The following is a 57,671-nucleotide window of genomic DNA, read 5'->3' as shown; positions in this document are numbered from 1 at the left end:
GAAGTCGACCCGGATGCGGTCCTGGGTTTCGTTGAAGGCGTCGACCACCTCCTGGCTGCCGCGCAGGGCCGACCAGAAGGTGATGCGGGTGCGCTTCCCGGCGCCGCCCGCCGCCGGGCCGGCGGCGGGGGAGCAGCCGCCGAGCGCACCCAGTACGGGGGTGGTCAGCCCTGCGGCCAGTACGGAACGCCGGCTCGGCATGCCAGGCATCGGTGCCTCCCGTTCATCTGGGTGTGACACCTGTGAGTCTGGCCACATGAGCGTTTGCCAGTCAATAGATCGAACGAAATAATATCGATCAAACGATCAATCTGTGCTCCGGTTGGCAAGATGGGATCGGTCGGTACAGATCAGCGGTTGCGGGTGGCGGGTACGGATCGGTGCAGGCCGGTTCAGGAGTTTCAGGGCGGGTTGGGCCGTTCCGTGCCGGCCGGCCTCACTCCAGCCGCCGGGTGGACGCGCGGACCTCCAGGTGCGGCAGTACCTCTACGTGCCGGGGCGACCACACCGCTCCGCGGGCCTCGGCGGCCAGGCGTTCCCGGATCAGCTCGGCCGCCACCCGGCCGACGTCGGCCTTGGGCGGTGCGACCGCGGTCAGCGGAATGGCGCCCATCGCGGCCACGACATCGTCGTAGGCCACCACCGAGCAGTCCTCGGGAACCCGGACGCCGGCCTCGGTGAGCTGCTGCACCAGCATCAGCGCGTCCACATCGCCGTGCAGGAGCGCGGCCGTGGCGCCGCGGCCGCGCACAAGCTCGGCGAGCCAACCGGGGTCGGCGAACTCGGGGCCCGGTCCGGTGTCGTTGTCGGCGTCGGAGCCCGCGGCGCTCAACACCACCGCCCAGTCCTCGATCTCGGGCGCGACGGCCGCGATCCCGGCGAACGCGGCGCGGACCGTCCGCGCGGTGGGGCTGTCCGCGCGGGCGGCGAGCACGATCCGCCGGTGGCCGAGGGCGACCAGGTGGTCCACGGCGAGGCGGACGCCGTACCAGTGGTCACTGCAGACCGAGTCGACCGTGTCCAGTGGGCTTCCCCGCTGCGGGCGCCGTTCCATCAGCACCATCGGCAGCTTCACCTGCGCCAGCCAGGCGAGGTCGGCCTGCTCCGCGGCGGCGCTGCGCCAGCGCGGCGCGATCAGCAGTCCCTGGACGCCGTCGGCGGGAACCCGCTCGACGATGGGCTGCTCGGCGCCTGCCGCCTGCGGCGCGATGTGCAGGATCACCCGGGTCCCGGCCGACTCCAGTGCCCGGCGCGCACCGTGCACGACCTCGTTGAGGTAGGCGTGCCGCTCGGGCACCACCAGGGCGACGGCGGCGGTGCCCTTGCCGGGCGGCTGCGGCGCCGGCCGCTCCGGCGGAACGAGCGAACGGGCGATTCCGTGGCCGCGCCGCAACTTGCCGTCCTGGGCCAGATCCTCGATGTCCCGGCGCACGGTCACCACCGAAACCTCCAGCTCCTGCGCCAGATCGGCCACCCGCACCTCCCCTCGCGCCTGCACGGCGGCCAGGATCCGGTTGCGCCGATCCTCTATCGGTTCGCGCATGCCACGCCCCTTCCGCTCGTTTGAATGTTTGACCGCAACCATACCGATCAACGGTTGCCAAACGAAGCACCTGCAGGAGGCGGAGCGCGCGAATACGAGATACGGGGCAGAGCCGCGGGCGGCGGGCGTTCGCGCGTTCGCCCCACAGTCGCCCTATGGCATCTGCAGGGTCGCCGTCGACATCACCGAACGTCTTAATCCACCGAAGGGACGGCCGCGGTGCCGACGACCTACCGGGTGCGCGCCCTGCGCTGGAAGGGCGGCTGGGAACTCCACATCGACGGAGTCGGAGCCACGCAGACCCGCCGCCTCACAGCGGCCGGGGACATGGCGCGCGACTACATCGCCAGGGCGCTCGGTATCGAGGACATCGATGACCTCAACGTGCTCGTCGAAGACGCCGATACCGATGCGACCGCAGTCGGGGCCGATCAAGTCCGGCGGGACGCTCGGGCCAAAGGGCGGTAGCGCCGCCTGCAGCGGCGCCGAGCCGGCGCCGGTTACCGGGCCCAGGCGACGTGGCCGTCGGGGCGGATCGCGGCCGCTGCGACACCGGTCCAGTCCGGGTGCTGTTCGCGCAGCGGTGTGCTGGAGAAGTCGAGGTGGACGAAGTCTCCGGGGTGCAGTTGCTCGAACAGGGTCGAGTCGGCGAACTTGAGGTTGGGTGCACGCCGGCCGGTGAGCGGGTGGGCTGCGGGGTCGGCGGCCGGGTAGTGCACGGCCAGGCCGGAGAGCCGTTCGGCGAGTCCGCGCGCGAACTCGCCGTTTTCGGCCACCAGCTTCGACAGCAGTGCGCGCAGCGCCTGGCCGTCCGGGTTGAACGCGCACATCAGTGCGGTCTGCGCGCGGGTGCTTTCCAGTAGGTCCGCGCCCACCGGATGGCGTTCGCCGTGGTAGCTGTCGAGCAGGCCGGCGGGTTCGCGCCCGGCTGCGACGGCGGCGAGCTTCCATCCGAGGTTGGCCGCATCCTGCACCCCGGCGTTGAGCCCGACCCCGCCCGCGGGCATGTGCTGGTGGGCGGCGTCCCCGGCCAGCAGGATGCGGCCCTGGCGGTAGCGCTGCGCTTGGCGGCCGGCGTTGGTGAACCGGGACAGCCAGGTCGGCGAGTGCGCACCGAAGTCGGTGCCCGCCACGGCGCGGGCCTTGCTGCGCACCTCGTCCATGGTCAATTCCGCCGGCCGGCCGGTGTGCAGGTCCTCGGGGGCGAGCCCGACCATCCGGTGGACGCCGCCGGGCAGCGGGACGATCATCAGCCCTCCGGTGCCACCGAAGCGGGTGTAGGCGCCGCCCGCCGGCGGGGAGTCGAGGGTGACGTCGGCGAGCCAGCCCGCGGCCGTCATGCCGGTGCCGGGAAAGCCGATCCCCGCCGAGCGGCGCACGGTGCTGCGCGTGCCGTCGCAGCCGACCAGATACTGCGCCTCCAGCGTGTAGGCCCCGCCGGGCCCTTCGGCGCCGACCCGGACCGAGGAGGCGCCGTCGTCCGCGCCGGTGACACGGTGCCCGCGGTGGATCGCCGCCCCGCGTGCCAGTGCCAACTCCTCCAGTAGCGCCTCGGTCCGCGCCTGCGGGATGGCCAGGGTGAACGGGAAGTCCGTATCGAGGAGGCCGAAGTCCAGCCGCGTTTCCAGCGCCGCGAAGTGCCCGTTGGGGATGCGCAGTCCTTCGGCGAGGAACGGGGTTTCGGCCCCGCGCGACGCCAGCAGTTCGATCGTGCGGGGGTGCACGGTGAGCGCCTTCGATTTCGGATCCGGTTCGGACCGGGGTTCCAACACCGTCACACCGATCCCGGCCAGTCGCAGTTCGGCGGCCAGCCACAGCCCGACCGGTCCGGCGCCCGCAATCACCACGTTCTCGTCCACAGCCACTCTTTCTTGTTCGGTGACCAAGAAATTAGCAGATGTATTGTTCACTGACCAAGAAATCGATGTGCGGGTGGGCGGCGACCGGCGGGAGCGGCCGGTCACGCGCCTATAATCGTCGCCGTGAGTACCGGGCGGCAGGCTGAGATCGCACGCGTCGCAGTGGAGCTGCTCGACGCCAAAGGCGCCGACTCGGTCAGCCTGCGCGCGGTGGCCGAACGGCTCGGGGTGCGCCTCAACACAGTGTCCTGGCACGTCGGCACCAAGGCCGCGCTGCTGGAGCTGATGGCCGACCACATCGTCGGCGAGATCCCCCTCGACGCGCTGCCGCCGGAATGGGAACCGCGGGTCCGCGAACTCCTCGGCCGCTACCGGTCGGCCCTGCTGGCCCACCGCGACGGCGCCGCCGTGGTGGCCGGCACCTACGCCGCCCGCCCGAAAACCCTGGGCGTGGCCGACACGTTGGCCGCGGGCCTGCTCGACGGCGGGTTCGGCGAGGCCGAGGCGGCCTGGGCGTGCTGGACGCTCATCTACTTCACCCTGGGCCTGAGCATGGAGGAACAGGGCGCGCCCTTTGCACCCGCAGGCAAACTGGCCGGTCAGGTCGATCCCGGCGACACCCCCGCCCTGGCCCGGGTCCTGCCGCACCTGGGCGCCGGCACATTCGGCGAGCGGCACGAATTCGGCCTCGACCTCATCCTTTCCGGGCTGCGTTCCCGAGCGGGTTCGCAGCGCCGATAACCGGCCGATCGCCCCGCCGCGGAAACCGGATTGCCGGGCGCCCCCGGTTGCCGCAAGAATCCCCGGCATGTCGCAACCACCCCCAACCCACCCGCTTCCGCTGCAGGGCCGCGTCGCCGTGGTGACCGGAGTGAGCCGGCGGACCGGCATCGGCTTCGCCGTCGCCCGGCGGCTCGCCCGGCTCGGCGCGAACCTCTTCCTGCACCACTACGCGCCGCACGACCGCGAACAGCCCTGGGGAGCCGACCCCGGCGGAACGTCCGCGCTGGTCGGCGCCGCCGCCGAGTCACTGGCCGGCGGGGCCGCCGCGGCCGACGCCGAATTCGACCTGGCCGACCCCGCGGCGCCCGCAGCCCTCTTCGACGCCGCAGTGGCCCGGTTCGGCCGCGTCGACATCCTCGTCTGCAACCACGCCCGCAGCGGCGACGGGCCGCTGGGCACCCTCGACGCCGCACTGCTCGACGCGCACTGGCAGGTGAACACGCGCTCGGCCATCCTGCTGGCCCAAGAGTTCGCCGCCCGCCACGACGGGCGGGCGGGCGGCCGCATCATCTTCATGACCTCCGGGCAGGACCTGGGCCCCATGACCGACGAGGTCGCCTACGCCGCGAGCAAAGGGGCACTCGCCTCCATCACGCGCACCCTGGCCGACCACGTCGCCGACCAGCGGATCACGCTCAACGCGGTCAACCCCGGGCCCGTCGACACGGGCTATGCCACCCCCGAGTCCCGCGAAGCGGTCAGCCGCCGCTTCCCCCAGGGCCGCTGGGGCGAACCCGACGATCCCGCCCGCCTCATCTCGTGGCTGGCCACCGACGACGCGGCCTGGATCACCGGCCAGGTCCTCAACAGCGAGGGCGGTTTCCGGCGTTAGAGCGGTAATGGGCGGGCGGCGGCGTGCGCCGGGCGCACGCCGCCGCGGCCGCCGGTCAAGGCTCTCCGGATCAGGGTGAACAGGTCGGTGTGGTCGATGAGCCCGGCCACCGCCCGGGCGCCCGGCCCGTAGGCGGCCACCCGCACCTGGGCGCCGGTGTGCACCATGATCTCCCCCGGCAGGTTGGTCGAGTAGTTGACCTTCATGGTGCCGCCCTCCGGGGTGCGCAGCACGGCGCTGGAACCCGGGCACGCGACGTCCACCGGCACTATCTGGCAGGAGTGCCCGTGGTCCGCGGTGACGATGACGAGCGTGTCGCTGCGCCCGGCGGCGTAGTCCAGACCGGTCCGCACGGCCTCGTCGAGCGCGCCGACCTCGCCGATGACGCCGCAGGGGTCGGCGTCGTGGCCGGCGTTGTCGATCTGCGCCGACTCCGCGAGCAGGAAGAAACCCGGATCGCGGGGCGTCGCGGGCCCCAGCAGCCGCAGCGCCTCCGCCACCATCGCCGCAAGGCCGGGCTGTTGGCGGGGGACGTCCGGGTTCGGTCGGCACGCCGCCGGCGCGCTGTCTCCCGGGAGGGCGAGCGGGCCCTGCCAGCGCCGCTCCAGCGGCCCGTCGGCGAACAACCCCAGCAACCGGTCGCCGGGCCGCCGCCTTTTCAGCTCCGCAGTGCCGGTGACCAGCGAATACCCGTGTGCGGCGGCCTCGTCGAGCACCGTCCGCGGTGCGTGCGCACCGTCGCGGACGGTCTGGCGGAAGTGCCGCAGGCCCCCGCCCAGGAGCAGGTCGATGCGCGACCGCGCCAGCTGCTCGGCGATCGACCCGGGCCCGCCGTGCTCGCGGGCCTGGGCGGGGCAGCGGTCCATCGAATCAGGTCCCTGCCCGCTGCGGTCGGCGACGTGGGCGCCCATGGCCGCCGGGGTCGGATCGCTCAGTTCCTCGGTCGTGACGATCCCGGTGCGCAGCCCGCCATCGCGCGCCAGTTCGGCGAGCGTGGGCCGCGCCCGCCCGTAGGCATCGACCCCGATCGCTCCGTTGCTGGTCTTGGTCCCGGTGGACCACGCCGTGGCGGCGGCCGCCGAGTCGGTGACGTAAACGGCCGTCCGGGGGTCGCCGGCGCGGACCGAATAGGTGGTGGCGCTGCCGGTGAACGGGAGCCCGTCCATGGCCAGCCGGCCGCCGGCCCCCGCAAGGTAGTTCCGGGCCATCGTCAACTCGGCATCGCCCATCCCGTCCCCGATGAACAGCAGCACATTGCACGGCCGCGCTTCAGGCCCCGGATCACCATCGGCGGGCACCGCAGGATTGCTCACAGCGCCCCCTTGTGCCGGAAGCCGCCGTAGAGGCCGAGCGCCGCCACGGTGACGGCGTCGGTCACCTCGCCCCGGCCCGCGAGGGACCAGATGTCGCGGGGATGGAACGCCTCCCACCGCACGCCGGTTTCTCCCGGTTCGGGGTCTGCGGGCCCCGCAACCAGATCCCCGGCGACATAGACGTCGCACGAGCTGGTCGCATAGCCGTAAGCCTCGTGCAGCCGCCCGATGCCGGCCGTCCAGCCGGCGGTGAACCCGGTCTCCTCGCGCAGCTCCTGCACCGCCACCTCTTCGGGCGAAAGCCCGGCCGCGGCGCTCGAACCCTGCGGGAACTCCCAGAACCACCGCTGGACGGGATGGCGGTACAGCCGCACCAGCGCCAGGCGCCCATCCGGCAGCTCGGGCACGACCAGCGAGAAGTCGCGCCGCTCGACGACCGTGTAGACGCCGGGCGACCCGTCCGGGAACACGACGTCGTCCTCGCGGACCGCCATGTGCGGCGACTCGTAGCACCTGCGGCTGCTCAGCCTGCGATACGCCCCCGGCGATGTCATTTGACCTCCACCGCCTCCAGCAGGTCCGCATCGCCGGTCCCGGCGGCCGCCGCGAGATAGCGCGACCGCAGGTGCCCCAGCAAGGGGGAGTCGCCGCCGTAGTCGCGGTGGTCGAGGCTGTGCACCATGGTGACATCGGAGAGGGTGCCCGCCACCGCAAGCCCCGCAGCGCCGTAGACCCGGCTGCGCGAGACGGGTTCGCGGCTCAGCTCGATGCCCTCCCGGCGCGCGAACTTGGCAAGGAGCGCCACGGTGACCGACTCCAGGCAGTCCTCCCACTCCGGGGGCGAGGCCACGCGCCCGCCGTCCTCCACCAGTACGGCCGCCCCCGCCGCCTCGGCCACCCGGCCGTGCCGGTTGAGCAGCAGCGAATCGTCGCCGCCGGCCTGAGCCGACTCCATCCTGGCCAGCCGGGTGAGCTGGTAGTTGCCCACGGCCTTGACCCCCGGCGGCATGGCGTCGCCGCCCGGGCGCCGCCACGAGCTGGTGCGCATGGTGATGGGTGCGGGCACGGCGGCCTCCCGCCGAAACGCCGCCACGGTGACAGAGGCCGCCCGCGCCCGGGGAGTGAGTGCGGTGCCCACGACCATCGGGCGCACATAGACGTCGCCGGACTCGCCGGCTTCGGCGGCGGCGCAGGAAACACAGGCGCGCAGCAGCTCCTCGCGGCTGTGCTCCACCGCCAGGCCCAGCACCGCGCAGGAGCGTTCCAACCGGTCCAGGTGGCGGTCCGGCGCGATGAGCGCCAGCCCGCCGTCTCCGCGGCGGCGGGCGACCATCCCGTCGAACACGCTGAGGCCTCTCAGCAGCGCGTCGGACATCAGGGGGATGCGGGCCTCGTCCCAATCCGCCTGTTCATGGTCGATCCAGATCGTGCCGTTCTGTTGCTGGGGCATGGCGAACCTCCGGGTTCGGCCGGTGAAGCGGCCGGGTCAGTCGTTCTCGGCGTAGTTCCAGCTTGCGCAGACGCTCTCCAACAGCCGCTCGGTGTCGTCGATCATGCGCTCGACGTCGAATTCGGTCCGCACCCAGGAGAGGGCGTTGGCGGCCAGGCGCTCGCGCAGAGCCGCATCGGAGAACAGCTGGGCGAGCGCCTCTTCCCAGGCGCCGGTGTCCTGCGGCGGCAGGCACACGCCCACGCGCTGGTCGGGCACGACCTCGCGCAGGCCGGAGGTATCGCCGACCACCACCGGGCGCCCGGCCGCCATCGCCTCCAGGACCGCCAGGCCCAGCCCTTCGGCCAGGCTCGGCTGCACCACGGCGTCGCATTCGCGGTAGACCGCGGGCATGTCCTCCAGGCTGAGGTCGAGGCGCACGTCGACGCGCTCGGCCAGCTCCAGTTCCTTGATGAGGGCGAGCATGTCCTCGTAGTAGTCCTGGTTGGAGGAGTGCGCGCGGCCGGCGATGACGAGGCGGGCGTCGATGCCGCGCCGCGTGAGGGCCGCCAGGACCCGCAGCATCATGTGCTGCTGTTTGCGCGGGGCGATCCGGCCGCTGAGGACGATGGTGAACCGGCCGTCGCCGCTGCGCGGTCCCGCGGTGGCGAAGCGGGCGCAGTCGATCCCGTGGTGGATGAGGTGGGTGGATTTCTCCGGGCTGCCGTGGCTGACCGCCTTGTCGTAGTAGAACCCGCTGCCCGCGATCATGGCGTCGATGGGCATCCGGCCGTAGATCAGCCGGGTCTTTCCGGCGCCGAGCGGCCCCCGTTCGGGTTCCTGCTCGTGGAAGTTGGCGACCAGCGGTACCCCGCAGGACGTGGCGAGCATCGAGCCCAGCACCGCGGTCTCGTGGCTGTTGGCGAAGACGGCGTCGGGGCGCCCCCACTCGTGGACGATCTCGGCCAGCTCACCGGTCAGGCTGAAGTACATCTGCTCCCAGCGCAGCTTGGTGGGGTCTTCCACAAGCCGCCGGTACCGGGTGAGGCGGCGTACCTGGACCCCGGCGTCGGTGTCCAGGGCGGGAGCGTCGACACCGTCGCCGTCGGTGGCGACGACGATGTCGTGCCCGCGGGCGGCGAGCATTTGGGCGACCGTGCGGATGTAGGACTCCGCACCACCGATCCGGGGGTGGTAGGCGGGTGCGAGGACGAGGAGGCGCAAGTCGGGCTCCAAGGTCGGTGTGCGGGCTGGCTTGCAGGTCGGTGCGCAGTTTGGTGCGCAGGGCGGGGCGGGCCGGCGCGCAGGCCGGTCATTGGAAGCAGCCGTCGACGACGGCGGCCCCGTCGGGGACCCGCGCGCCGGGCAGGATGACGGCGTCGCGGATGTCGGCGCCGGCACCGGCGGTCGCGCCGGCTCCGAAGTACACCCGTCCGCTGAGGCGGGCGGTGGGGTGCACCTCGGCGCCGGGGGCCAGGTGCACGGCATCGGTGCCGGGGCCGCCGACGCCGCGCAGCACCGCGTCGCGGTAGGCCGCGGGTGTGCCCAGGTCGGACCAGGCGCCGAGCCAGGGGACCACCGTCACCGGGGCCCGCTCCTCAAGGAGGGCGGGGATCAGGTGGGCGCCGAAGTCGTATTCGCGGTCGGTGGGGATCCGCTCCAGCAGGGCCGGATCGACGCAGTACGCGCCACCGCTGACCCAGGAGCGCCGGTTCGCCGCCCAGCCGGGTTTCTCCGCCAGCCCCAGCGCCGTGCCCTGGTCGCTGATGCGGAAGACGCCGAAGTGCGAACCGTCGTCGACCTCGACGGCCAGGACGCTCAGCAGGGCCCCGGTCTCGCGGTGCCGCCGGGCCAGCTCGGCCAGCGCACCATCGCCGAGGTAGAGGTCGCCGGAAACGACGAGCACCGCCTCCGCGGAGGCGGCCTCGGACGCGAAGGTGTGCAGCGAACCGGCCGGTCCCCGCGGAGCCGGCTCGATCCTGGTGTGCACGGGTAGCGCGTAGTCGCCGGCGGACAGCTCCCGCTGCGCCGCTTCGGCCCGGAAATGCAGGTTGCACAGCACACGGTCCAGGGGCAGGTCCGCCACTTGGCCGACAAGGCGCCCCAGCACGCTGGTGTCGCCGATCGGCAGGAGGGGTTTGGGGAGGCGGCGGGTGAGCGGATGCAGCCGGCGGCCTGCGCCCGCTGCGAGGATCAGGCACTCCACGGGGTCTCCTCGGTGCTCGGTACGGCCAGGAGCGGGCCCGCCGGTCCGGGGCCGGCCGACCGCCCGGCGGGGCGGGTGTCCAGCGGATCGCCGCCGTCGGGGAACAGCTTGGCGCGCGGGAACCGGATGCCCGTCTCCCAGTCCTCCGACGCCCACCGCCGCGTGCCCGCGGCCGCCTCGGGGACCGCTTCGGCACCGGGCCGCGCGGTGCCGCCGGGCCGTTCGGTCCCGCGCCGTTCGACGGCCAGCACGCGCTGCACGCACGCCTCGGCGTGAACGGGTGCGAGGACGAGCTTGCCGGGGACCACGGCCACGGCGTTGCGCCAGCCGGGGTCGAGGATCCCGCCTTCGGGGACGCCGTTGCCGCCGCCGGCGGGAACCTCGGCCTTGCAGGCGGTGTAGACCGCCCACGAGGCGTCGGGGTCGTGCCACAGCCCGGGCAGGTGCCGTTCGATCACCCGCCCGATGCCGCGCAACCACAGCTCCCGCGCCAGGCGTGGATCGTCACCCGGCCAGAAGCTCACAAACGTCGACATCAGGTAGCAGTTGCCGTCGGCCGCGGGCCGCGCGACGGCGAAGAGCCCCTGGGCGTCGTCGGAAGGGAGGCAGAAGGACGCCGGAAGCCGCATGCGGGTGCGGCAGGTGAGCATGAACGACAGCCGGGTGCGGACCAGCTCCGCGCGGCCGACCGTCCCCAGCAGCGGACCGAGCCCGACCCCGGCCGCGAGGACGAACGCGTTCGCGCGCAGCCGCACCGCGGTGCCCTCCTCGGTGAGCACGTCGACGGCGGTCACCGTGTCGCGGTGCAGGCGCAGAGCCGTTGCGCGCCCGGGCAGTACCGGCACGCCGGCCAGCCCGGGCAGCGCCGCCCGCAGCGCGGCGCGCGGGGACACCGCGGCCTCGGGCACGCGGTAGGTCGCCGCACCGCCGATCCCGCAGCCGGGCGGCGCGGGCTCGAAGGGCAGCCCCAGGCCGGTCCACATCCGGACCGCCTCGCGGTGGTGCGCCTCGTTGGTGAAGGCCACCACGCCCGAGGACGACAGCGGCGCTTCGCCGGCGCGGGCCAGGCGGTCCGACCACCATGCCGCTCCGCGGCCCAGAGTGGCGCACTGGGCGCCGTCGAGCCGCCGGTAGATGTGGCCGCGGTGCAGATAGCCGTGGCAGTGGCCCGTCTGGCCGGCGGCCAGACCGCGGTGCTCGACCAGCAGGACGGGTACGCCGCGGGCCGCGAGGCCCTCGGCCGCGATGAGCCCGCTCGCGCCCGCACCGACGACCACGGTTCCGGGCCAGTCGCGGACCGTGCGGGGCCGGGGCGTCACGCCGGAACCTCGCAGGGCATGCCGTGCCGCCGCCGCAGCGGCCAGGGGACCTGCCGGGCGGTCACGTGCGCACCGGGCGGGTGCGGGTACCGCCCGGGTTCCCGCCCCGGCTGCCCGTCCTGCTCGGGCTGCTCCGGATGCGCTCCGGTCCGCAGTTGCAGCACCAGCACCGGCTCCACCGCGGTCCCGGCCGCATCCGGCAGCCGCGCCGCCTCGTGCAGGAGCCGGCCGTAGTCGCCGGCGGGCACCGCCGCCTCGGCGCTGACGCCGCGGTACCGGACGCGTACCTGGATTTGTTCCGGTGCCGCGGCCGCCATCCGGGCCAGCAGGGCGGCCGCGGGATAGCGGTGGTCCGATTCGACCGGGCAGGTCGCGATCCCCTCGCGGGTGCCGAACGCGACCGCCTGGCCGTCGCCGGGCCGCCCGGCGTAGAGCCGGTCGCCGACCGAGCACAGCAGGCTTCCGGGGTCGATGTCGGGCAGCACGATTCTGGCTCGGCCGCCGGTGGTCCACAGCAGGTGGCGGTCGGCGCGGTCGACGTGGAAGACACCGCCGTCGAGCGCAAGGAGCGAGGCCACCGACGCGAGCGGGGTGGTCAGCCGGTGCTCGGCGGAGGGCCAGGCGGCCGAGCCCTGCGTCCACAGGGCGGTTTCGGCGCTCACCGCACCCCCTTTCCTTCCGCAGCGGCGCCGGTGCCGGTCCCGCGACCGGATTCCGGACCGGCCCCGGACCCCGGCCCGGCCCCGGACTCGGTTTCGGGGCCGGCGCCCGGTTCCCCCTCGGGGAAGCGCACCCGGTGCGGCTGCGTCGCGGCCCCCCGCATGTAGCAGAACAGGCCCAGCAGCGCCAGCACGGAGACGCCCGCCCACAGCACCCGCGGCTCGGTGACCAGGAGCAGCCCGGCGGCGGCGGGGAACAGCAGCATCCCCAGGCCCGCGGCCGTCTGCGCGACCGCCACGGCGCGTCCGCGCGCGCTCTCGGGCGCCGCCTCGGCCACCAGCGCGTTGACCGCCGGCATGTACAGGGCGTCGATCACCGCCAGCGCCGCACCGATCGCGGTGACGGCGACCCATACCGCCGGGGACTCACCGGGAGGCAGCACGATGAGCAGCAGCATGCAGCCCACCAGCAGCGCGACCGCCGCGCCGATCGCCGTCACGCGGGACCTGTTGCGCACCGCATAGCTGATCGGGGACTGCGTGAGCGCGGTGAGCCCGCAGTTCAGCGCGAAGACGAAGGACGCCACCCAGGCCGGCATCATCCAGTTGTCGACGAAGTGGACCGGGAGGGCGACGGTCGGCAGCAGCATGATCGGGCTCAGCAGGCCCTGCCCCAGGGCGAACAGCAGCAGGGAGCGGTCCTTGAGCACCAGCCGCCACCCCTTCACGGCCTGCAGCAGCTCCGGGTCCTCCCGCGGCGGGTCGCCGCCGGCGGTCGCGGAACCGCCCATGTCCTGGAAGAGGAACAGCGCCGCCGCGGCGACGCACGACAGGACGTTGAGCCACACCAGCACGTGGGCCCCTGTGACGGCGCTGATGGCCAGCACCACGCTGGCGGCGACCGCGCCCAGACCCATGGCACCGGCCTTGAGCGCTTCCAGGAAGGCGAACCACCGTTCGAACGGGCGTCCCGCCGAGATGCGGTGCACGTAGGAGGACCAGCAGGACCAGTACATGCGGTCGGCGACCGCCACCAGCAGCATCGCCAGGAACACCGTGGCGATGCCGTCGGCGACCAGGTACAGCAGGTAGCCCGCGGCGGAGAAGAGGTTGTTGGTCACCATCGCGGTCTTGGGCCCGAGCCGGTCGGTGAAGGCGCCCGACAGCAGCCCCATCGGCAGCGATACGGCGGTGGCCAGGGTCAGGGCCACGCCGAGCCGGGCGACACCGATGTCGGTCGTCAGCGTGAAGTACAGCAGGGAGATGGGTAGGAGCAGGCCCACGCCCACGGTGTCGATGGCCACCGCTGCGGTCGTCTTGCCGTATCCGGCCATCGAGGGGATACCGAGACGGGCGGCCAGGGATCGGGTCTGGTCGGTCATGTGGAGGCGACTCCATCGGTGATGCGGGTTGGCTGTTCGTGCCGGTACTTGTCGGGCCGGCCGATCGGGTCGGCGTCGGGTGGCCGCGGAGTTCGGGCCAGATGCTGGTTGGGGCGGCGGCCGTCGGCGCGCGACATCACCGGCCGGGTGTGCCACAGGTGCGGCAGCGGGCGGTCCCAGCGCGGAACCGCGGTCCGGCGCAGCAGTTGCCGGTAGAACTCGTTGTCCTCGTCGCCCCACCCGCGGAACCGCTCGTCGTAGCCGCCGATCCCGTCGAAGAGCGCTGCGGTGACGCAGACGCAGGCGCCCCATACGTCCCGCAGCCCGAACCCGCGCAGGTGCTCCAGCCGGACCGCGCCGGGCGCGCCCAGGCGCTGGCGGACGGCGCGGCCGCTGCTGTCCCGGTCCAGGTACAGCAGGTCGCCGAACGGCAGGAGGGCCGGCGGTCCGGTATCGAGATCGCGGACGATCCCCGCCAGGTGGTCGTGCTCGATGACGACATCGGCGTCGAGCACGCAGATATGGCGGGCCCGGGGGAGGGAAAGCGCACCGATGTTGATGGCCCAGCTCTTGTTGAAGGTGCCGGGGTTGAAGGCGAAGACGTAGGTGTCGGCGAGGTCGGCGACAAGCTCCCGGCACCGGGGAGCGCCGTCCTGCTCCACCACCACGACCCGGTAGCGGTCGCGCCGCAGCGACTGCAGGTTGGCGGCTGCCAGGCAGGCGAGGGCGTTGCGCAGCCTGCCGTGGTCGCCGGGGCGGGCGCGCAGGGGCACCACGACGGCCAGGTCCGGCACGGCGGCGCCGCCGTGCCGGCGCACGGCCCCGGCGGCCGGTTCCCGAACCCGCTCGGCGCCGGTTTCCGGCGGATCGCCCGGATCGGGCGGTACGTGGTCGCCGCCCAGGTGGTAGCGCACCAGGCCGCGGTGTTCGACGCGGTTCAGAGCGGCGATCAGGCGCGCCGGAGCAGAGCCGGCGGCGGTCTCGCGCTCCAGCGCCGCGACGAGCGCGCGGTGGGCGGGGCTGTCCGCCGGCGCCTCCTGCAGCCGGTCCAAGGCGTTCGGGACGGCGGGCCGGCGCCACGGCCCGGCCCGCAGCAGCTCGGCCAGGCGTGCGTAGTCCGCGGCGGTCTGGGCCCAGGTGTGCACGTTGACGGCGGCTTCGGGGTCGACGGCCGTGACGTAAGCGGCGGCCAGGCGGGACGCGAGCGAGCTGCCGACCGCTGCGGGACCGGTCCTCATGCGGCGGCCCCCGCTGCGACGGGGAGCGGTGCCAGGGCCCGTTCCGGGTTGATGCGGAAGAGCCGGTCGAACGTGTGGTGGTCGCGCCCGATGGCGGCGAGGTTGGCCTCCTGGCGGGGGATGCCGCCGGAGCCGGCCGCCACGATGCCGTCGTCGCGGTACCACAGGCCGCTGCCCTGCCGGTGGTGCAGCGTCTCACCCGCGAGCTCGGGCAGCGGGGTGTCGTCGGTGATGCCGATGACGCGGTCCGGACCGAGGTGGTCCAGCGTGCGGTCGCACACCGCCAGGTCCACGTGGTCGCCGTCGAAGTTGAGAAACGGCAGCATCCGGTCGCGGGCGGCGGCGCGGACCAGGACCGCCGGGACATCGCCGAGCAGGCTGTTCAGGTCCGCGGAGTCCCAGTCGTGGGCGAGAAAGGCCGCAAGCTGGGCCGCGCGCTCGGCCCGCTCTTCGGGCGTGCGCCAGACGTGCCTGAAACGCCGCGGCATATCGTTGAAGAGGTGGTCGGACAGGACGAGGTCGGGCGAAGGGCCGTAGCGGTCCTGGATGTAGTCGATGACGGCCGCGCTCCGGGCGGCGCTGAGCTCGGGCGAGTCGTGGCGGAAATGCCCCAGGGCGATCCGCACGCCGTTGGTGTAGAAGAGATCGATGACGTCCCGGTAGGTCGTTTCACCCTCCAGGCGGGTGTCGAGGTCGCCTCCATCGGGTGCGAAGACCACGTAGCGCAGTCCGAGCGCGCCCAGTTCCGCGATCCGCTCCCATTCGTCGGCGGTGGGTGACCAGATTCCGCGCGGCGGAACGCCGCCTACACGCCCCAAAAGAGGGCCTTCGACGGAAAAACCGAGCAATTGGTCGTACCGGTCGCGTTCGGCGGCGTAGCGGTGCAGAACCCGGGTGAATGTATCCAGGTACTCGTGGCGGAGAAATATTCCCGGGACGATCCGCATCTGCGCCGCTCGGGCAGCGGAATTCACCCGGGGAAGCTGCTCAGGTGTGAGCGAACTGAAGTCGAACTTTCCGATTCCGTGGGTGTGGATAAGGACTTTCTGTCGTTTCCTGTCCATTATTCGCCTTGCTCGGTCCATGCGGCGTCGAATAGGGAAATCACCTGGGAGCGCTCCCAGAGTTTGGTGTGCGGCGGTCTTTCCGGGCGGACCGGTCCGGTCTCGGGTGCCGGGTCGCCGGGTTGCGGCTGTTGGCGCGGATCCGGGTTTCGGCTGTGCAGCGACCGTGGTTCGGGCCGCCGCGACCAGGTCGGGGCGTTTGAGTAGGGGGCGGGTGCGGTGCGGCCGCACAGGTCGGAGCTGCGGTCTTCGGGTGCCGGTCCGTGGGCGGGCCGGCCGGGGCTGGGGGAAATTCCGGGTCGCCTTCAACGCCTGGCACCGGTCGTGTCCTAACCGGTGAGCGGCTCCGACTTCCGTCGAATGATGACTGTAGGTTCGCGGGCAGGCCAATGCAAGCGAATGGCGGTTGTCCGGAGTCGGCCAGCTAACCCGGGAGGTGTGGATTGTGCTGGTCAGCAGTGGTTTTCCGATCCCGGACGGGGGTGGCTCTCGGAGTGGGTGAAGAATCGGGGCAAACCGATCATGGTGGGCGGGTGCCGTGAGCTGCGGATTTCTGTGTTTCTGCAGGTGGGGAGATTGCTCTATACTTTTGTGTTGTAGCGGAGAATCCTTGTGCAAAAAAGATCCGGTTCAACTTTCGCGGCGCGGCGGCCGCGTCTTTCGCGATGCCCGCGGCGGCCCGATCGGCCGGCCCGCGGGACTGCGCCGGCAGGTTTTCCGCACTCGCCCGGCTGAACAGAACAGGTGACAGGAGTCCGCATGCTCAACAGCTCAACATCGGAAAAGACGGCGCGCTCCGCCGCCGCGGTCCGAATCCTGGCGGCCGCCGGTGCCGGCGCCGCTGCGATCGCCCTTTCGGCGTTGCCGGCATCCGCCCAAGAGACCGCCCCCGCGGCCCCGGGTCCCGTACACGACTGCTCATTCTCCGGAACCCTGTGCCTATATGAGGGCCCGCAGTTCACCGGTGACCGGTTCAACGTCAGAGCCCTCGACCCCGAGCAGGGGGCCTGTGTCGACCTCGTCGCCCACGGCTGGGGCGGCAGGGCGCAGTCGGCGGCCAACACCAACGCCCGTTCGGCGGCGATGTTCCAGAACGACGACTGCACCGGCCGCCCGGTGGAGATCCCGAACGGTGCCTCACCCGACCTGGCCTTCGCCCCCAACAGCGTCTTCGTCTACTGAGCCGACACCTCGCCCCGAGCCGCCCTTCGCCGCTGCGGCACTGCGAGCAGCGAGGGGCGGCGCCCGTGTGCCGAATCGCCGCACCCGTGCGAGGGCGGCAATGACCTCGCGGGTTATCGACGGCCCGCGCGACCGGGGCCACTCTCGATGTGCAGGGCCGGCGCCGCTTGGGCGCCGGCCGCCGCAGCCGAGGGGAGGGCACCAGCCGTGCCGGAATCAACCACCAGCGCCCACACCGCCGATGTCCCCGACATCGCCAACGTCCACCAGTACCACGCATGGAACGGCTACGAGGGGCGGCACTGGGCCGAGAACCAGGACCGATACGAAGCCATGGTCGGCGGGTCCAACCGCCCGCTGTTCGCCGCCGCCCGGATCGGGCCGGCCGACCGGGTGCTCGACATCGGCTGCGGCGCGGGACTGACGACCCGGCGCGCCGCGGTCAAGGCCCCGCACGGCCGCGCACTCGGCGTGGACCTGTCGGCGCCGATGCTGGAGCGCGCCCGTGCGGCGGCCGCGGAGAAGGGGGTCGCCAACGTCGCCTTCGAGCAGGGCGACGCACAGGTGCACCCGTTCGCGCCCGGGGAGTTCGACGTGGTGATCAGCCGCGGCGGCATCTGGTACTTCGCCGACCCCATCGCCGCGTTCGCCAACATCGGCTCGGCCCTGCGCCCCCAAGGCCGACTCGCGATCGGAACCCCCGACGCCACCGGCGATGCCGCGGACTCCGGGTTCCCGGACATCTTCCGGATCATGGGCGAGTTCCTGCCCGAGCCGCCGAGCCTGGCCACCGACGACGAGACCCGGCACCTGACCACGATGGCCACACCCGCGGACATCGAGACGGTGCTGCGGGAGGCGGGCTTCGGTTCCGTATCGGTCGAGCGCCACCGCTCCCACGCCATGCTCGGCAGGTCCGCCGAGGAGGCCGCCGAGTTCGTTTTCGGCTGGGGACCGGTGCGCCACTGGTTCCGCGACGCCGACGCCGACACCGAGCAGCGCGCCCGCGAGGCGGTACGCGCGGCGCTTGTTCCCCACGAGGCGGCGGGCGGGGTGCGCCAATCCGGAACCGGGTTCGTGGCGACGGCCGTCTGGGGCTGAGCCGCGGCGCCCGGCGATGCGGGTCCCGCACAGGGGATCCGGGACGGACGGGGTGCCGCAGACCGGTGGGGCGGCCGCCGAACACCGCGGGCCGCGGACCACCGGGGACCACCGAGGAAGGAAGAGGGAGACCCAATGCTGTTCATCGAGGTTTTCGCGCCGCAGGGCGCCCTGGGCGCCGAGGGCCGGGGGCTGCTGGCGAAGAGGCTGGTCGAGTTGGACGACGGAGTCGAGCACGGGGAAGCACACCCGGAGTCGGTCGTGGAGAATTCGCGCGCCTACACGCAGGTGGTGGTGCATGAGCCGCCGACCTGGGCCGCAGGCGACCGCACCGTCGGAGCCGACTGGCCGCAGCGCTACGTCGTGCGGGTGCGGATCCCGTCGCCGTGGGTAAAGGAGGTCGCCGAGGAGTTCATCAAGCGCTACCACCGCATCGTCGCCCGGACTGTGCGGGAGAGCCGCGGGGCCGATACCGAGCCGCAGATCTGGGTGGAGGTCCACGGCGTGCGCGAAGGGAGCCTGGGCCTGGACGGCCAACCCATGGGCTCCGAGGCCATCACCCGGCTCTTCACCGGCGCCTGGCGCGAGTCCGTGGACGGTAGCGGTCCCGTGCCCGGCCCGGAGCCGGGGACGGTGCACTGCCCGGTGTGCAGCATGGTCGTCCGCCTCGACGAATCGGCGATCACTCTGGACCACGGCGGGGACGTCTACGCCTATTGCGCCAAGCACTGCCGCCGCGCCCACGCCGAGGAGTTGGGTGTGGCGGTGCCGGCGTAGCGCGCGGTAGGAGCGGATCGGGTGCCGGCCGCGGGTCCGGATTGGATCCGCGGCCCGCACCGGCGGGGGAGGGGCACCGCATCCGGGGCGGGCCGGGCGAGCCCGTTTGCGCGCCCGCCTGCCCGCCTTCAGGCGGTGCGCCCGCCCGCCGCCTCGGGGCGGTCCGCCGGCGGGGCGGTGCTGGCGCGTTCCACCAGGCGGGTGGGCACCAGCGTCGTTCCGGGCTCGGCGGGCCCGGTGGCGCCGGTGCGCAGCTGGTGCAGGACGCCCTGCACCAGCCGGCGGCCGACCTCGGCGAAATCCTGGTGGACCGTTGTCAGCGGCGGCAGGAAGGATCCCGCCTCGGGGATGTCGTCGAACCCGACCACGCTCACCTCGTCGGGCACCGCCCGGCCCTTCTCGTGCAGCGCGCGCAGCAGGCCCAGCGCCATTTGGTCGTTGGCGGCGAAAACCGCTGTGCAGCCGGGTTCCTCGGCCAAGCGCAGCCCTGCGCGGTAGCCCGAATCGGCCGACCAGTCGCCCCGGACCATCGGGGGGACGGGGCTGCCCGCGGCGGTCAGTGCCGCCCGCCAGGTATCGGCGCGGCGCTGGGCGGCAAAGGACTCCTCAGGCCCGGCCAGGTGCCAGACCGTGCGGTGGCCCAGGCCGAGCAGGTGGCGCACTGCGGCGCCCGCCCCGCCGGCCTGGTCGGTGTCGACGACGCTGTAGCGGTCGCCGGCGTCGGAGTCGGCCACCGCCACCTGCACCCCCGGAGGCAGCGCCACGGTCGCGGCGTCGAGCAGGTGCACCTCCATGATCGCGATGATGGCATCGACCGCGAGCTCGCCCAGCCGCGTAAAGGCGCCGTGCAGTTCGTCGTGGGTGGGCGCGGCGACCGGCAACAGGGTGATGGCATAGCCTTCCTCGGCGGCGGAGGAGGCGATGGCTTCGAGCGTGCGCATGTTGCCGGTGGTCGACAGCGTGAACAGCACGACGCCGATCGTGCGGAACTCGCCCCGTTTCAGGGCGCGGGCCGCGCCGTTGGGCCGGTAGCCGAGTTCGTCCATCGCGGCCATGACCTGCCGGCGCGTGTCCGGTACGACCCCCGGGTGCCCGTTGGAGACCCGGGAGACGGTCTGGGATGAGACACCGGCGAGCCGCGCCACATCGGCCATTGAGACCCGCTTCACGCGGTGCCGCGCCTGTTCGGCGGTCGGCCCTTCGTCCATGTGCGGCCTCTCTAACCCTTGACCTGGTGCCACACGGCAGTGTAAACATCTCGGAACCTGATGTTTACGTAAACATAACGTACCTCCCGCCTCCTTAACCGGATATGTTTGCGCAAACATTCCCCATCGCTGAACGCGCGCGAGGATGATCGATATGACGACGACGGCCGCGCCCGCGCCGGTGGCCGCGAAACCGTCCCCGAGACGGTCCAGACCCCGGCGCTCCTGGACCGGCTGGGCGTTCATCGGACCCTTCATGGCCGTGTTCGCCCTGGTCTTCCTGGCGCCCATCGCGTACTCCGTGTACCTCAGCCTGTTCCAGGACCGGCTCATCGGCGGCAACACGTTCGTGGGCGCCGACAACTACGTGCAGGCGCTGACCGACGCCCAATTCTGGTCGTCGCTGGGCCGGGTGACACTGTTCCTCGCGGTCCAGGTGCCCATCATGCTGATCCTCGCGCTGCTGGTCGCGCTGGCCGTCGACAGCGGGCGCCTCTACGGGCGCGACTTCTTCCGCATCTCGATCTTCCTGCCCTACGCCGTGCCCGCCGTGGTGGCCACCCTCATGTGGGGGTTCATCTACGGCACCCGGTTCGGCCTGGTCGGCAACATCAACGACGCGTTCGGCATCGCGCTGCCCGACCCGCTCTCGCCCGAACTGGTGCTCGCCTCCATCGGCAACATCGTCACCTGGGAGTTCGTCGGCTACAACATGCTGATCTTCTACTCGGCGCTGCGGGTGGTGCCGCACACGCTCTACGAGGCCGCCCAGATCGACGGCGCCGGGCAGCTGCGCACCATCACCGCCATCAAACTCCCCGCCATCCGCGGCGCGCTGGTCATCGCGACGATCTTCTCCATCATCGGCAGCTTCCAGCTGTTCAACGAGCCCAGCATCCTGCAGAAGCTCGCCCCCAACGCGATCACCAGCGACTTCACGCCCAACCTGTTCACCTACTCGCTGGCGTTCGCCGGCCAGCAGCACAACTACGCGGCGACGGTCGCGATCATCATGGGCCTGATCACGATGGCCATCGCCTACACGGTGCAGACCCGCGGCATGCGGAAGGAAGGGCGCAGATGAGTACTCCGGCCCCCGCGCCCACCCCCGCCGCCCGTACCGGCGGTGTCGGCGCGCGTTCGGCGGGCGTGCGGCTGCGCACCCGCGCCCGCGCCGGAAAACCCGCCGACCAGGGCCGGGCGCCGCGCCGCAGCGTCCTGCTCACCCTGCTCACCGGGCTCGTGCTGGTCTACTCGCTCGTCCCGCTGATCTGGCTGGCGATCAACGCCACCAAGACCCAGGCCGACCTGTTCGACTCCTTCGGCCTTTGGTTCAGCGGCGACTTCGCCCTGTTCGCCAACATCGCCGACACCCTGACCTATGACGGCGGCATCTTCGTCCGCTGGCTGCTCAACACGGTGCTCTACGTCGTGCTCGGTGCCGGCGGCGCGACCCTGCTGGCCGTGCTCGGCGGCTACGCACTCGCCAAGTTCGACTTCCCCGGCAAACGCGCGGTCTTCGCGGTCGTCATCGGCGCCGTCGCCGTGCCCGGCACCGCGCTGGCCGTGCCGACCTTCCTGATGTTCAGCGAGGTCGGACTGACCAACACGCCTTGGTCGGTGATCATCCCGTCGCTGATCTCGCCGTTCGGCCTCTACCTGATGTGGGTCTTCGCCGCCGAGGCGATCCCCGACGAACTGCTGGAGGCCGCGCGCATCGACGGTTCCGGCGAACTGCGCACCTTCGTCCGGATCGCCATGCCCCTTTTGGGGCCGGGCACCGTCACCGTCGCCCTGTTCACCATGGTCGCGACCTGGAACAACTATTTCCTGCCGCTGATCATGCTGAAGAACCCCGACTGGTACCCGCTGACCCTGGGTCTGAACTCCTGGAACGCCCAGGCGGCCACCGCAGGCGGCGAAGCGGTGTTCGACCTGGTCATCACCGGATCCCTGCTCAGTATCATTCCGCTGATCGCCGCGTTCCTGCTGCTGCAGCGCTTCTGGCAGTCGGGCATGGCGGCCGGCAGCGTCAAGGGCTGAGCCTTCCGCCGCACCGCGCCCCCGATCGCTGCGCCCGCCCCCGGAACCCGGCATAATCCCCGAACACCTTCCCCGCCCCCCGAAAGAAGTGAGACACCATGGCACCAGATGGACGCACCCCGCTGCGCGGACTGGCCGCTGCCGCCGCCCTGCTGCTGGGCGCCACCGCCTGCGGTTCCGGCGGCGAGTCCGGAGCCGACGACGCCCAGTCCGCTCTGGAAGAAGGCGGCAAGATCACGGTGTGGGCCTGGGAGCCCACGCTCAAGCCGGTCGCCAAGGAATTCGAGGCCGAGCACCCCAATGTCACCGTCGAACTGGTCAACGCCGGAACCGGCAAGGACCAGTACTCGGCCCTGCAGAACGCCGCAAAGGCGGGCTCGGGCGGCCCCGACCTGGCCCAGATCGAATACTTCGCGCTGAGCCAGTTCGCCGTGGGCGAGTCGGTGGCCGACCTGTCGTCCTTCGGAGCCGGCGACCTCGAAGGCACGTTCTCGGCCGGCCCGTGGAGCTCGGTCAACCTCCAAGACGGCGTCTACGGCCTGCCCATGGACTCCGGCCCCATGGCGCTGTTCTACAACAAGGACATCTTCGACGAACACGGCATCGAAGTACCCGCCACCTGGGACGAGTACGTCGACGCCGCCCGCGACCTGCACGCGGCCGACTCCAGCGCCCACATCACCAACGACACCGGCGACGCCGGGGTCACCACCAGCCTCATCTGGCAGGCGGGCGGCACCCCCTTCAAAGTCGACGGCACCGACGTGACCGTCGACCTCGCCGACGAAGGCACCCGGACCTACGCCGAAACCTGGCAGCAGCTCCTCGACGAAGAGCTCGTCGCTCCCATCAACCCCTGGACCGACGAATGGTTCCAGGGCATGGCCGACGGCACCATCGCCAGCATCATCGCGGGCGCCTGGATGCCCGCCAACCTGCAATCCAGCGTCCCCGACGGCGCAGGCTCCTGGCGCGTGGCCCCGCTGCCCCAGTGGGAGCAGGGCGCGAGCGCCAGCGCCGAGAACGGCGGCAGCTCCCTGGCCATCCCCGAAGCCAGCGAGAACAAGGCGCTCGCCTACGCCTTCGCCGACTACGCGACCACCGGCGACGGCGTGGCCACCCGCCTCGACAACGGCGCCTTCCCCGCCACAACCGCCGACCTGCAGGACGACGAGTTCCTCTCCCACGAGTTCGAGTACTTCGGCGGCCAGCAGGCCAACAAGGTGTTCTCCGAGTCCGCCGGAAACGTGGTCGAGGGCTGGTCCTACCTGCCGTACCAGGTCTACGCCAACGAGGTGTTCAACGACACCGTCGGCAAGGCCTACGTCTCCGACAGGACCCTGGAGGACGGTCTCGGCACCTGGCAGAAGCAGATCACCGAGTACGGGAACCAGCAGGGCTTCACCGTCAACGAGTGACCGCCCCGCGTCCCGGTGCCCCGCTCCCCGCCCCAGTGCCCAGTGCACGAAAGGAAAAATAGGAACACCATGGCTGCTGCCCGACCCCACCGCTGGCTGCGCTGGCCCGAGAACACCGCCCGCCCGGGCCCGGCCCCGCGGCTGGCCTACGGCGCCGACTACAACCCCGAGCAGTGGCCGCGCGAAGTCTGGGACGAAGATGTCCGGCTGATGCGCCAGGCGGGCGTCAACATCGTCTCGCTGGGCATCTTCTCCTGGGCCCGCATCCAACCCGGCCCAGACGAGTGGGACTTCGCCTGGCTGGACGAGGCCATGGACCTGCTGCACGCCAACGGCATCGCCGTGGACCTGGCCACGGCGACCGCCTCCCCGCCGCCGTGGCTGACCACCAACCACCCCGAGATCCTGCCGGTCACCGCCACCGGCGAGACCGTGTGGCCGGGCGCACGCCAGCACTGGCGGCCCACCTCGCCGGTGTTCCGCACCCACGCGCTGCGGCTGGCCGAGGCCGTGGCCCGCCGCTACGCCGACCATCCGGCGCTGGCCGCCTGGCACATCTCCAACGAGCTGGGCTGCCACAACATCTACGACTACTCCGACGACGCCGCAGCGGCGTTCCGGACGTGGCTGCGCGCTCGCTACGGAACCGTCGAAGGGCTCAACACCGCCTGGGGAACCGCGTTCTGGTCGCAGCGCTACACCGCCTTCGACCAGGTGCTGCCGCCCCGGCTGGCCGCCTCCCACCCCAACCCCACGCAGCAGTTGGACTTCAAGCGGTTCTCCTCCGACGCGCTCAAGGAGTACCTGCGCGCCGAACGCGAGGTGCTGGAGGCCCTGACCCCCGACGTACCGATCACCACCAACTTCATGGTGATGGGGGAGAGCCGCGGGATGGACTACGCGGACTGGGCCGACGAGGTCGACTTCGTCTCCAACGACCACTACATCCGCCCCGGCGCCCAAGCGCTGGACGAGCTGTCGTTCTCGGCGAACCTGACCGGCAACATCGCCGGCGGGCGCCCCTGGTTCCTGATGGAGCACTCCACCAGCGCCGTCAACTGGCAGCCGGTCAACCGCGCCAAGGCGCCCGGCGAGCTGGCGCGCGACTCGCTGCTGCACGTGGCACACGGCGCCGACGCGGTCTGCTTCTTCCAGTGGCGCCAGTCCGCCGCGGGCGCCGAAAAGTACCATTCGGCGATGGTGCCGCACGCCGGGGCCGACAGCGCGGTGTTCCGCTCGGTGGCCGCACTGGGCGCGCGGCTCGACGGGCTCGCACCGCTGGCCGGGACGCGCCGCAAGCCGGCACCGGTGGCGATCCTGTTCGATTGGGAGTCCTGGTGGGCCAGCGAGCAGGACTCCCATCCCTCCTCGCTGCTGCGCTACCGCAAGGAGGCGCTGGACTGGTACTCGGCGCTGCTCGCCTGCGGCGTGCGCGCCGACGTGGTGCCGGTGGGCACCGGGCTTGAGGGCTACCGGATGGTGGTCGCGCCCGTCCTGCACATGGTGGACGAGAACCGGGCCGAGGAGCTGGTCCGCTACACCGAGGGCGGCGGGCACCTGGTCACCACCTACTTCTCCGGCATCGTCGACTCCAACGACCACGCCTGGCTCGGCGGCTACCCCGGGCCCTTGCGCGAGCTGCTGGGCCTGCGCATCGAGGAGTTCGCGCCGCTGCAGCCCGACGAGGAGGTCCGCCTCGACGACGGATCCACGGGCACTCTGTGGAGCGACGACATCACCGTCACCGACCCGAGCACCGAGGTGCTTGCCTCCTACGCCGACGGGCCGCAGGCCGGGAAGGCGGCCATCACCCGCCGCAGCGCCGGGCCGGGTTCGGCGGCCTACGTGTCGACACGGCTCGGCCCGGAGGGCCTGGCCGGGCTGCTGCCGGGGCTGCTGGCACACGCCGGGGTCTCCGGCGAACTGCCGCCCGCGCTGCGCGGACGCGTGGAACTGGCGGTGCGCACCGACGGCGGCGGCGGTGCCGGCAGTGGCGGCAGTGGCGGCGGCGCGGAGTACTGGTTCGTGGCCAACCGCACTGCGGCAGAGGTGGACCTGGCCGAACTCGGCGGGGATATCGCCGACCCGGCGGGCCTGCCGGACGGCGCCCGCATCCTGCCCCCGCGCGGCATCGCGGTCCTGCGGCACCCGGCGGACTAAGGGCCGCCCGGCCACCCGGCTTACCGTTGATCATGCAGAAATTCCTGGATTTCAAAGCTCAGACAGGCATTTCCGCATGGTCGCCACCGCCGGGCGGGCCGCGGAGCCGGAACCACACGGTTCCACCGGTGTCCCGGTCCGGAGCGGTCGGGCCACCCCGAGGCCGTCAGTGCCGCGGCCCGCGGCCCGCGGACCAGTGGTGATCCAGTTCAAGTGACTCAGGTCACACAAACGTCCGCCCGCATCCCGGGCTGCTCGCAAACCCCGCCGCACACGCGGATCCGGGTCGGCGCCGACACCGGCCGCCGGGTTGCGAGAGCCGCCGCTTCCGCGGATCCGCAGCGCAGGGGATTGACATCCCAAAGGGCGGTCCACATCATTCCGGCATGCCAAATGGATCCGCGGTTGCGGAAATAGAGAAAACCCGCCGGGGAATCCTCGCCCACCAGATCGGCGGGGCCGCCTACCCGCCGGCGGCCGGTCGGGGGCTGCCCGTCGACGATCCCGCGACCGGTCGCCGCATCGCCGAGCAGGCGGCCGGCGACGCCGCCGACGTCGAGGCGGCCGTGGCCGCGGCCGAAACGGCGGCTGACGAGTGGGCGCGTATGGAGGTCTCCGCCCGGAGCCGGCTGCTGCACCGCTTCGCCGATGCCATCGACGAGCACGCCGCGGAGTTGGCCGAGCTCGACGTCGCCGACACCGGAAAACCACTCGCGGTCGCCGCCGGGTCGGTCGGCCGCGCGGCGGACACGGTGCGCTGGTATGCCGGGTGGGCACGGACCCTGCGCGGGGCGATGATCCCGGTGACCGAAACCGAGCTGACCTACACCAGCTACGAGCCCTACGGCGTCGTCGCCGCGATCATCCCGTGGAACTACCCCGCATCCAACTTCGCGACAAAGGTCGCACCCATCCTCGCCTGCGGCAACGCGGTCGTGGTCAAACCGGCCGAACAGGCACCCCTGGTACCGCTGCGCATGGCGATGCTGGCGGCGGCGGCCGGGCTGCCGGCGGGCCTGGTCAACACCGTGACCGGGGACGGGCCGACCACCGGCGCCGCGCTTGCCGCCCACCCGCGCATCCGGAAGATCGCGTTCACCGGCAGCAGCGAAACCGGCAGGGCCCTGGTCCGCAACGGCAGCGACCTGGTCCGGTCCTTCACGCTGGAGCTCGGCGGCAAGACCGCCTCGCTCATCCTGCCCGACGCCGACCTCGACACCGCCGCCGACGCCGCCGTGCACACGTCCTTCGCCAACAGCGGGCAGACCTGCACCGCGGGCAGCCGGGTCCTCGTGCACGAGGACGCCCACGACGCGCTGGTCGAGCGGATCCTGCGCCGGACCGAAGCGCTGGGCGTCGGCGACCCCCGCGACCCCGGAACTCACGTCGGGGCGCTGATCTCGGCCGAACACCTGCAACGCGTGCTCGGCTACCTCGAAACCGCCCGAACCGACGCCGTCGTGCGCGCCGGCGGCCACCGCCTGCACCCCGCCGGGTTCGAGGACGGCTGGTGGGTCGCGCCGACCGTCGTCGACCGGGTCCCCCCGGAGTCGCCGCTGTTCCGCGAGGAGATCTTCGGCCCGGTGCTGACCATCACCGGCTACCGCGACCTCGACGAAGGGATCGCGCTGGCCAACGACACCGAGTACGGACTGGCCGCCACGGTCTGGGGCAACCGGCCCGACCAGGTCAGATACGCGGTGCGTGCACTCGACGCCGGAATCGTGTGGGCGAACACCATCCACCGCTTGCACCCCGCCGTGCCCTACGGCGGCCGCCGCCAGTCCGGGGTCGGGGTCGAACTCGGCGCTGAGGCGCAGTACGAGTACATGCTCCCCAAGACCGTGTGGCTCGGCGACACCGGCTGGAGGTCGCCGTGGGCGTAGGAGGGGACGCGCCGGCGCCGCTGCGGACCGTCGACCGCGCGCTCCAGGTACTGCTGGAGTTCGACTCCGCCCACCCGCACTGGCGCTCGACCGAGCTGGCCCGCCATCTCGGCTGGGACAAGTCGGTGACCAGCCGGCTCCTTGCCACGCTCGCCCACCGCGGCTTTCTGGTGGCCGACCCGGAGAACCGCGGTTACCGGCTCGGCCCCGCGGCCTATGAGCTGGGCCAGCTCGCCGCGCGCGACAACCCCCTGCTGACCGTCGCCCGGCCGCTGCTGCGCGACCTGGCCCGGCAGACCAGGGAGACCGCGCTGTTCACCGTCCCCGATGGCGACGAGGCACTGTGCCTCGCCGCCATCGAAGGACCCGCCGCGGTCAGGTACTCCACCCAGGTCGGCGGCCGGATACCCGGAAACGCCGGCGCTGGCGCCAAGGTGCTGTTCGCTTGGCGCAGCGAACGCGAGCAGCGGGCGCTGTTCGGCCAACGCACGCTGGCCCACTTCACCGACGAGACCCCCACGGAGTCGGCGGCGCTGCTGGCGGAGTTCGCGCAGATCCGCGCCGATGGGGCCGCGGTCAGCCGGGGCGAGCTCGACGCGGAGGTCGGCGCGGTCGCCGTGCCCGTGTGGAGCGGCACCGAGGTGGTCGCCGCGTTCAGCGCGGTGGGCCCGCTGAACCGGGTGCTCGGCAGGCGCACCGAACTCACCGCACTGCTGCAGGAGCGGGCCGGCGCCGTCACCGCCCGGCTCGCCGCCGGCTCGGGACCGGTCGGCGCCGCCACCGGCACCACCGCCGAGGACGCCGACACCCGCGGCTGACACCGGCCGCCGGGCCCAGGCCGCCCGCCACCCGTGATCCCCCGCCCGGGTTCTCACCCCCTTTTCGCACAAGGAGTTCCCGCCATGGAAACCTCTGCCACGGTCATCGCCGTCTTCGTCGCCTACTTCCTGCTGGTCCTGTTACTGGGCATGTACCACCGGAAGGGAATCGCGACCCAGGAGGACTTCTCCGTCGCCGGTCGGAAGGTGTCGTTCTGGCCCATGATCGGCACCGTGGTCGGCACCAACATCGGCGGCGGCACGCTCGTCGCCGTCACCGCCGGGGCCTACGAAACCGGGCTGACCGCCGCCGTGCCGTTCCTCTCCGCCTACGCGTTCACCATGGTCTGGGCGCTGCTCTTTGTCCGCTACATCAACCGCATCAAGCAGTTCACGCTGCCCGACTTCTTCGCGCTGCGGTTCGGCGAACGGGTGCGGGTACCGGCGGCGGTGTTCACGATGGCCCGCTCGGTGGTGCTGACCGGCATGCAGATCCTGGCGATGGCCGGGGTGATGTCGGTGGTCCTGGGCTGGTCGATGGAACTGTCGATGATCGTGTCGGTCCTGGTCACCGTCGTCTACTGCCTGATGGGCGGCATGCGTTCGGTCATCGTCACCGACGGCGTGCAGACCATCCTGCAGACGATCGGCCCGATCGTGTTGGTCATCGCGCTGTTCGCCGATGTCGGCACCGCACCGCTGACCGAACCCTCGGTGGCCGGAACCTGGAACCCGGCCGCCACCGGATGGGGCGTGTTCTTCGGTGTGATCGCCGCATCCGGCCCCTACTACTTCATCTACCAGCCCATGTGGCAGCGCGCCTACGCCGCCAAGGACGAGCGGACCGCGTTCCGCGGGATGACCATCGGCACGCTGCTCTCCTTCGCCAGCCTGCTGCTGCCGGTACTGGTCGGTGTCCTGGCGCGCGACATGGTCCCCGACAGCGTCGCGCCCGAACAGGCCCTGTCGTTCCTGTACCTGAACCAGATGCCCACTTGGATCGGCGCGCTGTTCGCGGTCTCCCTGATCGGGTCGATCATGTCGGTACTCGACTCGATGGTGCTGGACGCGACCGCCAACTTCGTCCGCGACATCTACCAGAAGCGGATGGGCGTCAACGACCAGGCGCGGTTGGTCCGCGGCGCCCGCCTGTGCACCATCGCGGTGTGCGGCATCGGCCTGCTCCTCGCCTTCACCATCCCCGACCTGAGCCAACTGTTCGTGCTCGGCAACGGAGTCGCCACCGGCGGCCTGTTCGTGGTCGCCGTCGCCGCGTGGCTGTCGCGGCGCGCGACCGCCACCGGCGCGTGGTGGGCGATCGTCGGCGGGGGAACCGCCACGGTTGCGGTCGCGGTCGCCTCCTGGGTGGTGAACGGCGACCCCGCCGCCGGGTTCCTCGGCATCACCCCGGTCTACGCCGCGTTCCTGGTCGGCGCGGCCGCCCTCGTCATCGGCAGCCTCCTGTCCAAGCCCGACCGCGCCGCCGACCCCGACGCCACCCACATGGCGTCGCAACGCAGCAGCACCGCCGCCGCCGAACCCCCCGCGGCGCACGCACCGCAACCCAACCGAGAAGAGGGGCACCAATGACCGAACCGACCCGAATAGCAGTACTCGGCCTGGGATTCATGGGCCGGCGCTACGCCGCGATCGCCGCCGACCTCGCCGGCGCCCGCCTCACCGCCGTGTGCGACGCCGACGAGGGCCTGGCGACCGGCACGGCCGAGCAGTACGGCGCCACCGCCTTCACCGACCACCGGCGGATGCTCGATTCCGGTGCCGCCGATGCCGTGATCGTCGCCCTGCCGGAGTCCGCGCAGACCGATCCCGCGATCGCGGTGGCTGCGGCCGGCCTGGACCTGCTGCTGGAGAAACCCGTGGCGAGCACCCCGGCCGATGCCGAGCGACTGGCCGCCGGACTCGACGGCACCGCGGGCACCCACGCCGCTGCGCACCTGCTGCGGGCCGACCCGCGGTACCAGGCCGCAGCCGCAGCCGCTGCGCAGCCGGACTTCGGTCCGGTCGTGCACATCACCGGCGTGCGGCGCAGCCGGCAGCAGACGGCGCGGCGGGTCGCCGGGCGCACCTCGCTGCTCTACTACCTCGGCGTCCACGACTTCGACGCCGTCGCGTGGCTGGCAGGCAGCCCCGTCCGCACCGTCCACGCCATCGCAAACCGGCCCGGCGGCTGGGAGTGGGACGTCGACGCGACCACGCTCGTCTCGCTTACCTGCGGCAACGGCGCGGTCGCCTCATTGGAACTCACCTGGGTCGTCGCCGACACCAGCCCGCGCGGTCTGGAAACCCGCATGTTCGTCGCGGGAACGGGCGGGAGCCTGGAGATCGGCGGCGGCGACGAGGTCATGGTCGCCACCGCCGCCGGGCAGCAGGCCCACGACGCGCTGCACTGGCCCGCGGCCGGCGGACGCGTCGTCGGGTCGCTGCGCAACCAGGTGGAGCAATGGGTCGCCGCGGCGCGCGGGCGCGGCAGTGCCGCCGCAACGATCGAGCAGGGCCTCGCTGCGGCGCGGGTCGCGTTCGCGGTCGAGGAGTCGCTGCGCACCGGACACCCCGCGGAGGTCGCACAGTGACCGGGAACGGACCCGGCGGCAGCACAGCCGCAGGCGGCAACGGAGCAGGAAACAACAACCGAGCCGGCAGCGGCAACGCAGGCGCCATCAGCACCGCCTACCTCGACGCTCTGCGCGAGACCACGGCACAGCGGGTGCGCCAAGCCGAGCCGCCCGGATCACCGCACCAGGGCGCCGGCGCAGCGGTGCACGACCGCCTCGGCGCCGCGGTCCGGCGCGACCGGTCCGACCTGCTCGCCCTCAGCCGCGACCTGCATGCCCACCCCGAGCCGGCCTACGAGGAGCACCATGCGGTCGCGGCGGTGGCCGCGCTCCTGCGGCAGCGCGGCCACGAGGTGCAGACCGGCGCGTTCGGGTTGCCTACCGCGTTGCGGGCACGCGCCGGGCACGGCTCGCCCAGGGTCGTGGTCATGGCCGAGTACGACGCGCTGCCCGGCATCGGCCACGGCTGCGGACACAACGTCATCTGCGCCGGTGCGGTCGGCGCCTGGCTGGCGCTGGCCGACCGGATCGGCGAACTCGGCGGGACCGTGGAACTGTTCGGCACACCCGCCGAGGAAGGCGGCGGCGGCAAGGCGCACATCATCGCCGCCGGCGGGCTCGACGGAGTGGACGCCGCTGTGATGGTGCACCCGTTCAGCTACGACGTCGCGACCCTGCCCTTCCTCGGTCGGCGGGCGGTCGACGTCGTCTACCGCGGTGCCGCAGCGCACGCGGCGGCAATGCCGTTCATGGGGCGCAACGCTCTCGACGGCGCGGTGGGCGCCTACAACGGGATCGCGGCACTGCGCCAACACCTGCCGGCCTCCGACCGGGTGCACGCCATCATCAGCGACGGCGGTGACCGCCCGAACGTGGTGCCGGCTCGTGCCGCACTGCAGCTCTTCGCCCGCTCGGCCCACCCGGCGACGCTGGAGGACCTGTGCGCGCGCCTGGACGCGGTCTTCGACGGCGCCGCCCGGGCCACCGGCACCAGCGTCGAGGTGACCTGGGATCCCGTGCCCGCGTACCTGCCGCTGAAGCACAATCACGCACTGGCGGGGCGGTGGGCGCACCACATGGCCGGCCGCGGCCGCCGGGTGCTGCCCGACGGGGTCGTGCCCGAGACGTTCGCCGTCTCCACCGACTTCGGAAACGTAAGCATGCAGGTGCCGTCCATCCACCCGATGATCGCCATCGCGCCGCCGGACGTGTCGCTGCACACCGAGGAGTTCGCCCGCTACGCGGGTGGGGCCGAAGGCGACGACGGCGCCATCGCCGGAGCGCACGGGCTTGCGGCCACGGTCGCCGACTTCCTCGCCGACCCGGAGCTGCGCGCGGCGGCACGGGCCGAGTTCGCCGCGGGGAGCGGCGGTTGATCAAGGCGAGGGCGCCGCGGCGGCGGGCTCGGCGGGCTCGGCGGGCGCGGTGCGGTCGAGCAGGTGCAGGTAGTGGTCGAGCCGGGTGGCCGCGGTGAGCATGGCCCGGCCCCGCGCGGTGAGCTTCTGCTGCCAGTCGTCGAGCGAAGCCGACAGCGAGCCGGTGCCGCCGGCCGTGCGGACCTGGTGGACCACATCGGCGATGTGGTCCAGCAGGTAGCCGCCGCGCCGGAGGAGGTGGGCGAGCTCGGCATCGCGGATGTCGCCCGGTCCGAAGACGCGGTACCCGGTTTCCGGGTCCCGCGCAGGGGCGATGATGCCCGCATCCTCCCAGTTGCGCAGGGTTGCCGGGGTGACCCCGAGCCGGTGGGCGAGTTCGCCGATGGTCCGGACATCGGGGCCGATCGGCCGGTCGGCGGCGGTGCCGGACTCGGCGGTCAGGTGGTCCACGGCCTTGCGCACCCCGTCGAGGGTTTCGCGGTCGCGGAGCAGTTGGCTGTGGCCGCCGTCGATGATCGCCAGCGCATGGTCGAGCCCGCCGCCGTGCAGCGCGTTCATGATCCGGCCGGCGGCCGCGTAGCCGTAGGCCGGCACGAGCGCAAGGTAGGCACGCAGCGCCGCCGCGTGCGCCTCGGTGTAGATCCGGTACCCGCTGGCCGTCCGCTCAGCGGGCGGAACGAACCCGTCGCGCTCGTAGTTGCGGACGGCCTGGGTCGAGATGCCGTGCTCGCGCGCGAGGTCGGTCGGTCGCATGGTTATCACCCGATTGAGACTTTACTGCATGCCCGGCCTGGAAGGGTCGGCGAAGCCTCAACGGGACTGCGGTGCCGGATTGCGGAGACGGTACGGTCCCGTTGGTCATCCGATTCCTCCTGGTGTTCGGTTCGAGGCCGGCCATCCGGGAGAGCCTGCTTGCGCACCTCACCCGGTCGCGCCATACGGCCTGATTCGGTCGCCCGAAACCGAGGCCAGACCCCGGCGCCGCGGCGGCCGGGGACCCGCTCGCCGTTCCGGGCGAGCGCCCGTGCCACCAGAATCCGGCGGCGGCGCCGGCGGCGGCCGCGGGCGCCCCGCCGGCCGCGGGACCCGCGCCCGGCAGCCGGGGCTTGACCGCGGTACCAATGGCGGTGGCATCCTGGTCGCGCTCTCCCGCGGTGACCCGACGCGGCAGGCGATTCACCGACCCACCCCCGCCCCGAGGATCCCCCATGACCGCCGTGCCCGCGCGCGCCCGCGTCCTCGCCGTGCTCATCGCCGTTGCCCTCGCCATTTCGACCACCGCCGCCATGGCGCTGCCCGCGCCCGCCGCCCTTGCCGACACCCGGCACAGCGGCGACCTGCACCTGGCGTCCAACCCCGACTGGATGAGCCGCCTACCGGACGGCACCGGCCTGGCCGCGCTGTCCATCCCGGGCACCCACGACACGATGGCCTACGACGCCTCGATCATCTCGCTGACCCAGGAAAGCCCGCTGCCCGAGCAACTGGACGCCGGTGTGCGGGCCCTGGACATCCGCACCCGCCACCACAACGACGCGTTCCCCATCCACCACGGGTCGGAGTACCTGCACGCCAACTTCGCCGACGTGGTCGCCGCCACCACCGACTTCCTGCGCGCGCACCCCGGCGAGACGGTCCTGATGCGGGTGAAACAGGAGCACACCGCCGAGGGGAACACCCGCAGCTACCAGCAGACCCTGGACTGGTACATCAACGGCAACCCGCAGACCCGCGACCGGCTCCAGCAGCACCTGTGGCGGCCGCCGGCCGGCTACGACGGGCGGATCCCCACTCTTGGCGAGGTACGGGGCCGGATCGTCATCCTGCAGGACTTCGGCGCCGACCGCGCCTACGGGCCGCTCTGGAACGGCGAGCGGCTGGACATCCAGGACGACTACCACCTGCCCACGGTGTTCGACATCCCGCAGAAGTGGGACGCCGCCCGCGCCCACTTCGAGCGCACGGACGCGGGCAGCCCTGACGTCCTCTACGTCAACCACCTCAGCGGTTCGGGCGGAGCGTTGCCCACCTCCATCGCCCACGGCACCCTCGGGATCGAGGGCATGAACTCGCGTGCGCTGAACCACTTGGCCGCCGGGAACGTACAGCGCACCGGTATCGTCATGGCCGATTTCCCCGGCCCCGATCTGGTGGACGCCATCATCGGCCGCAACTCCCGCTGACCCGGCCGGTAGAGCGGACGCGGGAGAGCAGGCCGGGAGCCGGCCCGGGGGAGCGGGAATCGCGGAACGGGCCAGTGGCGCGGCGCTGACACCGGTGCCGCAGGGCCCGGCGAACCGGCGACTTCGCCGAAGTACGCGCATGGACAGGGCGCAACGTCGTACCATCCTTACGCAGCGTCACGAGTAATCGGCGGGCGCGCCTCCCACCAGCGGCGCCATCCCATCCCCGCACCCCGGCCGTTCCTCAGCGTTGCCACGCCCACAGGCAGGAGCGCACCGATGAACGAAACGCCCGAATGGATGAAGTCCGGCGCCTCGGCCGATGCCGCCGCGCGCGACATCGACACCAGCGTCGCCCATCCCGCCCGGATCTGGGACTACTGGCTCGGCGGCAAGGACAATTTCGCCGCCGACCGCGACACCGGCAACCGGATCCTGGCCGCCATCCCCACCATGGTCAACAACGCGCGCGCCGACCGCGCCTTTCTCGGCCGGGTGGTGCGCTACCTGGCCACCGAGGGCGGTGTGCGCCAGTTCCTCGACATCGGGACCGGTATCCCCACCGCCGGCAATACCCACGAGATCGCCGCCGGTGTCGCGCCCGGGTCCCGCGTGGTCTATGTCGACAACGACCCGGTCGTGCTCACCCACGCCCGCGCGCTGCTGACCGGCGGCGGGGACGTGACCACCGACTACATCGACGCCGATCTGCGCGAACCCGGTCCCATCCTCACCGGCGCCGCGCGCACTCTGGACTTCACCCGCCCGGTGGCCATCATGCTGCTGGGCATCTTGGAGTTCGTCCCCGATGCGGTTCAAGCGCGGGCGCTCGTCAAGCGGCTGCTGGAGGCCGTGCCCAGCGGCAGTTTCCTGGTGGTCTCGCACTCCACCAACGAGGTCGACCGCGAGGGCATGGACGAGGCGGCCCGGCTGTGGAACGCGTGCGGCTCGACCCCGCTGACCCTGCGTAGCACCGCCGACCTGCGCGAGCTGCTCAAAGGGCTGCACCCGGTGGAGCCCGGTGTGGTCTCGTGCGCGCTCTGGCGCCCCGACCCCGCGGACGTGGGCACTCCCGCACCGGTCGCGCAGTTCTGCGGCGTCGGCCGCAAGCCCTGACCCGCCCCGGCGGCGGGCGCACCTGCCCCGCCGTCGGCCGCCGTCCGCGGTCCCGGCGCCCGCCTGTGCCGCCGACCCGGCAGCGCCGGTGCCCAGCGCCGCTGCGTCGCGCAGCGGCACGGCACGGATAGCGGCGATCGGCTTCCCCTGAAAGGGAGGGAAGGTGGCCGGGCACGGCATCCGGGCCCGGGCGCCGCCCCCCGGAACACAGCCCCATTCCGTTCGCTACTTGGAAAAGGGCAACCCGCTACTGCCCGTTGCCGCCCGGGTGCCGCTTTCCCCGGCATTCGGCCGGCTCAGGTGTGGTTGGAACCGGTGGCGTGGTGATGGGGGATGTCGTGGACAGCGTGGTCGGCGTAGCCCAGGGCTTCGTTGACCAGGGCGGCCAGGTGGTCGCTGGTGATGCGGTACTGCATCCTGCGGCCCTCGCGCCGGGCGGTGACCAGGCCGGCCAGCCGCAGCCGCCCCAGGTGTTGCGAGACCGACGAACGCGACGCGTCCACCTTCGCGGTCAGGGTGGTCACGTCGTGTTCGTCGCTGAGTAGCCGGAGCAGGTGCAGCCGGGTGGGATCGGCCAGTAGTCCCAGGACCTCGGCGGCGGCGCCGTACTGCTCCTCGGAGCCGGGAGCGGTGGTCTCGTTGTCATGTGCGCGCATATTTGCATAATCTCGGCTGGAGAGGCCTGGACGCAACCCGCCCGGCCTGCGACCTCCAGACGAAGGGCCGGTCCCCATGGGCGCACAGCACGAGCACCACCAGCACGGCCACGGCCATGCCCATGGCAACGGCGGTACCGATGCTCACGGCCACGGCCACGGCCACCGGGGCGGGCGCGGCACACGGGCGGTCTGGGAGCGGGTGCGCCACGCCCTCACCCCGCACAGCCACGACACCGCCGACCGGTTCGACTCCGCGCTGGAGGCCAGCCGGTTGGGGGTGCGCACCCTGGTGTGGTCGTTCCTCGCGCTCATGGCCACCGCCGCCCTGCAGGCCCTGGTCGTTGCCGCGACCGCCTCGGTGGCGCTGCTGGGCGACACCATCCACAACTTCGCCGATGCCTTGACCGCGCTCCCCGTCGGCGCCGCGCTCCTGCTGGGGCGGCGCGCGGCCACCCGCCGGTTCACCTACGGGCTGGGCCGCGCCGAGGACCTGGCCGGGGTGATCGTGGTGGCGCTCATCGCCGCTTCGGCCGCGGCGGCGGGATACGAGGCCATCCGCCGCCTGGCCGATCCCCAGACCGTGAACCACCTGTGGGCGGTGGCGGCGGCCGGCGTGATCGGTTTTGCAGGCAACGAGCTGGTCGCCCGCTGGCGCATCCGCATCGGGCGGCGCATCGGCTCGGCCGCGCTGGTCGCCGACGGCGCCCACGCCCGCGCCGACGGGTTCACCTCCCTGGCGGTGGTGGGCGGCGCGGCCGGGATGGCGCTGGGTTTCCCCCTGGCCGACCCGCTGATCGGTCTGGCCATCACCGTCGCGATCGCGTTCGTGGGCTACGGCGCGGCCCGGCAGGTGGGCGGTCGGCTGCTGGACGCCGTGGACCCGGCCCTGGTCCAGGCGGCCGAGGACGCCGCCGCGGCGGTTCCCGGGGTGGCCGGTGTCGGGCAGGTGCAAATGCGCTGGACCGGTCACAGCCTGCGCGCCGAACTCTCGATCAGAGTGCAGGCGGGCCTGAGCGTCGCCGAGGGGCACGGCATCGCCCACCGGGCCGAACACGCACTGCTGCACGCCCTGCCCCGGCTCGCGACCGCCGTGGTGCACGTCGAACCCGACCGCGGCGCCCAAGACGCCCACGGTGAATTGGCGCACCACCACCGGCCGTAAGGATGCGGTGTACGGCCTGCGGCCCCGCCGGGCCGCCGCCGCTCAGCCGTGCGGTGCCGTGGCTCGCAGGCCGGCCAGCACCACCGCGACGATGCGCTCGGCGTCGGCGCGGGTGAACGCGCGCACGCCGCGGTTAACGATGAGGTGTACCGGGCCGGAGAGCATCTCGCCGAGAAACGAGCTGTCGACCGGGGGGAGTTCGCCCCGCTCGACAGCGGCGTCCACCCGTTGCCGCATGGCGGCCACGCGGTGCTCCAGGATCCTGGCCACCGCTTGGCGGACGGTGGGGTTCCCGCCGGCGCTGTAGATGGCCAGTTCGAGTGTCCGGCCGAACGGCGTTTCCAGCCCACCGGCAATGTCCATCAGGAACTCCGCCAGATCCCGGTGGAGATCGCCGGTGTCGGCGACCGATGCGAGGTCCTCTGCGAAGTCCAGCAGGGCTTCGACGACCAGTTCCTCGCGGTCGGGCCAGTTGCGGTAGACGCTGGTCTTGTGCACGCCGGCGAGCTCGGCGACCTCCTCGTAGCGGAAGCCCGCGATGCCGTCGCGTGCGACGAGTTCGGTGGTGGCGGCGAGGATCTGCGCTCGCACCCGCGCGTTGCGGCCGCCGGGGCGCCGCGCCGGCGCCTGGTCGGCGGTCCGGTCGGTCACGCCTGCTCACCTCCTCCATCTCACTCCGGGGTCGATTGTCGCCACCTTGGTCGTTGCGGTGCAAGCCGGTCGCCAGTAAGCTGCTAAAAGCAACAGTTCGTAGCTTTAGTGCAGCTTTAGTGTCCGGGTTGCCCAACCGCGCCCCGTCTGCCGACCGCCGACCGTACTGCTCTGCTCTTCCCCCTTGATTTGCCCACCGGCGGGCCGCTGCTGACCCGACCGGCATGTCCACTCAGCCATGTTTGGAGCACAGATCGTGAACATCCTCATTTCCGGAGCCGGTGTCGCCGGCCTGGCCGCGGCGCTTGAGTTCGGCAACCGCGGCCACGACGTCACCGTCGTCGAGTACGACCGCCACCTCCGGCTTGCCGGCACGCCCATCGACATCCGCGGCGATGCGATCGAGACCGCGGGGCAAATGGGACTGCTCGACAAGATCCAAGAGCAGCGGCTGCGGATGACCGAGACCACCTGGTTCGTCGACGGCGACGGCGAGCAGGTGGCCCGAGTCCCCATGGCCCAGATCAGCGACTCCGACGACGACATCGAGATCCTCCGCGCCGACCTCGTCCGCATCCTCGCCGGATCGCTGCCCGACCCCGCGCCGATCCGCTTCAGCGACTCGATCGACACCCTGACCGACGACGGTGACGGCGTGGATGTGCGCTTCGCCTCCGGCCGCACCGGGCGGTACGACGTGGTCATCGGTGCCGACGGCCAGCACTCCGCGGTGCGCAAGCTGGTGTTCGGGCACGAAAGGGACTGCGCCCGCCACCTCGGCGTCTACATCGCGATCGCCGCCCTCCCCAGCGAGGCGGGGAACAAGGGCTTCAACTCGATTTACAACGTCCCCAGCCGGATGGCGGGCATCTTCCGCTACAAGGACACGGCCTTGGCGGCCTTCCAGTTCCGCTCGGAGCCGCTCGACTACGACCGCCACGACCGGGACGCCCAGAAGAAGATCCTCACCGACATCTACGCGGACCACACGTCGTGGCGAATCCCGGAACTGCTCGATGCGGTCCGCGACGACCCCGAGTTCTTCTTCGACTCCGCGAGCCAGATCGACCTGTCCACGTGGCACCGCGGGCGCGTCGTCCTGATCGGGGACGCCGGGTACAGCGCGGCCTTCCTCTCGGGCCGGGGCACGTCCCTCGCGCTCACCGGCGCTCGCTTTCTCGCCGAAGAACTCGACCGGTGCGGCGGCGACCACACCGCCGCGTTCGAACGCTACGAGGCCCGCCAGCGCCCCTACGTCACCTTCGCCCAGAACAGCGTCAACGACGGCCGCGACCGCATCCTGCCGGTCACTTGGGCCGACATCGCCGCCCGCAACGAGGCCCTGAAAGCGGCAGCGGGCACCGACGCGAGCTGAACCCGCCCAACGGGACCGCGCGACCTTACCCTCCGATGTCCTAGAGAGACCTCACCGTGAAAACGCTGGAAGAGCCTGATCCCAATGCTCAGGAGCACCGCTGGAGCAAGCGGTTGGTCCTGTGGGTCGCCGTTCTCATCCTCGCCAACATCCTGGCCGACATGGCCATGGGATCCACCAACCTGGTCATCAACCAACTGCTCGCCGCCTTCGACACCGATCAGATCGCCTGGCTGAGCCAGAGCGGGCTACTGTTCGGGGCCATCTGGTCGCCGCTGCTCGCAAAGGCCTCCGACATCTTCGGCCAGCGCCGGATGCTCATCGTCACGCTGCTGACCACCTGTGTGGGTGCGCTGATCTGCATGGCAGCACCCAACCTCGGGATTTTCCTGTTCGGGCGTTTTCTGCAGGGCACGGCCTTGGCCTCGATCTTCATCACGGTGGCCCTCATCCGCCACCTGTGCGCCTCGAAGGTGGCACTGTCCGCGATCGGGTTCGTGACGGCCGGTGCGTCGATCGGCGGGATCTTTGAGCCGCTGGTGATGCAGCCGGTCATCGACGTCTTCGGCTACCGCAGCGTGTTCGTCGCCGCGGGCGTGCTCGCCATCGTGGCCGCGATCTCGGTGCGGGGCATCATCCCCGAGCCGCCGGTCCGCACCGCCGGCCGGATCGACTGGGGCGGGGCGCTGCTGCTGGGCGGCGGTATGGGCGCCATCCTCGCCTACATCAGCCTTGCCGCGGACTACGGGTGGCTGTCGGTGGGCATGCTCGCGCTGCTGGGGGCCGGTGCCGCCGCGTTGGGCGGTTGGGCGTTCGTCGCGCTGCGGGTCACCGAGCCCATCGTCGACATCCGCGCTCTCAGCCGGCCCATCCTGCTGACACTGCTGGCCCTGGTGCTGGCCGCGGGCGCCTTCCGGGGCATGTTCCTGCTCACGGCCACCATCGCCGAGGTACCCGCCGATTGGGGACTCGGCTACGGGATGGGCGACGGAGAGGGCAAGGCGGCCCTGTTGGCCATCGCGCAGTTGGGCCTGTTCGTCGGCGGTATTGCCGCCGGGTGGCTGGCGGGGCGGTTCGGGACCATAAAGCCGTTCCTCGTCGCCATCGCTGTCGGGACAGTGGCGACCTTCGGGATGCTGCTGGGTGCGTCGGTGTTCCCGCTGGCGGTCGTCTGCGGCGCCGTGGTCGGCATCGCCGCCGGCGCGATCTCGACCTCCGGCTACAACCTGGCGACCGACCTTGCGCCGCCCGAGCGCCAGGGTACGGTCTCGGGTCTGGTGTCGGTCATGTTCGCCTTCGGCTCGGCCCTGTTCACGTTCGTCGGCGGCGAGATCCTCAAGGCCACCCGCATCCCCGACGGGCCTGTTGTCAGCGGCGCCCCGGTGAGCACGGCGACCGGCGTGTACTCCTACATCCTGCTGGCCGGCGTGGCCTTCGCACTCGCCATGGTGCCCGCGGTCATCCTGGCGCGCGGGCGGCGCGCCGCATCGGCCGGCACCGCGGCGCCGCAGCATTCGGACGCGCCCACCGTCGGTTCCTGACCGCCCGGATGTAGGCCGGGCCGCGCCGCACGGCGGGGCCCGGCCCGGGGTGAGCCGGCGGTGTCAGCGGGGCTCGGTGGCCTGCTCGATTCGGGCGGCGATGTCGGCGACGCCGTCGAGTTCACCAGCGGCCACGGCCATGATGAAGTCGTAGGCTTCGTCATTGGAGAGGGTCAGCCGCTGGCCGTTGACACCGAGAAACGCGATCGTCGCGGCCAGCGCAAAGCGCTTGTTCCGTCGACGAGCGCATGATTGCCTGCAATCGAGTGCAGCAGTGCGGCCGCCTGCTCCTCCAGGGTGGCGTAGGCGTCGGTACCGAATACCGTGGCGCGGGGCCGCGCCAACGCCGATTCCAACAAGCCGTGGTCGCGGACCTCGACGTCCTTGCCGATTGCCCGCTCAGCAATGTGAAGCAGCTCGGACAGGCCCAGGTGAATCACCGACCGAGCCGATCCAGAGCTTCGGCGTAGCGCGGAAGTTCGTCGTCCAGCACTTGGTGGAGGAGCTCGGAGCGGCTGTGGTTCTCGACATATTCGCGAACAGCCTGCCTGGCCACCACATCCTGCATCGAGCGGTCCTCAAGCTCGGCACGGCGGCGTAGCGCATCGGCCTCGGCATCGGACAAGCGCAAAGTCATCGGCATGGAACCACGGTGTCACGAGTGATACCGCTCGGATGGCGTGTGCTACCTGTGCCCCGTCCGGAGGGCCTGCCGCGAACGAACCGCCCCGCGCGCCGGAACCGGTCGGTGCCCGTGCACCGTCCGGTCGCCGCCGCCCGGGGCGGGTACGCCTGGAGCCGGGTCTACCGGCTGGGTGCCGCGGTGCCGGTGCCGGAGTGTTCGGCCAGGACCTCGGCCAGCGGGGTGCGCAGGTGGCAGTTCTCGAACAGGAAGGAACGCATCAGTTCGTCGATCTCCTCCTCGGTGGCACCGCGGAAGAGTTCGGCGAACTCGTCGACCAGCGGCTCTGACAGCAGGATGTGCCGCACGAGCTGCTGGATGTCGCGCGAGGCGCCGAAGGGGAACGGCGCGTAGTCGGGGAACTCGCGGGCGAACAGGTCGCGGACCGGCTGCATGACCTGCGTGATGCCTTCCTCGGTGCCTCCCCAGCAGTCGGCGCCCAGCCGCGCCTTCTTCGCCGCCACCGGCCCGATCCGGCGCCGCCACGGGGAGTCGGGTGCGGCGTAGGCGACCCCCTGCAGCCCGATGTCCTTGTAGAGCCAGATGGCCCAGCTGGCCCCGTAGCGGTCGTAGATCTCCAACTGGTCATTGAGGACCTGGTAGCGCATCGCGTCGCCCTCGGGGTCGCCGGTGTAGACGGGCCCGAACTCGCCCACCCACACGTGCAGGCCGCGGTCCAGCATGTAGGCGCTGCGCCGCCGGAAGGTCTCCTCGAGCACGTCGCGGTCGACGTAGGTGCCGCGGCTCGTCCCGGGGTAGGGGCCGCCGTCGATGAACCCCGGCAGGGCGTAGTCGTGGTTGGTGTAGACGACGTTCTCCCAGGGCTCCCCGAACATGTGGAAGTCCTGGGAGTACCGGTTGCCTTCGAGGAAGATGACGTGGTCGGGATCCTGGGCCCGGATCGCCTCGTACAGCCGCGCGTAGAACGGCATGATCTGCTCTTCGCTGGGGTCGGCCGGCTCGTTGATCGGGTTGTAGCCGGCCACCCACGGGTTGTTGCGGTAGCGGCGGGCGATGGCCTCCCACAGGTGCACCGCGCGGTCCTGGAAGTGCTTGTGCGTCCAGAGCAGGGCCCGGTGCGTGGGGTTGTCGGAATGCCAGTGCTGGTTCTGGTAGCCGGGCAGCGCGTGCAGGTCGATGATGGTGTAGATGCCGTGGCGGGCGCACAGGTCGATGACCCGGTCCAGGTGGTGGAACCCCGCCTCGTCGATCTCGAAGGGGCGCATGTCGTCTTCGAAGTGCCGGTAGTTGATCGGCAGCCGCAGCAGGTTGAGTCCCAGGGAGGCGATGTAGCGCGCGTCCTCCTCGGTGAAGAAGTACTCCAGGAACCGGTCGAAGAACAGCCGGTACTTCTCCTCACCCAGCACCCGCCGGACGGAGTGGCGGTGCGCCTCCTCGTTCGCCGGGTATCCGGTGATGAAGTTCTCCATGTTCATCCACCCGCCGAGGCCGAAGCCGCGCAGGACGACAGGGGTGCCGTTGCGGTCCGCGAGTTCCGGACCGCGGACGGACAGCAGTGCGTCGCCGGTCAAATCCGACTCCTTTCAACCGTGGGCCGGCGCGCCGGGAGCGGGTGCCCCGCGGCGCGCCGGCCGTTTCGAATCACCTGCCGAAGCCGGCAGCCAGGCCTCCGAGAAGCTGCCTGCGGGCGACGATGTAGAGGAGGATGATCGGCAGGGTGGACAGGAACACCGCTGCCATCAGCCCGGGCACGTTGACGCCGTACTGGCCTTGGAACTGCTGCAGGGCCAGTGGGATCGTCCGGACGTTGGAACTCTGGGTCAGCACGAGCGGGAACAGGAAGTTGTTCCACGCTTGTAGCGCGTTGTAGATGACCACGGTGACCAGGGCGGGCCGCGAAAGCGGCAGCACCAGGGTGCGCAGGGTCCGCCGGTGCCCGCCGCCGTCGAGCTTCATCGCGTCGAAAAGCTCGTTGGGGATGTCGCGGATGAAGTTCACCAGGATCAGCACCGTCAGCGGGATGCCGAAGGCCACCTGGGGCGGGATGAGGGCGTAGAGGGTGTCGTACAGACCCATCTCCACGATCAGCAGGTAGATGGGGATGATCGCCGCCTGCAGCGGGATCGCCAACCCCATCAGGAAGGTGTTGAAGACCGCGCGTATGGCCCTGCTGCGGATCCGCGCGATCACATAGGCGGCCAAGAGGCTGACGAAGACGATCAGCGCCACCGACAGCGCGACCACGAACAGGCTGTTCAGGAAGTAGAACCCGAGCCCGCTGCCGAGGACCTCGGCGTAGTTGCCGGCTATCGGTTGCAGCGGCGGCAGCCACGGGCTGCCCTCAAGGTAGTCGCCCTGCTCGCGCAGGCTGCTGATGAACATGTAGTAGACGGGGTAGAACGCCGCCGCGAACCAGACGATCCCCAGCAGCGGCACCAGCGGGAACGACCACCGCCGGCCGCGCCCGGTTTCCCGGCCGGTGGCGGCGGCCGGTCCGGCCGAACTGCCGTGTGTGCGTACCAAGGCTTACGCTCCCTCCGCCTGGCTCTCCATGCGCGAGAACCCCGAGATCCTGAGCAGGGCGAGCGAGAAGGCGAGCCCGAGTACGACCAGCAGAATCGCGATCGCGCTGCCGTAACCGATCTGGGTTTCCTGGAAAGCGGTGATGTACATGTGCATCGGCAGGATCCGGGTGGCGCCTTCGGGGCCTCCGCCGGTGAGGATGAAGACGATGTCGAAGTAGGTGATCGAACCGTTCACGATGAGGATCGAGGACGTGATGATCGTGTACTTGAGCTGCGGCAGGGTGATGGAGAAGAACTGCCGCACCTTGCCGGCGCCGTCGATGCGCGCGGCCTCGTAGAACTGCTGGGGGATCTGGCGTACGGCCGCCTGGTAGAGCAGCGTGTGCAGCGGGATGAACTGCCAGGCGATCACGATGATCACCGCGTAGATCGCGGTGCTGGAGTTGCCGAGCCAGGGCTGGGTGATCGCGTCGGCGCCCACCGCGCGCAGCAGCGAGTTCAGCGCGCCTTGGGGGCTGAGGATCGCCTGCCAGATGAGCCCTACCGCCACGGCCGAGAACAGCAGCGGCAGGAAGTAGAACACGCCAAGCAGGGCCCGATAGCGCTGGTAGCCCGCCAGAAAGACCCCCAGCAGCATGGCGGCCGGGGTCTGGATCAGCCAGGACAGGACGATCACCAGCAGTGTCAGCCGGATGGAGTCCAGGGTGACCGGGTCGGTGAACGCCCGGGCCCAGTTCTCCAGGCCGCTCCACTGCGGCGGGGTTATCCCGTCCCACTGCACGAAACTCAGGCACAGGGCCGCGATCAGCGGCGCCAGGGCGAAAACGGTGAAGAACAGCACCGCGGGCATCAGCAGCAGCGGCGCTCTCCGGTCACGTTGTGCAGACACGAGTCCCCCTGTGTCGGGGTGGGGTGTGTGGGGCCTCGCCGTTGCCGGCGAGGGCGGGCGCGCTCAGCGCTCCATGGTCCGGTTCATGTTCCGCGCGAACTGCTCGGGGGTGATGTTGCGGGAGAACACGCTTCCCAGGTTCGTCAGCAGTTCTTGGGCCGACTCGGGCGGTAATGCCTGGTCCCAGGACAGGTCGAAGTAGGAGGCGTCCTGTACCAGTCGGTAGATGAACAGCAGCCAGTCGGAACGTTCGCTCTCGGCCAGCCGGTCCTCGATGCCGGTGACGGGCGGCGCCATCCCCATGCCGATCAGCCGGTCGACCATGTAGTCGTCCATGACCGCCTCGCCGAGGAACGCCACTGCGTGGTCCCGGTTCCGCGAGGCGGTGGTCAGGGCGTAGAAGTTGGTGAGGTTTCCGGCCACCGCGTCCGGGTCGCCATCGGTGCCCTCCACCGCGGGGAAGGCGAACCAACCCAGCCGCTCCCGGGCGAACTCGGGGGCGTCGGTGACGAACCGCTGGTAGTTCCACGCGCCTTGGAGCAGCATGGCCGCCTGCCCGGAGTACACCAGCTGGGTGTCCTGGTTGATGTCGGCGTTGAGCGCCGAGAACCCGTCGGGGAAGGCTCCGGCCTCGACCAGGTCCTGGATCATGGCGACCGCCTCGCGGATCGCCGGGTGCGACCAGGCGCCGGGTTCGCCGGCGGTGATGGCCCGCAGCGGTTCCCGGCCGCCCACCCGGTTGACCAGGTATTCCAGGTACATCATGTTCGTCCACAGGTTCTGCCCGGCCAGCGAGATGGGGGTCAACCCCGCCTCGGACAGGACCCCGACGGTTTCGAGCAGGTCGCTCCAGGTGGCCGGCGGGCTGAGGCCGTGCTCGGCGAAGAGTTCCCGGTTGTAGAAGAAGACCTTGGGCGCGGTGCCCGACTTGGGGACGCTGTAGATCCGCCCGTCGAAGGTCACCGCGTCCATCACCGACGGAAAGTAGCGGTCGGTGCCCACCGATGCGGGGATGGGTGCGGCCTGTCCGGCATCGACGAAAGCCTTGAGCTGGCCGCCGCCCCAGTTGTAGAACACCTCGGGCGGGGTGCCCGAGATCATCGAGGTCCGCAGCCGGTTCTTGTAGGGGTCGTTCTGGAAGAACTGGACGGTTACGGGGGTTGCGGCGCTGCGGTCGTTGAACCGCTTGGCGATGTCGCGGAGCAACTGCTGTTCGCTGCCTGTTGATATGTCCCAGATCGTGGCTCCTGTGCTCGTCCGGGAGCTGCCGATACCGAACCCGCAGCCGGACAGCAGTAGGGAGAGCGAAGCCGCGGATCCTGCGCGGAGGAGGGTGCGGCGGGAGGGTTCCCTGGCCATGAGCGCGTCCTTCGTGCTCGTGTGTGGCGTTGTGGGCCGAACGGCCGGTGGAGGGTGTCGGGCCGATGGGGGCGGCGGGCCGGTGTGTGCGTGGCGGTGGACCGGTGCGGCCGCAGCGGTGCGGCGCCCGTTGGCATCCGGACCGCTCCGGCGACTCGGAGCGCCGCCGGCACTGTGACGTATCTAATTTGTTCCCAGGCCAAACTAATTTGGTCCAGGGTGGCGGTCAAGAGGCAGGTGTGAACCCGGTCACTGGTCGGCCGGCGCCAACCCGGGGTCGGTGCCCTGCGGCGCCGGCCCCGCCTCCGCCCGAGTCCGCCCGCGCGCACGGGGGCCACTCGGGGGTGCTCCCGGTCGGGCGGGCACCGGTCGGCAGGCGCGGGCGAAGCTCTGTGACGCTTCCCATTCCAGAACCTTATTCTGGGTTCCGGTGGAAGGTGTCGCCGCCGCTTGCCGAGAATGCGGTAAAAGCGCAGCGCACCGCAGTGGTGCCCGCGTGTGCCCTTGTCGGCGGGCACGCGTTCGCGATCCGGAGCCGTTTTCAGGGGCGGAGTAGAGTGTGCTTCGAAAGACCCGGTGAGCAGTTTTGGTGCCTCTGCGAAATTCACCCTTATTTCGACTGACCATCCCTTGTTTCGGTTTCCCAAACGAGGTTGAGAAGGATGTCCCGTGGCCGACACGAACGCCGCCATGCCACCCGCAACCATCGGCGAACGCTCCGTCCCTACACGATTCCGCGAGCTCCACGAGCGTGTGCCGCACCGCCAGGTCCTCGTATTCACCGACGACGACGGCACCGACATCGAGACCATGACGGTGCGCCGCCTGGCCGGCGAGGCCGAACGCATCCGGGCCGACCTGGTGCAGCGCGGCCTGAACCCCGGCGACCGGGTACTGCTGGTACACCTGCCCTCGCTCGACTTCGTCAGTGCCTTCCTGGGTTGCCAGGCGGCAGGCCTGGTGCCCGTTCCGGTCGCCCCGCCCAACCCCTTCCGGCCCGGCCACGACATCGGGGTCCTTGGCGCCATCGCCGCGAATTCCGGCGCCCGGCTGATCCTCAGCCACGGCCCCTACCGTCAGCTGGTCGACGCCGGCGCCCGGGCCAAACCGGCCGAGACCGGCGCACCCGCCTGGCCCGACCTGCCGTGGGCCGACAGCGACGCCCCCGGCCCCAATGCCTGCGACGGCCTCGACCTGCGGCACTGGCACGTACCCGCCGACCTGGACGCCCCCGCGTTCCTGCAGTACACGTCCGGTTCGACCGGAACCCCCAAGGGGGTGGTCGTCAGCCACCGCAACATCCACCACGAACTCGACTCCATCGCCCGCGACCTGGATTTGGGCGAGGACACCATTGCGGTGACCTGGGTCCCGCACTTCCACGACCTCGGCCTGATCAGTTTCCTGCTCAACACCCTCGTGGGGCACTCCGCCCGCACCCACGTGCTGTCCCCGCTCAGCTTCCTGCGCCGGCCCGCCGTCTGGTTCGAGGTCGCCGCCCGGGTGGGCGCCACGCACACCGCTGCGCCCGACTTCGCCTACGACCTCGCCGTGCGCAAGACCACCGCAGCCCAGCGCGCCGGGTGGGATCTGTCGGCACTGCGCGTGGCCGGCTCTTCCGGCGAACTGATCCGGCCGCGCACCGTCGAGCGGTTCCTGGACGCCTTCGCCCCCGCCGACCTCGATCCCGACGTGTTCTATCCGACCTACGGGCTGGCCGAGCACACCCTCAGCCTCACCATGGGCGGCAGCGGACCGCTGCGCGTCGACCCCGACGCCATCCGGCAGGGCCGGGCCGTTCCCGTGGGCGACGACCCCGGCCAACCCGCGGCCGTCTACTACGGCTGCGGATCCAGCACCAAGCCGGGCGCGAGCCTGCGTGTGGTCGACCCCGACACCCACCGGCCGTGCGACCCCGGCCGGGTCGGCGAGATCTGGGCCGACTCGGTGACCAAGGCCCGCGGCTACTGGGACCTGCCCGAAGAGACCCGCGAAACCTTCCAGGCGCGCGTGGCCGACGGCGACCCGCGCGGCTACCTGCGCACCGGCGACCTCGGTTTCATCCACGACGGCGAACTGTTCGTCACCGGGCGCCGCAAGGACATGATCATCATCCGCGGCCACAACCACTACCCGCAGGACATCGAGGACAGCGTCCGCGTCTGCCACCCGCTGATGCGCAGCGGCGGCGTGGCGGCCTTCGCGGTGCCCGCCGAAGAGGGCGACTCCGTCGGCGAGCGGCTCGTCGTCCTGGCCGAGACCAGCCGCGAGGCCTCCGACGAGGAACGTGCCGCGGTGGTGCGCTCGGTCCGCCGCGCGGTCGCCGACGCCCACGGCCTCGGCTGCGACGACGTGGTGGTGGGCGAGCGCGGGCTGGTCCTGAAGACCACCAGCGGCAAGATCCGCCGCAGCGCCTGCCGCGAGGCCTACCTCGGCTCCGCGTCCTCCCGCGCGGCGGCGGTGCAGCGGTGACCGCGCCGGCAGCAGCCGCCGGCCTGCGCATGTCGGCCGGTCGCGACGATCCCGCCATACACGAATTCGACACCGACTTTGCCGCGCTGCTCAGCCGCTTCGAGGTGATGGCGCAGAGCTCCCACCGCACCCGCCGCCGGTTCTTCCACGCCGACGGCACCGCGGTGCGCGGCACGGCCACGTTCGTCGCCCGCGGCGGCCCGGACCCGCACCCCTACTTCGCGCCGGGGCGCAGCGTGCCGGTGTTCGCACGCTACAGCAGCGGTGAGCAGGCCGACGAGGTCCTGCCCGGCACCCGCGGCGTATCGCTGCTGTTCCTGGATTCCGCACACCCCGACGACCCCGGCCGCTCGCCGTTCAACCTGACCCTGAACACCGGCAGCCGGCTGTTCGCGCGCGACGCCGCAATGTTCCACCGGTTCACCTTCGGCACCGACACCGACAAGGAGGAACTGGCCGGGGAGTTCCCAGGGCTGCGCGAGGCGGTGTGGGAGCAGGTCCGCGACCCCGTCTCCTACACCCGCTACCACTACCACTCGCAGGTGCCGCGCCCCTACGTCGACGGCACCGGGCGGCCGTGGCTGGCCCGCTATCGCATCGTGCCCACCGAGGACGCGCCCGACTGCGGGTGGCACGACCCCGGCGGCCTGCGCTTCCCCCTCACCCGGCCGCGCACGCCGGTGCGGGCCCTGGGCGACGACCGGCCGCCGACCCTGCTCAGCGACGAACTGCAGGCCCGGGTCCGTGAAGGCCGGGCCACCGGTCTGCTCCAGATCCAACTGCGCCCCCTCGGCGGCGACGCAGCGGCCAACAGCGCCGGACTCGACCCCTCCCTGCCGTGGCCCGCGGCCGAGCACCCCTTCCGCACCATCGCCGAACTCCGGTTCGACGCCCCGCTCGACCGCCCCGCAGCCGAAGGGCTGGTATTCGACCCGGCGAACGCGCCCGAGGGCCTGGGGATCGCGCTGGCCCGTTCACCCGCTGAGCCGGCGTCGGTCAACCACATCCGTGCCCTCGTCTACCGGATGACCCACCGCGCCCGCACCGGAGCGCCGCCGCCCCGCCCGGCACCCGCCGCGGGGGCGCGGCCGCGGCCCCGGCAAACGGTGTGCATCATCGGCGCCGGCCCCGCGGGCCTCACCGCCGCCCGCGAACTCCAGCTGCTCGGCCACCGCACCGTCGTGCTCGAAAGCGAGCCGGAGGTCGGCGGTAAATCCGCCTCCATCCGCGTGGACGGCCGCGCCTACGACCTCGGCGCCCACATCTGCACGCCGCAGTACACCGAGCTGGCGCGGCTGGCCGCCGAACTCGGTGTCGGCACCGAGGACGCCACACCCTCGCTCGTCCACGACACCGCCGGCGCAACGGCCGGCCGGCCCGACTCCGCCTTCTTCCGGCCCGGGGAGTTCTCGCGCTACGCCCGCCTGCGCGCCGAACGCTTCCCCGGCATCGGGCGGCCCGGACTGGCGCACGCGGCCCGCCCGCTCGCCGAACCCGTGGCCGACTGGCTGGGCGGCAACGGCCTGCAGGCCATGGCCGCCTCCCTCGGAGACGGCTACACCGCCTCCGGGTACGGGCACCTGCGCGGCGACCTGCCCGCGCTGTACTTCGCCAAGTACGCCGAGATGACCGGCCTGTTCTCGGAGCGGCGGCAACTGGCCGGGCACGCGGGCACCTTCACCATCCGCGACGGCTTCGCGCAACTGTGGCGGCGCGTGGCCGAGCACCTGCCGGACGTGCGGACCGGAACCCGTATCACGATGGTGGAGCGCAGCGCCGGCGGCGTGGTCGTACACACCGGCTCCGAACCGGTGCACGCCGACGCGCTGGTGGTCACCCCGGCCCTGGACCGGCTGGCCGCCGTACTCGACACCACCGCGGACGAGCGCGACATCGCCGCCCGGATCCGCACCGTGGACTACTACACCGTGGTGTGCCGGGTATCGGGGCTGTTCCGAGAAGGCTTCTACCTGGTGGGCGAGCACACCGCCGCCGGCGCGGAACCGGGCCACTGCGTCGCCTACCACCACCGCTACGCCGACAGCGACGTCTACACCTGCTACCTCTACGGTGCCGACGGCCTCGACAGCGCGAACATCGGCGCCCGGCTCGGCGCGGACGTCGCCCGGATGGGCGGGCGGGTCGAGGAGGTGCTGCTGGTGCGCCGGTGGCCGTTCATGCCGCACTTCTCCAGCGCCGACACTGCTGCGGGCGTCTTCGACCGCCTTGAGCACCTGCAGGGGCACAACCGCACCTACTACACGGGCGGCCTGCTCGGCTACGAGTTGATCGAGACGACCGTCGCCCACTCCCGCGGACTCATCCGCCGCTGCTTCGCCGATGAGCCCGGCGGCGCGGCCGCAGGCAGCGCCGCCGCAGCCCCGTCCGCCGCGGCGGAGCCGGCCGCCACCGGTGCCGCACCGCCGGCCGGTGCACCGGACGCCGCCGCGATCCAGGCCTGGCTACTGGAACGCGTCGCCGCTCAGGCGGGCGAACCCGTCGATCCGCACGTTCTCTTGGACGACTACCTGGTCGACTCCATGGCGGTCGCCGAGGTGCAGGGGGAGCTTTCGGAATGGCTCGGCTTCCGGGTGTCGCCGACGCTGCTGCTGGAGCTGCCCACCGTCGACGCGGTGGCCCGGCACCTCGCCGAGCTGCTGGGCGGCCGCGCACCGGAGCCGGAGGCTGGCTCCGGGACGGCCGCGGCCCGCACCGCTTGATCGCTTACCCGTTTAACCGGCTTGACCGCCCGATATGGCCTCTACCACCTCAGGAGCTGACATGACCGATTTCCCGGCGGCGACGGCGGTGCACCCGCGAGCCGCGACCGGAACAGCGGAACCGACCGGAACGGCAAGTACGGCCGGCACGTCCGGCACGACCGGCGCGGTGCACGTGTTCGACGCCGTGCTGGATGCGCAGTGGACCGTCAACGGCAAGCCCCAGGGCGGCTACCTGCTCGCGGTCCTCGGCCGGGCTGCGGCGGCGGCCGTGCACGGCCACCCGCATCTCATCGCGGTCAGCGCCGCCTTTGTCGAGGCCGGCGACCCCGGTGACGCTGTCGCAGAGGTCGAGGTGCTGCGGCAAGGGCGCACCTCGACCCAGCTGCGTGCCCGGCTGGTCCAGGACGGGCGGGTGAAAGTGGAGGCCGTGCTCACCCAGGGGCTGCCGGCGGACGGCGAAGCGTGGTGGACCGCGGCCGTCCCCGAGGAACTGCCCGCCGAGGCGGACTGCTTCCTCGCTCCGACGGAGGTCGCCGAACTCGGACTGCGTGCGCCCTACCTGTCGGTGATCGAGCACCGGCTCGACCCCGGCCTGCTGGGCTTCACGGTCGGGCAGCCCTCGGGACAGGGGCTGGTCCGCGGATGGCAGCGCATGGCCGACGGCTCGGATTGGGACCCGCTCAGCGTACTGGTCGCCCTGGACGTCATCCCCTCGGCCATCCTGGACCTCGGCATCCAGGGCTGGGCGCCGACCATCCAGTTCAGCGCCCGCATCCGGCGCCCTTCGGCCGCGGGACCGCTGCGGACCCGGCTGCGCGCCACCGACGTGGGCGCCGGGACCGTGGACTTGGAGGCGCACCTGTGGGACGACAAGGGCCGCCTGGTCGCCGAGGCCACCCAGATCGCGGCCGTGCGGATCCCCGAAACCCCGGCCCCCGGCAGCAGCTAACCGGACATGCCGACCGGTACCGGCTGCCTGATCCATCGGCCACACTCTCCACACCCTCATGCTGCGGCCGGTGCCGGAACCCGCGCCCGGCGGCGCGCCGTCCGCCCGGCCCCTCCCGCATCCGGCCGGATCGGCGCAGAATGGGCTTGCGAACCGAGGAGTGAGGTGACGGCTGTGAACCACGGCGGAACCAAGGGCCCGCAGCGGCGCGGTCGCGCGCTGGAGGCCGTCCTGTGGGTGGTGCAGATCCTGCTCGCGGCCTTTTTCCTGTTCCAGGGCGGCACAAAGCTGCTCGGCTCCGCAGACGCCGTGCGGCTGTTCGACGACATCGGCCTGGGCCAGTGGCTGCGTTACGTCACCGGGGTCTGCGAAGTCGCCGGCGCAGTGGGTCTGCTGATCCCGCTGCTGTCGGGCGCGGCTGCACTGGGCCTGCTGGGGGTGATGGCCGGCGCCACGATCAGCAACCTGGCCACCCCCGGATACCAGGCTTTCGCGGTGCAGACGATGGTGCTCGGCGCAGTGTTCGCCCTGGTGGCCTGGGGCCGTTGGCCGCAGCTCCGCGCGCTGGTGGCGCTGCTGCGGCGCTGATTCCGGTGCTCCGGCCGACCATCGGCCGGCCCGGGTGTTCGGCACGTGCCCGCATGCGGCGGTGCCCGGTCAGGTGCGAGAAGCATCGGGCGCTGCCACCGCGGTCCGCAAGAGCCGGGTGGCCGGTTCCGGCCGGTCCCCGCCCCGGGCCGGGCAGTGCCGCGGGCCAGGGACGGGCAAGGCGGCGCAGACCGCTCAGCAGACGGTCGGGCGGGCGGCCGGCGCCGCTGTTTCGGGGGTGTCGCAGCTGCGCAGCAGCGTGCCGCCGAGGGGAGTGGCCGTGTGGACCACGACGTTGGCCCGCCGGTGGCTGTTGACCAGGCCGGCGTCGCGCAGCGCCGAGACATGGTAACTCGCGGTTCCGGCGGATATGTTGAGGAGCTTGGCGAGTTCGCCGGTGGACCTGCCGGGCTGCGCTGCGGCCAGCACCGCCGCACGGGTCGCGCCCAGCAGCGGCGACAACCCGTCGGAGCCGGGGGCGGGCGGGCTCCCGGCATGGATGATGGGGTAGGCCAGCACCGGCGGCAGGGTCACGTCCGCCAGGGTGATGGGGTAGGTCTGGCAGAAGAACGAGGGGACGAGTGTGAGCCCCTGGCCGTCGAGGTGCAGGTCGCGGTCGACCGGGTAGGCGATCTCCAGCACGGGCCGCCGCCAGGTCATCTGCGGCGACAGTGTCTCCAGCAGCCGTTCGGGCCCGCCGGCGAGCACGGCCTGGGCGCGCTCCGCCCGGTCGGTGTCGACCCGTTCCTGGATGCGGTGCCAGTACGGCGCCAGGGCGTGCCGGTGGTATTCGCCCAGCGCATCGCCCAGTTCGCGCAGGGAGTCGGCCTTGCCGGCCGCGAGATCCCCGGCCCATGCGGGCAGGCGGCTGACCGCGGCCAGTTGGTGCATTTCGCGCCGCACCCGCGTGGTCGGCGTGGACATCACCGTTTCGACGCCTGCGCCGAGGCTGCCGGTCCGCTCCGACGGCGTAAGGAAGTCCGGCATGTAGGACGCGATCGGGGCCAGCGGGACCAGGCGCGCCAGCAGGCCGGGCCGGCACCGGTGGACGATGCGCCCCCGGACCTCGCGGCTCCATTTCTCCATCGCAAGGGTGCGGGGCCGGGTCTGCAGCATGTGCAGACTCAGCACGATCTCCCATAGCGGATCGGCCGCGGGCGTGACACGCGTACGGATCAGATCTTCGCTGGTGAAGTGGATACGGAGCAAGCCTGCGTCCCCCCGGCAACAAGCAATCGGTCTTGTGCGGTGGGACGTTTTGGGCATTGCCGGGGTTCCTCTGTGGCCACATCCTGCCGCAGGTGCGGCGGGCCACGTCCGCGGTGGTGCGGATCGCGGCAGGTCGGCACGCTCGCACCCGCCCCGCGGGCCGGCGGTACCGCCCGCCGGCAGGGTCTTTCGAAGCTGCTCGAAAGACGTTGCCGGGCGCTGGAGGGCCTTGCGAGGATCTGGCTGGTTTTGTGTGGAAAGCCAGATTGCAGTGAATTTATAGGCGCGCAGGCGATTATGTGGCCGCGCAGGTTTCGCAGCCGGGGGGCTTGGCTCATACGGGGGCCGGTCGTGCCCGGGCGCGGCCGGCGTGGCGGAGATTCACGCAGTTGGTCTCTGTTTCGCCCGAGATGTTAAGGAACCACCGGCATGCCCGACACACCGCCCGTACTGGACTCGTTTCCCGCTTCCCGGCGGTGCACGTTCCACCCCGCCGAGAAATTGGAGGACCGCCGCGAAACGCAGCCGATCAGCCGGCTCCGGTTCCCCGACGGACACCTCGGGTGGCTGGTGACCGGATACTCGGCCGCCCGCAAGATCCTCGCCGACACCCGGTTCAGCTCCAGGCCGGAGTCGATGCACATCCCGATCCCGGGACCGTTCGCGTCGGGCCGCCCGGCATACCCGGGGTTCTTCGTGGAGATGGACCCGCCGGACCACACGCGGCTGCGGCGCCTGCTCGCAGCCCAGTTCACCATGCGCCGGATCAACGAACTCGAACCCAAGATCGCCGAGATCACCGAGAACCACTTGGACGAGATGGCCCGCCAAGGCCCGCCGGCCGACCTGGTCTCGGCGTTCGCCCTGCCGATCCCGCTGCTGAACATCTGCGAACTGATCGGCGTCCCCTACGCCGACCGCAGGCTCTTCATGGAATGGCAGACCACCGCGCTCAGCCTCGACACCGAGAACAAGAAGTCGGAGGAGGCGATCGGTCAGATCCGCCAGTACATCTGCGACCTCGCGGTGCGCAAGCGGGACGAACCCGACGACGACCTGATCAGCGGACTCGCCGCCAACCCGGAGCTGAGCGACCTGGAGCTGGGCAACATCGGCACGATGCTGCTGATGGCCGGCCACGAGACCACCACGGGCATGCTGTCCTTCGGCGCCCTCGCCCTGCTGTCGCACCCCGAACAGCTGGCGAAGCTGCGCAACGACCCCTCGCTCATCGACGGCGCGGTCGAGGAGCTGATGCGGTTCCTGAGCGTGGCCCACATCGGTCCGAACCGGTCGGCGCTGGAAGACGTCGAGGTCGACGGCACGCTGATCAGCAAGGGCGAGACCGTCACCCTGTCCCTGCCGGCGATCAACCGCGACCCCGAGCAGTTCGAGGATCCCGACACGCTCGACATCACCAAGTCGGCCCGCGGGCACCTGGCCTTCGGCCATGGCATCCACCAGTGCCTGGGCAACAACCTGAGCCGCGTCGAGCAGCGCGTCGGGTTCTCCGCGCTGCTGCGCAGATTCCCCGACATCGAGCTCACCGTGCCGCTGGAACAGGTCCCCATGCGCGACGAACGGGTCTTCTACGGGGTCGATGAGCTTTGGGTGACCTGGTCGCAGGACACGGGTGCGCCGCAGCCCTGACCGGAGTACCGGCCCCGTCCGGGCCGGCCGTGTGCCTGCCGAGGCGCGCCCGAGCGCAGCCGTCCAGATGCGAGTTCCGATGTGAGGTAACCGGTGGGGTCGAATCCTGCTGAACGTGGTGAGTCCGGCGACCAGATCGCCGTCGTGGGGATCGCCTGCCGCCTGCCCGGGGCAGCCGGTCCGGACGAATTCTGGAGGCTGCTGCGCGACGGCGCCGACGCGATCGGCGACGCGCCCGTCTCCCGCAGCGCGGGCGCCGCTGTGCCCCGCGGCGGATTCCTGGACCGGGTCGACGGGTTCGACGCCGGGTTCTTCGGCATCGCACCGCGCGAGGCGGCCGAACTGGACCCCCAGCAGCGGCTGATGCTCGAACTCGGTTGGGAGGCGCTGGAGGACGCCGGAACCGTGCCCGCGGCGCAGGCCGGCGGCCGGACCGGCGTTTTTCTCGGGGTGGCCGCCGACGACTATGCCGCGCTGTCGGGCCGGCGCGGCAGCGGGGCGGCGACCCCGCACTCTCTCACCGGCCTGCACCGCAGCATGGTCGCCAACCGGGTCTCCTACCTGTTGGGGTTGCGGGGGCCGAGCCTCACCGTCGACGCGGGCCAGTCGTCGTCGCTGGTTTCGGTGCACCTGGCCTGCCAAAGCCTGCGCTCGGGCGAGTCCGACACCGCGTTCGCCGGGGGCGTCAGCCTGAACCTGGCTCCGGAGAGCACGGACCGGGTCGCGAAGTTCGGCGCGCTCTCGCCCGACTTCCGCTGCTTCACATTCGACACGCGGGCCAACGGCTACGTGCGCGGCGAGGGCGGCGGCGTGCTCGTCCTCAAACCGCTGGCCCGGGCCCTCGCCGACGGCGACCGGGTGTACTGCGTGATCAAAGGCAGCGCGGTCGGCAACGACGGCGGCGGCCGCACCCTCACCACCCCGGACCAACACGCCCAGCAGGAAGTGCTCCGGCTGGCCTGCCGGCGCGCCGGCGCCGATCCGGCGGCGGTGCAGTACGTCGAGCTGCACGGCACCGGCACCCCGGTCGGCGACCCGATCGAGGCCGCCGCGCTCGGGGCGGAGCTCGGCACCGCTGCGGGCCGGGCCCGGCCGCTGGTCGTCGGCTCCGCCAAGACCAACGTCGGCCACCTCGAAGGCGCCGCCGGGATCACCGGCTTGCTCAAAGTGGTGCTGAGCATCCGCAAGCGGGCGCTGCCGGCCAGCCTCAACTTCGAGACCCCGAACCCCGGTATTCCGCTGGACGAGCTGAATTTGCGGCTGCCGCGCTCGATCGAGGCGTGGCCGTCCCCGGAGGAACCGCTGCTGGCGGGCGTGTCGTCCTTCGGAATGGGCGGCACCAACTGCCACGTCGTGGTCGGCGAGCCGGCCGGGCAGGACGCGCGGGACGAACGGCGCGGCGAACCGCAGGCCGCGGTCGGCGGGCACGCCGAAGCAGCGGTGTCCGGTGCCGCCGGTGCCGAGTCCCCGATTGTGCCGCTGGTGGTTTCCGCACGTACGCCCGAGGCGCTGCCCGCTCAGGCCGCGCGGCTGGCCGAGCACCTGGAAACCGCCCCGGCGCGCCTGGCCGACATCGGGTTCTCCCTGGCCACCACCAGGGCCGAGTTGGAGTACCGCGGGGTCGCGCTGGCCGCCGACCGCGAATCCGCCCTTGAGCGGCTGCGTGCCCTGGCCCGCGGCGAATCCGCTCCGGGCGCGGTCGGCCCCGCCGGCCGCGCCGGTGGGCCGGGTTCGGCCGGCCGAGTGGTGTTCGTGTTCCCGGGTCAGGGTTCGCAGTGGGCGGGGATGGCCGCTGAGTTGTTGGAGTC

The 57,671-nt window shown here is 71.8% G+C and carries 50 protein-coding genes (1 of these 50 running past the window's edge); 26 read left to right on the top strand and 24 right to left on the bottom strand.

Annotated features, from left to right (window positions below):
• Together ACYVD5_RS05295 and ACYVD5_RS05290 are read right to left on the bottom strand one after the other, a co-directional pair.
• Window positions 1-210: the 5' end (the start) of an ABC transporter substrate-binding protein gene (locus ACYVD5_RS05295; RefSeq protein ID WP_460999769.1), read on the bottom strand. The gene continues 1,122 nt to the left of window position 1, outside the view; the window shows 210 of its 1,332 coding nt (coding positions 1-210); the start codon lies at window positions 208-210; the stop codon falls past the left edge of the window.
• A 226-nt stretch (window positions 211-436) separates the two neighbouring features.
• Window positions 437-1,543 (bottom strand): substrate-binding domain-containing protein, encoded by a 1,107-nt coding sequence (locus ACYVD5_RS05290; RefSeq protein WP_460999768.1) that lies wholly within the window; start codon window positions 1,541-1,543, stop codon window positions 437-439.
• A 219-nt stretch (window positions 1,544-1,762) separates the two neighbouring features.
• Between ACYVD5_RS05290 and ACYVD5_RS05285 the strand changes: the two genes are divergently transcribed.
• Entirely contained in the window at window positions 1,763-2,011 is a 249-nt protein-coding gene (locus tag ACYVD5_RS05285) for a hypothetical protein (protein WP_460999767.1), read from the top strand.
• 32 nt (window positions 2,012-2,043) lie between these two features.
• Here ACYVD5_RS05285 and ACYVD5_RS05280 read toward each other — a convergent pair whose 3' ends face one another.
• Complete coding sequence (locus tag ACYVD5_RS05280; protein WP_460999766.1) at window positions 2,044-3,402, bottom strand: FAD-dependent monooxygenase; 1,359 nt, start codon at window positions 3,400-3,402, stop codon at window positions 2,044-2,046.
• 123 nt (window positions 3,403-3,525) lie between these two features.
• Here ACYVD5_RS05280 and ACYVD5_RS05275 point away from each other — a divergent pair, with 123 nt between their 5' ends.
• Window positions 3,526-4,143 carry a TetR/AcrR family transcriptional regulator C-terminal domain-containing protein gene (locus tag ACYVD5_RS05275; protein ID WP_460999765.1) on the top strand — a complete coding sequence of 206 codons (618 nt, stop codon included), beginning with the start codon at window positions 3,526-3,528 and terminating at the stop codon, window positions 4,141-4,143.
• A gap of 67 nt (window positions 4,144-4,210) precedes the next feature.
• Window positions 4,211-5,017 carry an SDR family oxidoreductase gene (locus ACYVD5_RS05270; protein ID WP_460999764.1) on the top strand — a complete coding sequence of 269 codons (807 nt, stop codon included), beginning with the start codon at window positions 4,211-4,213 and terminating at the stop codon, window positions 5,015-5,017.
• Here the strand turns inward: ACYVD5_RS05270 and ACYVD5_RS05265 are convergent.
• From ACYVD5_RS05265 to ACYVD5_RS05220, 10 genes are all read right to left on the bottom strand, one after another.
• Entirely contained in the window at window positions 5,014-6,330 is a 1,317-nt protein-coding gene (locus tag ACYVD5_RS05265) for an alkaline phosphatase (RefSeq protein WP_460999763.1), read from the bottom strand. The two genes, ACYVD5_RS05270 and ACYVD5_RS05265, sit on opposite strands and share 4 nt — an antisense overlap.
• Entirely contained in the window at window positions 6,327-6,884 is a 558-nt protein-coding gene (locus ACYVD5_RS05260) for an NUDIX domain-containing protein (protein WP_460999762.1), read from the bottom strand. The genes ACYVD5_RS05265 and ACYVD5_RS05260 overlap by 4 nt, the downstream gene beginning before the upstream one ends.
• Entirely contained in the window at window positions 6,881-7,780 is a 900-nt protein-coding gene (locus tag ACYVD5_RS05255) for an aminotransferase class IV (RefSeq protein ID WP_460999761.1), read from the bottom strand. Before ACYVD5_RS05255 ends, ACYVD5_RS05260 begins: the two co-directional genes overlap by 4 nt.
• A gap of 36 nt (window positions 7,781-7,816) precedes the next feature.
• Window positions 7,817-8,983, bottom strand: a complete 1,167-nt coding sequence (locus ACYVD5_RS05250; RefSeq protein ID WP_460999760.1) for a glycosyltransferase family 4 protein — start codon at window positions 8,981-8,983, stop codon at window positions 7,817-7,819.
• Window positions 8,984-9,071: 88 nt separating this feature from the next.
• Entirely contained in the window at window positions 9,072-9,965 is an 894-nt protein-coding gene (locus tag ACYVD5_RS05245; protein ID WP_460999759.1) for a nucleotidyltransferase family protein, read from the bottom strand.
• Window positions 9,953-11,284: an NAD(P)/FAD-dependent oxidoreductase gene (locus tag ACYVD5_RS05240; RefSeq protein ID WP_460999758.1), complete on the bottom strand. Its 1,332-nt coding sequence runs from the start codon at window positions 11,282-11,284 to the stop codon at window positions 9,953-9,955. Before ACYVD5_RS05240 ends, ACYVD5_RS05245 begins: the two co-directional genes overlap by 13 nt.
• Window positions 11,281-11,946, bottom strand: coding sequence for a hypothetical protein (locus ACYVD5_RS05235; RefSeq protein WP_460999757.1), 666 nt, complete (start codon window positions 11,944-11,946; stop codon window positions 11,281-11,283). The genes ACYVD5_RS05240 and ACYVD5_RS05235 overlap by 4 nt, the downstream gene beginning before the upstream one ends.
• Window positions 11,943-13,325: an MFS transporter gene (locus tag ACYVD5_RS05230; RefSeq protein ID WP_460999756.1), complete on the bottom strand. Its 1,383-nt coding sequence runs from the start codon at window positions 13,323-13,325 to the stop codon at window positions 11,943-11,945. The genes ACYVD5_RS05235 and ACYVD5_RS05230 overlap by 4 nt, the downstream gene beginning before the upstream one ends.
• Window positions 13,322-14,563 carry a galactosyltransferase-related protein gene (locus ACYVD5_RS05225; RefSeq protein WP_460999755.1) on the bottom strand — a complete coding sequence of 414 codons (1,242 nt, stop codon included), beginning with the start codon at window positions 14,561-14,563 and terminating at the stop codon, window positions 13,322-13,324. The genes ACYVD5_RS05230 and ACYVD5_RS05225 overlap by 4 nt, the downstream gene beginning before the upstream one ends.
• The gene (locus ACYVD5_RS05220; protein WP_460999754.1) at window positions 14,560-15,627 is read right to left on the bottom strand and encodes a hypothetical protein; all 1,068 of its coding nucleotides are present in this window, start codon (window positions 15,625-15,627) and stop codon (window positions 14,560-14,562) included. The genes ACYVD5_RS05225 and ACYVD5_RS05220 overlap by 4 nt, the downstream gene beginning before the upstream one ends.
• 759 nt (window positions 15,628-16,386) lie before the next feature.
• Between ACYVD5_RS05220 and ACYVD5_RS05215 the strand changes: the two genes are divergently transcribed.
• From ACYVD5_RS05215 to ACYVD5_RS05205, 3 genes are all read left to right on the top strand, one after another.
• Window positions 16,387-16,809 carry a peptidase inhibitor family I36 protein gene (locus ACYVD5_RS05215; RefSeq protein ID WP_460999753.1) on the top strand — a complete coding sequence of 141 codons (423 nt, stop codon included), beginning with the start codon at window positions 16,387-16,389 and terminating at the stop codon, window positions 16,807-16,809.
• Window positions 16,810-17,016: 207 nt separating this feature from the next.
• Complete coding sequence (locus tag ACYVD5_RS05210; RefSeq protein ID WP_460999752.1) at window positions 17,017-17,910, top strand: class I SAM-dependent methyltransferase; 894 nt, start codon at window positions 17,017-17,019, stop codon at window positions 17,908-17,910.
• 135 nt (window positions 17,911-18,045) lie between these two features.
• Window positions 18,046-18,687 carry a hypothetical protein gene (locus ACYVD5_RS05205; protein WP_460999751.1) on the top strand — a complete coding sequence of 214 codons (642 nt, stop codon included), beginning with the start codon at window positions 18,046-18,048 and terminating at the stop codon, window positions 18,685-18,687.
• Between the two features lie 128 nt (window positions 18,688-18,815).
• Here ACYVD5_RS05205 and ACYVD5_RS05200 read toward each other — a convergent pair whose 3' ends face one another.
• Window positions 18,816-19,895 (bottom strand): LacI family DNA-binding transcriptional regulator, encoded by a 1,080-nt coding sequence (locus ACYVD5_RS05200; protein ID WP_460999750.1) that lies wholly within the window; start codon window positions 19,893-19,895, stop codon window positions 18,816-18,818.
• 154 nt (window positions 19,896-20,049) lie between these two features.
• On the opposite strand from ACYVD5_RS05200, the gene ACYVD5_RS05195 reads away from it, so the two are divergent.
• From ACYVD5_RS05195 to ACYVD5_RS05155, 9 genes are all read left to right on the top strand, one after another.
• Window positions 20,050-20,979: a carbohydrate ABC transporter permease gene (locus ACYVD5_RS05195; protein WP_460999749.1), complete on the top strand. Its 930-nt coding sequence runs from the start codon at window positions 20,050-20,052 to the stop codon at window positions 20,977-20,979.
• A complete protein-coding gene (locus ACYVD5_RS05190; protein WP_460999748.1) occupies window positions 20,976-21,938 on the top strand; it encodes a carbohydrate ABC transporter permease in 963 nt (320 codons plus the stop codon). The genes ACYVD5_RS05195 and ACYVD5_RS05190 overlap by 4 nt, the downstream gene beginning before the upstream one ends.
• A 98-nt stretch (window positions 21,939-22,036) precedes the next feature.
• Window positions 22,037-23,356 carry an ABC transporter substrate-binding protein gene (locus ACYVD5_RS05185; protein ID WP_460999747.1) on the top strand — a complete coding sequence of 440 codons (1,320 nt, stop codon included), beginning with the start codon at window positions 22,037-22,039 and terminating at the stop codon, window positions 23,354-23,356.
• Window positions 23,357-23,425: 69 nt separating this feature from the next.
• Window positions 23,426-25,516 carry a beta-galactosidase gene (locus ACYVD5_RS05180; RefSeq protein WP_460999746.1) on the top strand — a complete coding sequence of 697 codons (2,091 nt, stop codon included), beginning with the start codon at window positions 23,426-23,428 and terminating at the stop codon, window positions 25,514-25,516.
• A gap of 386 nt (window positions 25,517-25,902) precedes the next feature.
• A complete protein-coding gene (locus ACYVD5_RS05175) occupies window positions 25,903-27,402 on the top strand; it encodes an aldehyde dehydrogenase family protein (RefSeq protein WP_460999745.1) in 1,500 nt (499 codons plus the stop codon).
• A complete protein-coding gene (locus ACYVD5_RS05170; RefSeq protein WP_460999744.1) occupies window positions 27,393-28,220 on the top strand; it encodes an IclR family transcriptional regulator in 828 nt (275 codons plus the stop codon). Before ACYVD5_RS05175 ends, ACYVD5_RS05170 begins: the two co-directional genes overlap by 10 nt.
• An 84-nt stretch (window positions 28,221-28,304) precedes the next feature.
• Window positions 28,305-29,810 carry a sodium:solute symporter family protein gene (locus tag ACYVD5_RS05165; protein ID WP_460999743.1) on the top strand — a complete coding sequence of 502 codons (1,506 nt, stop codon included), beginning with the start codon at window positions 28,305-28,307 and terminating at the stop codon, window positions 29,808-29,810.
• Entirely contained in the window at window positions 29,807-30,811 is a 1,005-nt protein-coding gene (locus tag ACYVD5_RS05160) for a Gfo/Idh/MocA family protein (protein WP_460999742.1), read from the top strand. Before ACYVD5_RS05165 ends, ACYVD5_RS05160 begins: the two co-directional genes overlap by 4 nt.
• Window positions 30,808-32,169, top strand: a complete 1,362-nt coding sequence (locus ACYVD5_RS05155; RefSeq protein ID WP_460999741.1) for an amidohydrolase — start codon at window positions 30,808-30,810, stop codon at window positions 32,167-32,169. The genes ACYVD5_RS05160 and ACYVD5_RS05155 overlap by 4 nt, the downstream gene beginning before the upstream one ends.
• On the opposite strand, the gene ACYVD5_RS05150 is transcribed toward ACYVD5_RS05155, so the two are convergent.
• Window positions 32,170-32,922: a TioE family transcriptional regulator gene (locus tag ACYVD5_RS05150; protein WP_460999740.1), complete on the bottom strand. Its 753-nt coding sequence runs from the start codon at window positions 32,920-32,922 to the stop codon at window positions 32,170-32,172.
• 455 nt (window positions 32,923-33,377) lie between these two features.
• On the opposite strand from ACYVD5_RS05150, the gene ACYVD5_RS05145 reads away from it, so the two are divergent.
• A complete protein-coding gene (locus ACYVD5_RS05145; protein ID WP_460999739.1) occupies window positions 33,378-34,352 on the top strand; it encodes a phosphatidylinositol-specific phospholipase C in 975 nt (324 codons plus the stop codon).
• 279 nt (window positions 34,353-34,631) lie between these two features.
• On the top strand, window positions 34,632-35,468 hold the full coding sequence (locus tag ACYVD5_RS05140; RefSeq protein WP_460999738.1) for an SAM-dependent methyltransferase: 837 nt from the start codon (window positions 34,632-34,634) through the stop codon (window positions 35,466-35,468).
• A 296-nt stretch (window positions 35,469-35,764) separates the two neighbouring features.
• Here the strand turns inward: ACYVD5_RS05140 and ACYVD5_RS05135 are convergent, their stop codons facing one another.
• Complete coding sequence (locus tag ACYVD5_RS05135; RefSeq protein ID WP_460999737.1) at window positions 35,765-36,124, bottom strand: ArsR/SmtB family transcription factor; 360 nt, start codon at window positions 36,122-36,124, stop codon at window positions 35,765-35,767.
• Between the two features lie 76 nt (window positions 36,125-36,200).
• Here ACYVD5_RS05135 and ACYVD5_RS05130 point away from each other — a divergent pair, with 76 nt between their 5' ends.
• Window positions 36,201-37,289 (top strand): cation diffusion facilitator family transporter, encoded by a 1,089-nt coding sequence (locus tag ACYVD5_RS05130; RefSeq protein ID WP_460999736.1) that lies wholly within the window; start codon window positions 36,201-36,203, stop codon window positions 37,287-37,289.
• Between the two features lie 42 nt (window positions 37,290-37,331).
• On the opposite strand, the gene ACYVD5_RS05125 is transcribed toward ACYVD5_RS05130, so the two are convergent.
• Window positions 37,332-37,940 (bottom strand): TetR/AcrR family transcriptional regulator, encoded by a 609-nt coding sequence (locus ACYVD5_RS05125; RefSeq protein ID WP_460999735.1) that lies wholly within the window; start codon window positions 37,938-37,940, stop codon window positions 37,332-37,334.
• Window positions 37,941-38,196: 256 nt separating this feature from the next.
• Between ACYVD5_RS05125 and ACYVD5_RS05120 the strand changes: the two genes are divergently transcribed.
• Both ACYVD5_RS05120 and ACYVD5_RS05115 read left to right on the top strand, forming a co-directional pair.
• Window positions 38,197-39,315: an FAD-dependent monooxygenase gene (locus ACYVD5_RS05120; protein WP_460999734.1), complete on the top strand. Its 1,119-nt coding sequence runs from the start codon at window positions 38,197-38,199 to the stop codon at window positions 39,313-39,315.
• 56 nt (window positions 39,316-39,371) lie between these two features.
• Window positions 39,372-40,856, top strand: coding sequence for an MFS transporter (locus ACYVD5_RS05115; protein WP_460999733.1), 1,485 nt, complete (start codon window positions 39,372-39,374; stop codon window positions 40,854-40,856).
• A gap of 173 nt (window positions 40,857-41,029) precedes the next feature.
• Here ACYVD5_RS05115 and ACYVD5_RS05110 read toward each other — a convergent pair whose 3' ends face one another.
• The 6 genes from ACYVD5_RS05110 to ACYVD5_RS05085 form a co-directional block, all read right to left on the bottom strand.
• The gene (locus tag ACYVD5_RS05110) at window positions 41,030-41,296 is read right to left on the bottom strand and encodes a type II toxin-antitoxin system death-on-curing family toxin (RefSeq protein WP_460999732.1); all 267 of its coding nucleotides are present in this window, start codon (window positions 41,294-41,296) and stop codon (window positions 41,030-41,032) included.
• Complete coding sequence (locus ACYVD5_RS05105) at window positions 41,293-41,499, bottom strand: ribbon-helix-helix domain-containing protein (RefSeq protein WP_460999731.1); 207 nt, start codon at window positions 41,497-41,499, stop codon at window positions 41,293-41,295. The genes ACYVD5_RS05110 and ACYVD5_RS05105 overlap by 4 nt, the downstream gene beginning before the upstream one ends.
• A 161-nt stretch (window positions 41,500-41,660) precedes the next feature.
• The gene (locus tag ACYVD5_RS05100; protein WP_460999730.1) at window positions 41,661-43,070 is read right to left on the bottom strand and encodes a glycoside hydrolase family 5 protein; all 1,410 of its coding nucleotides are present in this window, start codon (window positions 43,068-43,070) and stop codon (window positions 41,661-41,663) included.
• 70 nt (window positions 43,071-43,140) lie between these two features.
• Window positions 43,141-44,022: a carbohydrate ABC transporter permease gene (locus ACYVD5_RS05095; RefSeq protein ID WP_460999729.1), complete on the bottom strand. Its 882-nt coding sequence runs from the start codon at window positions 44,020-44,022 to the stop codon at window positions 43,141-43,143.
• A gap of 3 nt (window positions 44,023-44,025) precedes the next feature.
• On the bottom strand, window positions 44,026-44,913 hold the full coding sequence (locus ACYVD5_RS05090) for a carbohydrate ABC transporter permease (protein WP_460999728.1): 888 nt from the start codon (window positions 44,911-44,913) through the stop codon (window positions 44,026-44,028).
• A gap of 63 nt (window positions 44,914-44,976) precedes the next feature.
• Window positions 44,977-46,272, bottom strand: coding sequence for an extracellular solute-binding protein (locus ACYVD5_RS05085; RefSeq protein WP_460999727.1), 1,296 nt, complete (start codon window positions 46,270-46,272; stop codon window positions 44,977-44,979).
• A 669-nt stretch (window positions 46,273-46,941) separates the two neighbouring features.
• Between ACYVD5_RS05085 and ACYVD5_RS05080 the strand changes: the two genes are divergently transcribed.
• The 4 genes from ACYVD5_RS05080 (at window position 46,942) to ACYVD5_RS05065 (ending at window position 53,004) form a co-directional block, all read left to right on the top strand.
• A complete protein-coding gene (locus ACYVD5_RS05080) occupies window positions 46,942-48,744 on the top strand; it encodes a fatty acyl-AMP ligase (RefSeq protein WP_460999726.1) in 1,803 nt (600 codons plus the stop codon).
• Window positions 48,741-51,464, top strand: a complete 2,724-nt coding sequence (locus ACYVD5_RS05075; protein ID WP_460999725.1) for an FAD-dependent oxidoreductase — start codon at window positions 48,741-48,743, stop codon at window positions 51,462-51,464. The genes ACYVD5_RS05080 and ACYVD5_RS05075 overlap by 4 nt, the downstream gene beginning before the upstream one ends.
• A 61-nt stretch (window positions 51,465-51,525) precedes the next feature.
• Window positions 51,526-52,416, top strand: coding sequence for a thioesterase family protein (locus ACYVD5_RS05070; RefSeq protein WP_460999724.1), 891 nt, complete (start codon window positions 51,526-51,528; stop codon window positions 52,414-52,416).
• 174 nt (window positions 52,417-52,590) lie between these two features.
• Window positions 52,591-53,004 carry a DoxX family protein gene (locus ACYVD5_RS05065; protein WP_460999723.1) on the top strand — a complete coding sequence of 138 codons (414 nt, stop codon included), beginning with the start codon at window positions 52,591-52,593 and terminating at the stop codon, window positions 53,002-53,004.
• A 195-nt stretch (window positions 53,005-53,199) separates the two neighbouring features.
• Here the strand turns inward: ACYVD5_RS05065 and ACYVD5_RS05060 are convergent, their stop codons facing one another.
• Window positions 53,200-54,213 carry a helix-turn-helix domain-containing protein gene (locus ACYVD5_RS05060; RefSeq protein ID WP_460999722.1) on the bottom strand — a complete coding sequence of 338 codons (1,014 nt, stop codon included), beginning with the start codon at window positions 54,211-54,213 and terminating at the stop codon, window positions 53,200-53,202.
• Between the two features lie 429 nt (window positions 54,214-54,642).
• Here ACYVD5_RS05060 and ACYVD5_RS05055 point away from each other — a divergent pair, with 429 nt between their 5' ends.
• Together ACYVD5_RS05055 and ACYVD5_RS05050 are read left to right on the top strand one after the other, a co-directional pair.
• Window positions 54,643-55,863: a cytochrome P450 gene (locus ACYVD5_RS05055; protein ID WP_460999721.1), complete on the top strand. Its 1,221-nt coding sequence runs from the start codon at window positions 54,643-54,645 to the stop codon at window positions 55,861-55,863.
• 93 nt (window positions 55,864-55,956) lie between these two features.
• Window positions 55,957-57,671 (top strand): type I polyketide synthase (locus tag ACYVD5_RS05050; protein ID WP_460999720.1); only part of this gene is annotated, 1,715 nt, incomplete at its 3' end.

The organism is Streptomonospora sediminis, assembly GCF_054778995.1.
This window is presented reverse-complemented; position numbering and strand designations above follow the sequence as displayed.

Excerpts from the sequence above, each read along its gene's own strand:
- ACYVD5_RS05260 (WP_460999762.1), bottom strand. The coding sequence starts at position 6,884 with ATGACATCGCCGGGGGCGTATCGCAGGCTGAGCAGCCGCAGGTGCTAC.
- ACYVD5_RS05190 (WP_460999748.1), top strand. The coding sequence starts at position 20,976 with ATGAGTACTCCGGCCCCCGCGCCCACCCCCGCCGCCCGTACCGGCGGT.
- ACYVD5_RS05220 (WP_460999754.1), bottom strand. The coding sequence starts at position 15,627 with ATGGACAGGAAACGACAGAAAGTCCTTATCCACACCCACGGAATCGGA.
- ACYVD5_RS05150 (WP_460999740.1), bottom strand. The coding sequence starts at position 32,922 with ATGCGACCGACCGACCTCGCGCGCGAGCACGGCATCTCGACCCAGGCC.
- ACYVD5_RS05215 (WP_460999753.1), top strand. The coding sequence starts at position 16,387 with ATGCTCAACAGCTCAACATCGGAAAAGACGGCGCGCTCCGCCGCCGCG.
- ACYVD5_RS05165 (WP_460999743.1), top strand. The coding sequence starts at position 28,305 with ATGGAAACCTCTGCCACGGTCATCGCCGTCTTCGTCGCCTACTTCCTG.
- ACYVD5_RS05270 (WP_460999764.1), top strand. The coding sequence starts at position 4,211 with ATGTCGCAACCACCCCCAACCCACCCGCTTCCGCTGCAGGGCCGCGTC.
- ACYVD5_RS05140 (WP_460999738.1), top strand. The coding sequence starts at position 34,632 with ATGAACGAAACGCCCGAATGGATGAAGTCCGGCGCCTCGGCCGATGCC.
- ACYVD5_RS05105 (WP_460999731.1), bottom strand. The coding sequence starts at position 41,499 with ATGCCGATGACTTTGCGCTTGTCCGATGCCGAGGCCGATGCGCTACGC.
- ACYVD5_RS05180 (WP_460999746.1), top strand. The coding sequence starts at position 23,426 with ATGGCTGCTGCCCGACCCCACCGCTGGCTGCGCTGGCCCGAGAACACC.
- ACYVD5_RS05055 (WP_460999721.1), top strand. The coding sequence starts at position 54,643 with ATGCCCGACACACCGCCCGTACTGGACTCGTTTCCCGCTTCCCGGCGG.
- ACYVD5_RS05085 (WP_460999727.1), bottom strand. The coding sequence starts at position 46,272 with ATGGCCAGGGAACCCTCCCGCCGCACCCTCCTCCGCGCAGGATCCGCG.
- ACYVD5_RS05200 (WP_460999750.1), bottom strand. The coding sequence starts at position 19,895 with ATGGACGAAGGGCCGACCGCCGAACAGGCGCGGCACCGCGTGAAGCGG.
- ACYVD5_RS05225 (WP_460999755.1), bottom strand. The coding sequence starts at position 14,563 with ATGAGGACCGGTCCCGCAGCGGTCGGCAGCTCGCTCGCGTCCCGCCTG.
- ACYVD5_RS05255 (WP_460999761.1), bottom strand. The coding sequence starts at position 7,780 with ATGCCCCAGCAACAGAACGGCACGATCTGGATCGACCATGAACAGGCG.
- ACYVD5_RS05175 (WP_460999745.1), top strand. The coding sequence starts at position 25,903 with ATGCCAAATGGATCCGCGGTTGCGGAAATAGAGAAAACCCGCCGGGGA.
- ACYVD5_RS05145 (WP_460999739.1), top strand. The coding sequence starts at position 33,378 with ATGACCGCCGTGCCCGCGCGCGCCCGCGTCCTCGCCGTGCTCATCGCC.
- ACYVD5_RS05135 (WP_460999737.1), bottom strand. The coding sequence starts at position 36,124 with ATGCGCGCACATGACAACGAGACCACCGCTCCCGGCTCCGAGGAGCAG.
- ACYVD5_RS05230 (WP_460999756.1), bottom strand. The coding sequence starts at position 13,325 with ATGACCGACCAGACCCGATCCCTGGCCGCCCGTCTCGGTATCCCCTCG.
- ACYVD5_RS05070 (WP_460999724.1), top strand. The coding sequence starts at position 51,526 with ATGACCGATTTCCCGGCGGCGACGGCGGTGCACCCGCGAGCCGCGACC.
- ACYVD5_RS05290 (WP_460999768.1), bottom strand. The coding sequence starts at position 1,543 with ATGCGCGAACCGATAGAGGATCGGCGCAACCGGATCCTGGCCGCCGTG.
- ACYVD5_RS05205 (WP_460999751.1), top strand. The coding sequence starts at position 18,046 with ATGCTGTTCATCGAGGTTTTCGCGCCGCAGGGCGCCCTGGGCGCCGAG.
- ACYVD5_RS05130 (WP_460999736.1), top strand. The coding sequence starts at position 36,201 with ATGGGCGCACAGCACGAGCACCACCAGCACGGCCACGGCCATGCCCAT.
- ACYVD5_RS05195 (WP_460999749.1), top strand. The coding sequence starts at position 20,050 with ATGACGACGACGGCCGCGCCCGCGCCGGTGGCCGCGAAACCGTCCCCG.
- ACYVD5_RS05185 (WP_460999747.1), top strand. The coding sequence starts at position 22,037 with ATGGCACCAGATGGACGCACCCCGCTGCGCGGACTGGCCGCTGCCGCC.
- ACYVD5_RS05160 (WP_460999742.1), top strand. The coding sequence starts at position 29,807 with ATGACCGAACCGACCCGAATAGCAGTACTCGGCCTGGGATTCATGGGC.